Genomic DNA, 43,867 nt, shown 5'->3' with positions numbered 1-43,867 from the left:
GCACTCGAGTTGGCGTGCACCCCGGCCAGCGCCAGGTTCGGGTGCCCGGCCAGCAGCCGGCACACCTCACCCCCGGCGTACCCGGTGGCGCCGGTGACCCCGACCGTCCACGTCCGCGCTCCGCTCATGATGCATGACCATACACGGCCATGCATGACTGCTCACGACACGAGTGTGGGCCGCGTCCTCGAGGGTGCGTCCCACCGCTGTCCGCTGCAGGGTGGAGGCCTCACATGACGAGCACCGACTCGGCGACCTCCTCGCTGTCGGCCTCGCCACCGTCGAACTGGTCGAGGGGCACGTTGGCGCGCTGCGCCAGTGCGGCGGCGACCTCCCAGCCCAGGGCCCGGTAGGCGTCGAACTGCTCCCCCGAGAACAGCTGGTTGGACGTCGGGTGCTGGGGGAACTGGTGGTCCTTCTCCCGGAACACGGCAAGGTCCATCGGGACGCCGTCCCACAGGACGGAGCGTGCGTAGTAGATGACCCCCATGCTGCCGTCGGGATAGGTCACGCTCCCCACCGCGACCGGTTCCTCGGCCCTGCCGGTCGCAGCCGAGGGCAGGGTGGCCGAAGGGTCCAGCCGCACCTCGGCACCGAGGTCCGACCGGGCCAGGGCCGCTGCGCGGGCGATGTCCTGCAGCGGACTGCGCCCACCCGCGCTGGCGTCCACGACGATCATGTGCGTGCAGCGGCGTCTGATCAGCTCCACCAAGCCGAGGTTCTCCCAGTGACCGCCGTCCGAGACGTGGATGAAGCGGCCTCGGGTCCCCGCCAGCCCCAGGGCCTCCTTCAGCACGTACAGCCCGCCCGGCTCCCGCCACCCCGCGGCCAGCGCCCGTCCCACCCGGCGCACGCGCGAGTGACCCCGCGACGGAAGAGCCGCCGTGTCGCCGCCCCGGAACGGATTGGGGATCCACACCCCGAGGCGCAGGTTCGCGAGGGCCATCAGCAGCCGCAGCGCCGGAAGGGTGAAGCGGCCCATGGTCGGTGAGATGGCGGCTCCCGAGATCGCCATCATCGACGGCAGCGTGAGGCCGCTGCCGCCCCTCGTGTGCGTCCGTTCGAGCTCCGACGTCTCCACGAGGGGTGCCAGGTCGATGCTCCCGGACCGGCACGCGCCGAACGTGAAGGGGGCAGCCCAGCTCTTGTTGGGCACGTCCCCCTCGCGGGCCGCCACCGCCGCGCACACGATGAGCTCGGGGAACGGCAGACCGGAGCTGCGCTTGGCCTCGATCTCCCGACCGAGGTCGCTGAGTCGCACCTCGTCGTCGTAGGGAACGGGGGCCACCCGCACGCCACCGGCCGAGCTGGTCCGCCTCAGGACGAACGCGTGACTCAGCCGCTCCCGGTAGTACAGGTGCATCGAGTACCGGCGGTTGTGGATGCAGAACCCGCAGACCGCCAGCGTGGCCAGCAGTCCCAGGAGCACCCAGGCGTCCACCGGGGCGTTCCAGCCGCTGCGTGCCTCCCCCTCCGCCGCCAGCAGGAAGGGGACGGCGAGGATCCCCCAGCCACTCAGGAACGCGAGCACGCCGGCGAACGCACGGGCTCGGCCCAGCCGCACCGACAGCACGGCAAGAGCGCCCAGCAGCACCACCCCGACCACCATGACCACGGTCACGAGCACGCGGCGGGACCCCAGGTCGACCCTCCCCATCCAGGACCGGTCATCGGCCAGGGCCAGACCGAGGAGGTGCACCAGGACGGGGAGGCAGACGGCCAGGACGGCGACGACACCGGAGCCCGCGACGAGGGCTGTCGCGGCCCTCCTGAGCGGCCGCTCCCCCGGCACGGCACGGAACCGGCTCTTGTCGAAGAACCGCCGCACGCCCACGAGCACGATCGCCGCCAGGAACAGGGCGGCCGCCGCGGCGCACCCCCACACGACCGCGCCGGCCAGGCGGCCGTAGGGTCGCCCGATCCCGGGGATCGTGGCCCCGTACACCAGCCCGGTGACCCGGCCGGCGAGACAGGACCCGACGACGAGCGGCAGCAGGTTCAGCAGGAGCCCGTACACGGAGTTCACCACCAGCCACAGGCGACCGGCCAGTCCGGGAGCCAGGTAGCTGAGGTGCGTCCGCAGGTACCACTCCTCCGGACTGCCCCGAGACCAGGGCGCAGCCTCGCCCCGCAGGGCCTCGGCATCGGACTTGCCCTGAGCGACCGTGAGGGCACCGGCGATGTAGCTGCCCCCGGAGACGGCGGACAGGTACCGCGCCCTCTGGAACAGCCCCTGCCGGGAGAGGGCCTGGTAGGCACCCAGGCAGAACGCCGCCGACCTGATGCCGCCTCCGGAGAAGGAGATGCCGAGCACGCTGCGGCCCTCGTGGCCGCCGTCCAGGTAGGCCCAGCGCCCGCTGCTAGTCACGGTCGAACTGCCCCGTGTCCGAGCCGTACGGGTAGACCGGGAGTCTCCCCTGGTCCCGGAGGCGGCGGATCCCGCCCCGGTCGAAGAGCCGGAACATGAACAGCGGGTGCACGCAGACCTGGTCCTCGTCCTCGACCGGCCGCAGGGTCTCGGTGAACGTGTAGGAGAAGCGCCCGACGGCGTACCTGGAGGTCGAGCCGTCGACGATGCCCAGGACGCCCACGTCGAGGGCGGCCTCCAGGAAGTCGCTGTAGTCGACGCCGGCCCGGGCGACTCCGGCGGCGTTGAAGGCGCGGTGCAGCTCGCTGCAGGTGAGCGTGTTCGGGATGTGGTTCTTGAGGTACCCGAGCGCTGTCGCCATGTAGGGGTAGTCGTGCGAGTAGCTGGACAGGATCCCGTCGACGATGCGCAACTCCGCCTCTCGGACGCCTTCCAGGACATCCTGAGGAGTCGCGACGGGGACGCCACGGCGGTGTCGCGCCGCGCGCGCCAGGATCTCGTTCAGGATCTGGATCAGGTGGCGCGGCAGGAGCTGCGTGTGCCGCATGACGTAGGCGACCGGGTCCTCGTCGGACCCCAGTCCCGTGCGCATGCCACCCCGGGGCAGCAGCGCCCTGAGGGTGGCCTCGGCCGTCTGGTGGTCGTGCTCGTCGTGCTGGCGCGGCAATCCCAGGCCCGGCAGGTCGTCCTGGTGGTACAGGTCGAGGTACCGCCGCAGCCGGTTCCCGGCGATGGTCATCAGCTCGGCCGCGGTCCACCGGATGACGAGGTAGTCGAGGAAGTCCTTCTCGGGATTGGCCGTGAGGTCCCGGAGGCGCTGCACGAGTTCCGCCGGGAAGGCGAACCGGACCTTGAACGGCCGGCCCCCGGTCGATCGGGCGAACTCGCGGGTGGCGCGGAAGAGCCCGGAGAGGGTCGTCCGCAGCTCCTCCACGTGCACGTGCAGGTCCTCGAGGTTGTCCACCACCACGTACAGGCGCACCCGCGTGCGCCTGGTCAGGTCGACGAAGGACCGGTAGGCGACCTCGTACGTGGCGACGTCGGTCCGCAGGGACGCGCACATCTCCTCGACGGTGAGACCGGGGTTCGAGCGGACGAGGACGTCGGACAGCGCACTGCCGACACGGGCCAGCAGTCTCCCTGGTTCGAGACTCGACGGGTTGCCGTACGAGCTGAGATAGGACGCGATGAGCCGGCCCTCGTCGGTGTGTCTCAGCCCCGGCACCCGGTACGAGAGCAGCATCGCGGCGTGGGTCAGGAGCACCTCCCACACGTGGGCGAGGTTCTCCGCGAAGAGCGGACCGACCTCGCGTGCGTACCGGATCCGCAGGCGCTCGATCTCGTGGTAGGCGTCCTCCGACTTGATGAGGATGACCTTCGCACCGTCCACGAAGGCCGTTCCCACCAGGAAGGCCGTCTTCCCGGAGCCCTTGCGACCGACCACGTAGACGGGGTCGTCGCGTTCGGCGCTGCCGTGGCAGCCGTTCGTGCGGTCGTAGAGCTGCTCGAAGATCCCCCGCGGGCTCCTGAGCAGTTCCTCCGTGTACGGCGGGCCGAGGGGCTGGTTCCGCGTGAGGATCCGCATCAGCTCCCCTGGCGCTGCTCCCATGACGTCCTCCAGGTGCCGGAAGAGCACGAGCCCCGCGACGCTGAGCGTCGGGGCCTGTACTCGGAGGAGGCGCGGCTCCGACGTCAGATACAGCCACCGGGTGACGACGGTGGTGGATCACCGCTGAGCGGCACCGGCCGCGGACAGCTGCCCCAGCAGCGCTCGGGCCAGCGGCTCGTCGTCCCGGTGCGGCGCAGTCGCGGCTGCCGGGCGACGTCGGGCACCCTCGCGCGTGCCCGGGTCGCCCCGGGGGCATGAGGGTGCACAGCCGACGAGCGGCCGCCCACCCGAGGAGTCCCGACGTGAGTCCGTTCGACCGGATCGTGATCATCTTCAACCCGAACAGCACCGGGGACGCGCCCCGGTCCGCGGAGGAGCTGCGGGCCGAGCTGGTGCGGAGGCTGCCGGCCGTGCCGGTGGAGCTCTGCCCCACCCAGCACGCCGGCCACGCCCGCGAACTGGCGAGGGAGGCGGCCGGCACCGGGCGCCCGCTGCTGGTCTCGGTGAGCGGGGACGGTGGGTACAACGAGGTGGTCGACGGCGTCATGCAGAGCGGCAACGACCAGGCCGTCTGCGCCGTACGGGCCGCCGGCAACGCCAACGACCACCGTCGGGTGACGCGGGAGCGACCGCTGGCCGACGCCATCGTGGCCGGGGACGTCCGCCGGATCGACCTGCTGCGGCTGACCGTCGGCAGTGGCGCCGCCGTGCAGGTCCGGTACGCGCACTCCTACATCGGCGTCGGCCTGACACCCGTCGTCGCCGTCGACCTGGAGGAGTGCGGGAAGGGGTCGTGGCGGGAGATCGCGACCGTGGTGCGGTCCTTCTCCCGCTTCCGGCCCTTCCCCATCAGGCTCGAGGACGGCAGGCGGCGCAGGATCGACAGCCTGGTGTTCGCCAACATCCACCAGATGGCCAAGTACGCGACGCTCAGCGAGGACAGCCGCCCCGACGACGGTCGGTTCGAGGTCATCACGCAGCAGCGGACCGGCAAGCTCCGGGTGCTGGCGACCGCCCTCCGGGCGGCGACCCGCGGGCTCGGTCGGCAGCCGAGCGCCACCCACTACGCGTTCACGACGCTGGCGCCCATGCCGCTGCAGCTGGACGGCGAGCTGGTGGAGCTGGAGGCGGACACGCCGGTCGCCGTCGACATCGCACCACGGGCGCTGGCCACCGTCGTCTGACCGGCAGCCGGGTCAGGCCAGCGGGTCGCCGTCCCCGTAGGGGCGCAGCCGCAGCTGCCGGGCGGCGTCCTCCGGTGTGGTGGCGCGCAGGACGGCGAGGTCGTCGGCGCCGGCCCGCAGGAACCGGCCGGACCACTGGTCGAGCTCCCCGGCGGCGATCGCGGCGACCAGCTCGACGACGCGCTCCGGCGGCGTCCAGTCGGTGAAGCCCTGCCACATCGGCATCGCGCGGGTCATCGGGGTGTCGACGACGCCGGGCGCCACGTCGAAGACGCGCACGTCGAGGCCCTCGAGCGCGCCGGCCAGCGCCTCGGTCATCCGCATCAGGCCGGTCTTGGCCACCGAGTACGCCGAGTACTCCGGGCGGGCGCGCACGCCCATCCCGCTGGCGAGGTCGACGACGCGGCCGCGGTTGCGCAGCACCATCCAGGGGACGACGGCGCGGGCGAGCAGGAACGCGCCGCGGACGTGGCTCTCCACGACCGCCCACCACTGGTCGGGGTCGGCCTCCCACAGCGGCTCCTCGGCCGCGTCGATCACCCCGGCGTTGTTGACCAGCAGGTCGACCGGCCCGAGCTCCTCCCGCACCCGCGCGACCGCCTCGTCCACCGCGGCCCGATCGGTGACGTCGGCGGGCACGGCCAGCGTGCGGGCGCCGGTGGCGGCGGCGACCTCGTCCATCGCCGCCGCCAGCCGCTCGCCGCTGCGCGCCAGCCCGGCCACGGCCATGCCCCGGGCGGCCAGCCCCTGCACCAGGTGCCGGCCGATGCCGCTCGACGCCCCGGTGACCAGCGCGACGCCGGCGAGCTCAGCCACGGAGCTCGGCCTGCAGCGCCTCCTCGACGGAGGCCACCACGCGCTGCCGGACCTCGGCGGCCTCCTCGCCGGACAGCGTCCGGTCCGGCGCCCGCAGCGTCAGCGACCAGGCCAGCGACCTGCGCCCCTCACCCACCTGCGGCCCGGTGTAGACGTCGAACAGCCGCACCGCCTCGAGCAGGTCGCCGGCGGCCTGTCGGATCGACTCCTCGACCGCCGCGGCCGGCACCGCCTCGTCCAGCACGAAGGCCAGGTCGACGAAGACCGGCGGGAAGCTCGACAGGTGCGGTCCCACCGGCACCGACGCCGGCGGCAGCGCGTCGACGTCCAGCTCCATCACCGCGGTACGGGCCGGGAGGTCGAGGGCCGCGCACACCCGCGGGTGCAGCTCGCCGGCGTGCCCGACCACGCGTCCGCCGACCAGCAGCTCCGCGCAGCGGCCCGGGTGCCACGGCGCCCGCTCCCCCGCGCGCACGGTCAGCTCGACGCCCGCGGCCTCGGCGACCCGGCAGGCGGCCTGGACGGCGTCGGCCCAGACGGCCGGCCGGCCCGGGCCCCACCAGCCGCGCGGCTCGCGGTCGCCGGCCAGCGCGACGGCGACGTGCCACGGCTGCTCCGGGACCGCGCCCAGCAGCGCGGCCAGCGTCTCGTCGTCCGGACGCCGGTCCACGCCGGGCAGCGGAGCCGCCGACCGCTCCCCGCCGGGGAAGACCGCGCCGTGCTCGAAGAGCGCCACGTCCCGGATGCCGCGGGACAGGTTGCGCGCCAGCGCGGCGAGCAGCCCCGGGAGCAGCGTCGTCCGCAGCGCCGGCTCCTCCTCCGACAACGGGTTGCGCACCAGCACGACCTGCCGGCGCGGGTCGTCCTCGGCCAGGCCCAGCGCGTCGAGGGCCGCCGTCCCGACGAAGGGGAAGGACGGCGCCTCGACGTAGCCGAACTCCGCCAAGGAGCGCCCGACGGCCCGCCGCCGGCGCTGCCGCTCGGTCAGCCCGCGCCCGGGCGGGGCCGTGGGCAGCACCGAGGGGACGTCGTCGTAGCCGGCCAGCCGCACGACCTCCTCGACCAGGTCGGCGGGGTCGGTGAGGTCGGGGCGCCAGGTCGGCGGGGTGACCGTGAGCGGGTCGTCCCCGTCGACCGAGCAGCCGACCGCGGTCAGCAGCTCGGTGACCTGCGCCGGCGGGTAGGGCACGCCGGCGACCCGGCCGGGCCGCGCGGGGTCGAGCGCGATCGTCGGGCGGGGGCCGCGGGTGTCGACGTCCACCAGGGAGCCGACGACGCGCGCGCCGCCGTACTCGGCCAGCAGCGCGGCGGCGCGGGCCAGCGCGACCACGGTCATCTCCGGGTCGACGCCGCGCTCGAAGCGCTTGGCCGCCTCGCTGGGCAGCCGGTGCCGGCGGGCGGTGCGCGCCACCCCGGTGGGCTCCCAGTGCGCCGCCTCCAGCAGCACGCTCGACGTCCCGTCGCCGATCTCGGTGGACGCGCCACCCATGACCGCGGCCAGCCCGATCGGGCCGGAGTCGTCGGTGATGAGCAGGTCGTCGGAGGAGAGCGCGCGGCCGGCGCCGTCCAGCGTGGTCAGCCGCTCACCCTCGCGCGCCCGGCGGACGACGATCGGCCCGCGCACCCGGTCGCGGTCGAAGGCGTGCATCGGCTGGCCGAGCTCGAGCATCACGTAGTTGGTGACGTCGACGGCCAGCGAGATGCTACGGACGCCGGACTGCGCCAGCCGCCGGCGCATCCACCACGGGCTCGGCGCGGTCGGGTCCAGGCCCTCCAGCGCGATCATCGAGAAGCGGTCGCAGCGGTCGGCGTCCTCGACCGACACCTGCCACGCGGGCTCCCCCGACCAGGCCGGCGGGGTCAGCGCGCCGGGGTCCCGCCACGGCACGCCCAGGCCGGTGCCCATCTCGCGGGCGATGCCGCGCATCGACAGGCAGTAGCCGCGATCGGGGGTGACGGCCAGCTCGATGACCACGTCGTCCAGGCCGACCACCGGGCCGGCCGGGGTGCCCGGGGGCGGGGTCGTGTCGTCCGCGCTGTCGCCCAGCACCAGGATGCCGGCGTGGTCCTCGCCGACGCCCAGCTCGCGGACCGAGCAGATCATCCCGTCGGAGACGCGGTCGTAGGTCTTCCGTGCGGCGATCGCGAAGCCGCCGGGCAGCACGGCCCCGGGCAGCGCGACGACCACGGCGTCACCGACGGCGAAGTTGCGGGCGCCGCAGACGACGCCTCGGGGCTCGGCCTCGCCGACGTCCACCTGGCACCAGCGGATCGGCTTCTTGAAACCGGTCAGCTCCTCGATCTCCAGCACCCGGCCGACGACCAGCGGGCCGGTGACCTCGGCGGGCCGGTGGACCTCCTCGACCTCCAGGCCCAGCCGGACGAAGGCGGCGTCGAGCTCCTCGACGCCGACGCCGGCGGGGACGTCGACGTGCTCGGCCAGCCAGCCGGTGGGGACCCTCACTGCTCGACTCCGAACGCCGTGGTGAACCGGGTGTCGCCCTCGGCGAAGTGCCGCATGTCGCCGACGGCGGAGCGGAACTGCAGGGCCCGCTCGATGCCCATGCCGAACGCGAAGCCGGAGTACTCCTCCGGGTCGATGCCGCAGGCGACCAGCACCCGCGGGTTGACCATCCCGCAGCCGCCCCACTCGACCCAGCGGGGGCCGTCGCGGTGCTCGGGGAACCACACGTCGAACTCCGCCGACGGCTCGGTGAAGGGGAAGTACGACGGCCGCCAGCGGGTGACCGCGTCGGCGCCGAAGAGCGAGCGGGCGAGGTGGTCGAGCGTGCCGCGCAGGTGCGCCATGGTCAGCCCGCGGTCGACCGCCAGGCCCTCGACCTGGTGGAACACCGGCAGGTGGGTCGCGTCGAGCTCGTCGGTCCGGTACACCCGGCCGGGCGCGACGACGTAGATCGGCGGGGTGCGGGAGAGCATCGTGCGCGCCTGCACCGGGCTGGTGTGGGTGCGCAGCACCAGCCCGGAGTCCTCGGGGGCGACGAAGAAGGTGTCCATCATCGTGCGCGCCGGGTGGTCGCGGCCGATGTTGAGCGCGTCGAAGTTCAGCCACTCGGCCTCGAGCTCGGGGCCCTCGGCTACCTCGTAGCCCATCCCGACGAAGATGTCGGCGATCCGGTCGGTCAGCGTGGTCAGCGGGTGCCGGGCGCCGCGGGGCAGCCGGTCCCACGGCAGCGTGACGTCGACCCGCTCCTCGGCCAGCACCCGCGCGTCGCGCTCGGCCTCCAGCGCGGCCTTGCGGGACTCGTAGGCCTCGGTGACCGCGACCCGGGCGGCGTTGACCCGCTTGCCGGCGTCGGCGCGCGCGGCCGGCGGCAGGGCGCCGAGCTCGCGGCGGGCCAGCAGCACCGGCGCGCGGTCCCCGAGGTGGGCCGGGCGGGCGGCGGCCAGCTGCTCGAGGTCGCCGGCGCCGGCGAACGCCCGCTGGGCCTCGGCGACCGCGGCGTCGAGGGCCTCGGGTGAGAGGGCGGCGACCTGCTTGGGGTCGTAGGGGTCGTTGGCGCCAGACACGGGAGGCCATTCTGCCCGGGGCCGCGCGGGCGCTGCTGCCGGGCTCGCGCCGGAGCGGCGCGGGACGTGCGAGATCCCGCCGGAGGAGGGACAGAGAACGCAACGAGAGCGCCAACCCGCCTCGGCCGCGGAAGCCGGCCCCGTGTTGGGTGTTGCACGAGCTGATGGCGCGTACGAACGGGCCGGGAAGGAGGACGAGGTGGCGGTGCTGCTCGCGCTGGCCAGCGCGGTGGTCTACGGCGCGGCCGACTTCTGCGGCGGCCTGGCCGCCCGGCGGGCCACCGCGTTCGCCGTCGTGGCGCTCGCCCAGCTCGCCGGGCTGCTCGCGGTGAGCGCCCTGCTGCCGTGGCTGGGCGGCGACCCCACCGGCACCGACCTGGCCTGGGGCGCCGCGGCCGGGCTGGCGGGCGCCACCGGACTGGTCCTGTTCTACCGGGCGCTGGCCGAGGGCGTCATGAGCGTCGTCGCCCCGGTGACCGCGGTGTCGGCGGCCGCGCTGCCGGTGCTCGGCGGCCTGCTGCTCGGCGAGCGGATCGGGCCGTGGGCGGTCGCGGGCATCGCGCTGGCGCTGGTGGCCGTCGTCCTCGTGGCGGCCGAGGACGGGCTGGGCTCCCTGCGCACCGCCCGGCCGGCCAGCCTGCTGCCCGCGCTGGTCTCCGGCGTGGCCTTCGGCCTGTTCTTCGTGCTGCTCGACCGGACCCGGGAGGCGGCCGGGCTCAGCCCGTTGGTGGCCGCGCGCGTGGTCGCGCTGCTGGCCGTGGTCCTGGTCGCGCGGCTGGCCTCCCGGTCGCTGTCGGTCCCCCGTGGGGTGCTGCCCGTGGTGGTGCTGGGCGGGATCGGGGACATGGCGGCCAACGCGCTGTTCCTGCTGGCCGCCCAGCAGGGCCAGCTGGCGATCACCGGCATCCTCGCCTCGCTGTACCCGGTGAGCACCGTCGTCCTCGCGCAGGTCGTGCTGCGCGAGCGGCTCGTCGCGACGCAGGCGGCCGGACTGGCGGCGGCCGGCGCGGCCGTCGTCCTCATCGCGCTCCCGGCCTGAGGCTCCCCCGAAGGGGCGAGTCCGCCGTCGTCCCCGCTCAACGCGGGGTCCCGACGTCCGATGGGAGGACGTGACCACCACCCCTGCCGCTCCCGCGACGACCATCGACGACGTCCTGCGGGACGGGACGGTGCGCAGCGTCTTCCAGCCCATCGTCGAGCTCGACACCGGCCGCGTGGTCGCCTACGAGGCCCTGGCCCGCGGGCCGCAGGGCCCGCTCGAGCGGCCGGACTCCCTCTTCGCCGCCGCCCGCGAGGCCGGCCGGCTCGCCGAGCTGGACGCCGCCTGCCGCACCGCAGCGCTCACCGGCGCGCTGGCCGTCGGCCTCCAGGCACCGCTGACGCTCTTCGTCAACGTCGAGCCGGAGGTGCTCGACCGCGCGCCCCTGGAGGACCTGCTGGCCATCGCGCAGTCCGCCCCGGGCGGGCTGCGGGTGGTCCTGGAGGTCACCGAGCGGGCGCTGGCCACCCGCCCGGCCGAGCTGCTGCGCACGGTCGAGCGGGTCCGCTCGGTCGGCTGGGGCGTCGCGGTGGACGACGTCGGCGCCGAGGCGATGTCGCTGGCGTTCATGCCGCTGCTGCGCCCCGACGTGGTCAAGCTGGACCTGCGGCTGGTGCAGGAGCGCCCCGGCCCCGCGATCGCCGAGATCATGAACGCGGTCAACGCGCACGCCGAGCGCACCGGCTCGGTGGTGCTCGCCGAGGGCATCGAGGACGAGGCCCACCTGGCCATGGCCCGCGCGCTGGGCGCGACGCTCGGCCAGGGCTGGCTCTTCGGCCGCCCCGGCCCCGGGCCGGTCGAGGGTGCGGTCCACGGCTCGCTGGTGCTGCCCTCGCAGCTGCCCGACACCGTGAGCGAGGACGCCGACGTCTCGCCGTTCGCCTGCCTGCCGATCGGCGTCCCGCTGCGCGAGGCGCCCAAGGCCCTGCTCATCGAGCTGTCCAAGCAGCTCGAGCGCGAGGCGCTGCGGCTGGGCGCCGCCTCGGTCGTGGCGGCCACCTTCCAGGAGGCCCGGCACTTCACGCCGGCGACGACGCTGCGCTACCGCGACCTGGTCGAGCGCACCGGCTTCGTCTGCGCCCTCGGCGAGGACCTGCCGGTCGAGCCGCTGCCCGGCCTACGCGGCGCCGCGCTCGACCCGGCGGACCCGGTCCGCGGCGAGTGGGACGTCACCGTGCTCGGCCCGCACTTCGCCGCCGCGCTGCTCGCCCGCGACCTGGGGGACGACGGCCCCGACGCCCAGCGCCGGTTCGCCTACGCCCTCACCTACGACCGCGACACCGTCGTCCGGGCGACCGCGGCGCTGCTGGCGCGGGTCGCGCCGCGTCAGGACCCGCTGACCTCGGCGCACGCGGTCGTCCCCGCCCCGCCGGCCGTCCCGGCCCTGCCCGCGCCCGACCGGTTCGACGTCGGGGTGCTGGTCAGCGCGACCGGCGACACCCTGGTGCACGGCGCGCTGGCGGCCACCCCGAGCGGTGTGTCGATCGTCGACGTGCGGCTGCCCGACCAGCCGCTGGTCTACGTCAACCCGGCCTTCGAGCGGCTCGCCGGGCTGCCGAGGAGCGAGCTGCTGGGCCGCAACTGCCGGTTCCTGCAGACCCCGGACACCGACCCCGCGGCCGTCGCCGCCGTCCGCCGCGCGGTCGACGCCGGCGAGGAGTGCCGGGTGACGGTGCTCAACAAGCGCGGCCCGGTGGGCACGACCTGGTGGAACGAGCTGCACCTGGCGCCGGTGACCGGTCCCGACGGAGCGGTCACGCACTACATCGGCGTCCAGGTCGACGTCACCGCCCGCGTGGAGGCCGAGCGGGCGCTGGTGCAGGAGCGCGACCGGACCCGCAGCTACCTGGCCCGCATCGAGGAGCTGGCCTACACCGACCCGCTGACCGGCCTGCCCAACCGCCGGCGGCTGGCCGAGCAGGTCGACACCGCGCTCTGGGACGCCCGGGCCCGGGACGAGGCGGTGGCGCTGCTGTTCGTCGACCTGGCGGGCTTCAAGGGCGTCAACGACCGGTTCGGCCACGCGGCCGGTGACGAGCTGCTGGTCGCGGTCGCCGACCGGCTGCGCGGCCGGCTGCGCCGCCACGACCTGCTGGCCCGGCTCGGCGGCGACGAGTTCCTCGTCGCGCTCACCGGCCTGCCCCAGGCCACGGCGGCGACCGAGGCGCGGTGCGTCGCCGACGAGCTCGCCGCGGGAGTCGCCCGCCCGGTGGCACTGGGCGACCAGGAGGTCGTCGTCCGGGCGAGCGTGGGGGTCAGCGTCTGGCCCGAGGACGGCGCCGACTTCCCGGCGCTGCTGCACTCGGCCGACATGCGGATGTACGCCACCCGGGTGTGAGGCAGGAGCTCGTCCGCGTTCAGGCTTGGGCGAGCTGGGTGGTGTAGAGGCAGATCGCCGCGGCGGCGGCCAGGTTGAGGCTCTCGGCGCGCCCGCGCATCGGGATGCGCACCCGGGCGTCGGCCAGCGCGGCCAGGTCGGCGGGCACGCCGCGGGCCTCGTTGCCGAACAGCCACAGCACCGGGCCGGCCAGCTCGGGCCCCAGCTCGTCGAGGGCGGCCTCTCCCCCGCCGTCGGCGGCGAGCACGGTGACGCCGGCCGCCTGCAGTCGCGGCAGCAGCCCGGGCAGCGGCGCCCCGCGGACGACGTCGACGTGGAAGAGGCTGCCGGCGCTCGAGCGCACCGCCTTGCCGCCGTACGGGTCGGCCGACCCCGCGCCGAAGACCACGGCCCCGGCGCCGCACGCGTCCGCGGTGCGCAGCACGGTGCCGGCGTTGCCCGGGTCGGCCAGCTCGGCGAGCGCCACGGTGAGGGACGGCGGTGCGTCCACCAGGACGTCGGCCGGCACGTCGCGCAGCGCGCAGACCGCGACCAGGCCCTGCGGGGTGACCGTCTCCGACAGCGACGCGGCCGCCCTCTCGGTCACGAGCCGCACCGGCACCGGCGCGGCCGCGAGCAGGTCGCGGTGCGCCGCGGCGGCGGCCTCGGTGGCGAACACCTCGCGGACCCCGGTCGGGTCGGCCAGCGCCTCGGCCACGGCCTGCCGGCCCTCGGCGAGGAACAGCCCCGCGGCGTCGCGGCCGGCCCGCCGGGTCAGCCTGCGCGCGGCCGCCACCCGCCCGGAGCGCTCGGTCAGCGGTTCGGTCACCGTTGGTCGTCCTCCTGCTCGGCGCGAGAGCTGCACAGTGGTCGTCTTCGGCGCAGTGGTCGTCATCAGGGGTCCGCAGGCCGCGAGTGTGCAGATCTCGCGCCCGTGCACACGACGACGCCGCCGGCGCCGACCCGTGGTGGGCCGGACGCCGGCGGCGTCGCGGGTGCTGCTGGCCGGGCTCAGGCGGCCTGACCGCCGGCCGGGACGGCGGCGACGGCGGCGCGCGAGGTCTCCACCAGCGCGGCGAAGGCGGCCGGCTCGTTGACGGCCAGCTCCGCGAGCACGCGGCGGTCGAGCTCGATGCCGGCGAGCTTGAGGCCCTGCATGAACCGGTTGTAGGTCATGTCGTTCTGGCGGGCCGCGGCGTTGATGCGGGTGATCCACAGCTTGCGGAAGTCACCCTTGCGGACCTTGCGGTCGCGGTACTGGTAGGTGGCCGAGTGGAGCAGCTGCTCCTTGGCCTTGCTGTACAGCCGGGACCGCTGGCCCCGGTAGCCGCTGGCGGCCTCGAGGACCGTCCGACGCTTCTTCTGGGCGTTGACCGCCCGCTTCACGCGTGCCACGGAAGGGCTCCTTCTCGTCTAGGGGGCGCTCAGAGCCCGAGCAGCTTCTTGAGGCTCTTGGTGTCGGCCGGGGAGATGACCTGGTCCTGGTCGAGCCGGCGCTTGCGACGCGAGGACTTGTGCTCGAACTTGTGCTGGTTGTTGGCCTGCTCGCGCACGAGCTTCCCGCTGCCCGTCACGCGCACGCGCTTCGCGGTGCCCTTGTGCGTCTTCTGCTTCGGCATGTCCTCGGTCCTCGTTCGTGTGTGGCGGCGCCGCACGGCAGCACGGGGCTGCCGCACGGCACCGGCCGTCTGGTGGTGCGGTCCTCGGCCCTCCCGCGGGGCCCCGCCGCGAGCTCGCGAGTGGCGGGGGCAGGAGGGTCCTGCTTCAGGCCTGCGGGCCCTGCCCCTCGGCGGCCCTGTCGGCCTTGTCGGCCTTGGCCTGCCGGCGGGCGCCGTCGGTCGCGGCCTGGTTCCGGTGCGGGGCGATCACCATGACCATGTTGCGGCCGTCCTGCTTGGGGTTGGACTCCACGACGCCGAGCTCGGAGACGTCCTGGGCCAGCCGCTGCAGCAGCCGGTAGCCCATCTCCGGGCGGGACTGCTCGCGGCCGCGGAACATCACGGTGATCTTGACCTTGTCGCCGCTCCGCAGGAAGCGCTCGACGTGGCCCTTCTTGGTCTCGTAGTCGTGCGGGTCGATCTTCAGGCGCAGCCGCATCTCCTTGATGACGGTGAGCGCCTGGTTCCGCCGGGCCTCGCGGGCCTTCTGGGCGGACTCGTACTTGAACTTCCCGTAGTCCATGAGCTTGGCGACCGGCGGCCGGGCCATGGGCGCGACCTCGACGAGGTCCAGCTCGGAGTCCTGGGCCAGGCGCAGCGCCTCGCCGATCGGCACGATGCCGACCTGCTCGCCCTCGGGGCCGACCAGGCGGACCTCGGGGACGCGGATACGGTCGTTGATACGGGGCTCGGTGATGGCCTCTCCTCTGCTGCTGCATGGGGAGGGGCTCGCTCGGTCACCGGACGCCGACATGAGAGAGGCCCCACGAGCTGCTGCTCGTGGGGCCCACTCGCCGGGGTGCGCCGAGCCCGGGGGCTCGTGCACGCCGCGGGCCCGGCCGGTGGCCGGGCTCCGCGATCCGGGACCTGGACGCCTCGACGGCGCCAGGTGGGAGCGGGCTCCTCTTGGTCGAGCGGCCCGGGGCGGGGCCGCTCAGTGGTTCGCGCGCCTCGTGTAGCGGGGAGGCACGCAGATACTACAGCGCCGCGGGGGTCGGCGTCATTCCCGGTGGCGGCCCCTGGTGAGGATCTGGAACGGCCACCCTCCAGGGCCCCACGCCGAGCCTGCCAGGCGTGGCGGGAAGGGTGGCCCTCCTTCAGTCGTCGTAGAGCAGCGGCGGGGGCGGCGGCTGCTGCGCCCGGCTGGCCGCCAGCAGCGCCCGCAGCCCCTCGACGGCCTCGACGGCGCGGTCGCCGTCGGCTCCCTGGACGGCCAGCACGGCGAACTCGTCGTCGTTGGTGAGCAGCAGCGTCGCCCAGCGGAACCGGCGGTCGAAGCGGACGGCGCGCACCGCCGTCCACGGCACCGTCCGCTCGCCGAACAGGTTGCGCACCCGGACGCCCCGCTCGTCGGCGTCCACCCGCGGGCGGCCCAGCGCCAGCAGGCCGGCGCCCAGCACCAGGCCGAGCCCGACGACGGCGACCTGGTCGGCCACGGTGAACCGCGCCACGCCGGTCGCGTTCTGCGGCAGCGTCACCCCCACGTAGGTGAGGACGGCGGCGACGACGACGGCGGCCGCGGCACACAGCAACCGCCACCGGCGGGGGACGGCGGAGACAGCAGGCGGGCCGGGGGTCGACACGGCTCCATGGTCCCAGGCCGGCGCGAGCGCGGAGGCACCCGCGGATCCGGACCGACCGGTCCGTGCCCACGGCGGCGCTACGCTGGCGCCGGCGCTGCAATCCCGTCCAGATCCGGCGGGGCGTGCGGCCGACCACCGAGAGGTGCGCGTGCGCCACGACCAGGCGGGTCCCGACCTTCCGCCCCACCAGGCCGGTCCCGACCTCCCCCTCGCCGACGAGCTGTCGGCGATCTCCGCCCGCGTGTCCGGACTGCTGCTGTCCGAGGAGACGGTGGCCACCGCGCTCGGCCTGGTGAGCTCGATGGCCCTCGACTCCGTCCCCGGGGCGGTGGGGGCGGGGGTCTCGATCATCGACGAGCGCGGCCGCCGCAGCTCCGGGTCCACCGACGCCCGGGTCGAGCGCGCCGACGCCCTCCAGTACGAGCTCGACCAGGGGCCCTGCCTGGCCGCGGCCGCGAGCCGCCGACTGATCCGCGTCGACGACCTGACGACCGACCGCCGCTGGCCCCGGTGGGCGGCGGCGGCGGCCCCGCTCGGGCTGTTGGCCGCGATGAGCGCGCCGCTGGTGGCCGGGGACACCGCACTGGGTGCGCTCAAGGTCTACGCGGCGCAGCCGGGGTCCTTCGACGCCCACAGCGAACGTCTGCTGACCCTGGCCGCGGCGCAGGCGGCGATCCTGGTGGCCAACACCCAGACCCGCGAGCGCGCCCGGCGGCACAGCGAGGAGCTGCGGGCGGCCGTCCGGAGCCGGGACCTGGTGAGCACGGCCAAGGGTGTCGTCATGGCCCGGCACGGGGTCCCCGAGGACGTGGCCTTCACCATGCTGGTGTCCCGCTCCCACGAGGAGGGCGGGACGCTGGCCGACGTCGCCCGGGCGGTGGTCGACTCCGCCGTCCGCCGACGACGGTGAGCCTCCGCCCCGGGCCGCCCGGGCCCGAGGACTCGCTCGACGAGGAGCAGCGCCGCGCGCTGCGCTCGGCCCTCGAGGTCGCCGACCTGACCCTGGACGAGCTCTGGATGCGGTACTTCGCGCTGGGCGGCTCCTCGGACCTCCTCGAGGTCGAGGGGCACGTGGAGGGGCTCATGTCGCTGCACCCCGCCCAGGTCAACGTGCTCGCGCACGCCCTCAACGAGCGGCTCGACGAGCTGTTCACGCAGCGCCGGGTGCCCTACCGCCCGCCGCTGCGCCGGGGCCGCCCCAGCGGACCCTTCGCCGCGCTGCTGCAGCTGGTGGACGCCGCCCACGCCGCTCCCCCGGACCGGCTGCCGGAACTGGTCGCGCAGGCCGGTACCGCCCTCGGCGTGGAGGCGATCGTCCACGTCGCCGACCACGAGCAGTGCCGGCTGTGGCCGCTCCTGCCGACGGGGGCGGCGCCCCCCGGCTCGGTGCCCATCGACGGTTCCCTGCCCGGACGGGTCTTCCAGACGGTGCGGCCGCTGCCGTCCGACGCCGAGGGCCTGCACCGGCTGTGGTGCCCCCTCATGGACGGCCACGACCGGGTGGGCGTCCTCGAGGTGCGGGTCGGGACACCGGCCGAGCTCTACGACCCCGGGCTGCGGGAGGAGTGCCGGTGGCTGGCGGAGCTGGTCGGCGCCCTGGTCGCGTCGATGGGCCAGTACGGCGACGCGCTCCAGCGGCCACGTCTGACCCGGCCCCGCACGCCCTCGGCCGAGCTGCTGTGGCAGCTGCTCCCCCCGCTGACGGCCGGCAGCGGCCCCTTCGTGCTGGCCGGGATCCTGGAACCGGCCTACGAGGCGGGCGGGGACGCCTTCGACTACTCGCTGTCGGAGACCACCGTCTCCCTGGCCGCGTTCGACGCGATGGGGCACGGCCTGCCCGCCGCCGTCCTCGCCGCCGCCGCCGTGTCGGCCTACCGCAGCGCCCGCCGTGACGGCCGGGGCGTCCAGGACCAGGCGCGGGCGCTCGACGAGGTGGTGGCGGGCACCTTCCCGGGCAGCTCGTTCGTCACCGGGGTGCTCGCCGAGCTCGACGTCCCCAGTGGCCGGCTCCGCTACGTCAACGCCGGGCACCCCGCGCCGCACCTGCTGCGGGGAGGCAAGGTCGTGAAGTCGCTGGCCGGTGGACGGCGCGTGCCCTTCGGACTGGGCACGGGCGTCCTCACCGTGGCCGAGGAGGCGCTGCAGCCCGGCGACTGGCTGGCGGTGCACACCGACGGCGTCACCGAGGCGCGGGACGCCACCGGCGCCTGGTTCGGCGAGGAGCGGCTCCTGGACCTGCTCACCCGCGAGGTCGCCGGCGGACAGTCCCCGCCGGAGACGGCCCGGAGGCTGATGCACGCCGTCCTGACCCACCAGGAGGGGCTGCTGCAGGACGACGCCAGCGTCCTGCTCGCGCGCTGGGCGCCCGAGCCGCGGGGACCGTGAGGCGCCCGACCCCGCCTGGACACACCCCCGCAACAGGGACGACGCACCATGGTCGCGAGCGCCGTCGACGAGGGGGAACCGTGACCGATGTGCTGCCCGAGGCCCCGCCCGGGACCGAGGCGCCGCTGCCCCTGGCCGGGTACACCGTCGCGGTGACCGCGGCCCGGCGGCGCGAGGAGCTCGGTGCGCTGCTGGCCCGCCGCGGCGCGCGGGTCGTCCACGCGCCGGCGATCCGCATAGTGCCGCTGGCCGACGACGCCGAGCTGGTCGCCGCGACCCGGGAGGTGCTGGCGCAGCCGGTCGACCTCGTCGTGGCCACCACCGGCGTGGGCTTCCGCGGGTGGCTGGAGGCCGCGGACGCCTGGGACCTGCCGCTGGTCGAGCACCTGCGCGACGCCCGCGTGCTCGCCCGCGGCCCCAAGGCGCGCGGCGCCATCCGCGGCGGCGGGCTGGTCGACGCCTGGTCGCCGGCGTCGGAGTCGTCGGCGGAGGTGCTCGAGCACCTGCTGTCGGGCGCCGAGGGGCCGCTGCAGGGACGCCGCATCGCCGTCCAGCTGCACGGCGACCCGCTGCCGGACTTCGTCGCGGCGCTGCGGGCGACCGGGGCCGACGTGCTCACCGTGCCGGTGTACCGCTGGGTGCTGCCCGAGGACGTCGAGCCGGTGCGCCGGCTGGTCCGCTCCGTGGTGGCCGGCACGGTCGACGCGGTCACGTTCACCAGCGCGCCGGCGGCGGCGAGCCTGCTCACCGTCGCCGGCGAGCTGGGGATGCGGGCCGAGCTGGTCGCCGCGCTCGGCTCCGGCGTCCTCGCGGTGGCGGTGGGCCCGGTGACCGCCGGCCCGCTCGACGCCGCGGGCATCCCCTCGGTGCAGCCCGAACGGGCCCGGCTCGGCGCCCTGGCCCGCGAGGTGGTGGCACGGCTGCCCGAGCGCGACCCGGTGCTGCGCGTGGGCGGGCGAGAGCTGCAGGTCCGCGGGCACGCCGCGCTGGTCGACGGGCGGGTGGTGGAGCTGGCGCCGGGCCCGATGGCGGTGCTGCGGGCGCTGGCCGCGCGGCCGGGCGCCGTCGTCCCCAAGACCGACCTCGTGGCGGGGCTGCCGGGCGGCGGGGACGCGCACGCCGTCGAGATGGCCGTCACCCGGCTGCGCGCGGCGCTCGGCCGCGGCGTGGTGGAGACCGTGGTGAAGCGCGGCTACCGGTTGGCCGTGTGATCTGTCGGCCTACCGGCCGACACCGCGACCACGTGCCGTCCGGCTGCCGTGGAGCCGGACCGCGGCTCCCCCTCGGGGACCCTGCGGGCCCCGCTCGGGGGCCCGCAGGGCTCTCGTCGCCCCTCACACCCCCGACGTGCGGCTCCCGGGCCGCAGGTACACCGCCCAGGTCACGGCCAGGCAGACCGCGTAGAAGGCGATGAACACCAGGTAGGCCGAGTCGCCGGTGCCGGTGGTGAGGAACGACTGCCGGAAGGCCAGGTTGACCAGCACGCCGCCGAAGGCCCCGACCGCGCCGGCGATGCCGATGAGTGCGCCGGACATGCGCAGCGCGTGCCGGTCGGCACCCGCCGGGTCCTCGCCGGCGGCCACCCGCTGCTGGGCCTGGGTGCGGAAGATCGCCGGGATCATCTTGTAGGTCGAGCCGTTGCCGATGCCGCTGAGCACGAACAGCGACACGAAGCCGACGACGAACAGCGCCAGCGACCCCACCTGGCTGGCGGCCCACACGACCGCGGCGCCGACCGCCATGGCCGCGAAGGTCCAGAACGTGATGCGCGCACCGCCGAAGCGGTCGGCCAGCGAGCCGCCGAGCGGGCGGATCAGCGAGCCCAGCAGCGGGCCGAGCCAGGTGAGCGACGCCGCGGCGAGGGGCGTGGCGAAGTCGGAGGTGAACTGGTTCTGCAGCACCTGACCGAAGGCGAACCCGAAGCCGATGAACGAGCCGAAGGTGCCGATGTACAGGAACGACATGATCCAGGTGTGCGGCTCGCGGGTGGCCTCGCGCATGGCACGCGGCTGGTTGCGCGCGGTCGACAGGTTGTCCATGAGCAGCGCCGCGCCGACGGCGGCCGCGACGATCAGCGGGATGTAGACGACCAGCACCAGCCGCGGGTGCTCCACGCCCGCGGTGGCCAGCACGAGCAGGCCCACCAGCTGGACGACGGGGACGCCGAGGTTGCCGCCGCCGGCGTTGAGGCCCAGCGCCCAGCCCTTGAGCCGGTTCGGGTAGAAGGCGTTGATGTTGGCCATGGAGCTGGCGAAGTTGCCGCCGCCGACGCCGGCCAGGCAGCTGACGACCAGCAGCGTCGTGTAGTCGACGCCGGGCTCCAGGACGACGGCCGTGGCGATCGTGGGCACGAGCAGCAGCGCGGCGCTGACGATCGTCCAGTTGCGCCCGCCGAACTTCGCGACGGCGAAGGTGTAGGGCAGCCGGACGAACGCGCCGAGCGCCGTCGGCAGCGTGGTCAGCAGGAACTTCCCGGCCGGGTCGATGCCGTACACGGCCTCGGGCAGGAAGAGCACGAGCACCGACCACAGGCTCCAGATCGAGAAGCCGACGTGCTCGGAGAAGACGGAGAAGAACAGGTTGCGGCGGGCGACCGGCTTGCCCGTGGACTCCCAGAAGGCGGGGTCCTCCGGGCGCCAGTCGTCGATCCAGCGACCGGGGCGCGTCGGGACGGCGACCGGCGCGGTCCGCTGGTGGGTGGTGGGGGTGGGGGCGGCCATGGGCCAGAACGGTGGCGGCCCGTCGTTCCCCCGCCGTTGCTGCCGGGCAGAACTCGTGTTCCGTTGTGCTCACCGGCGCTGACCCGCTGTGGTGAGGACGGAGTCGACCGGCGTGCACACGGGCCCGGCGAGTGGGGAGGATCGGCGGCGTGACCGTGACCGAGGACCCTGCGGCTGCCGGCCGCGCCCTGATCGAGGACGGCGCGGCGGTCGCGGGCACCATGAGCCGGAACGCCGCCACCCTCGTCTACCCCGACCCGGCCGGCCGGGCTGCAGTGCGCCTCGAGGACCGGCTGGCGCGGTGCCTGCGGACGGCGGCCGACGAGGCGGCGGGGATCGCCGTCCCCCGGGAGCGGGCCCGCGCCGGCGCCGTCCTCGCCTTCGCCGTCGAGCACGCGGTGACCCTCGCCCACGGCGGGCGCCCGGTGCGCGGCGACGGCTTCTTCGCCCCGCGGTCCGGCGGGCGCTCGGCCGCCGACGCGGTCACCGAGGCCGTGGTGGCCGCCGCCCGCGGCTCGCACGACGAGCGGCGGGTGCGGCACCTGGGCTACCTGCTGGCCGAGGTGGCCTCCTCCCCCGACCTGGACGCCGCGCTGGTCGAGCGGGCGCTGGCGCTGGCCGCCGGGCTGACCTGGCGCCAGCTCGTGCTGCTGGCCGGCGTCGGCCGCCGCGACCGCGCACCGCTGCCGATGACCCCGCTGGCCGACGACCCGCGCGGGTGGCCGGCGTGGGGCGCGCGCGAGGACGTCGCCGACCTGCAGCGCGGCGGCCTGCTCGACCCGCCACCGGCCCAGCCCCGGCCGGGCGGCGCGGCACTCCCCCGGCTGCGCCCGGCCGACCTGCGGCTGACCCGCCGCGGCGTGCTGGTGCACCGGCTGCTGGCTCTGGGCTTCGTGCGGGACGACGACGTCGCCGCGGCGCTGGCCGAGCTCGCGCCGCCCGCCTGAGCCGGGTCAGTCCGGCAGCTGCGCGTAGGCGCGCACCGGGAAGGTGCCGAACCCGGCGAAGCGGGGCGGGGCCGCGGTGAACCGGGCGCCGATACCGGGCACCCGGTCCAGCCCCGTGAGGTGCTCGACGATCGGGATCCCCGCCCCCAGCAGGGCGGTGTGCGCCGGCCGCTCCCCGCGCTCGGTGACCTCGTCGATGTTCACCGCGTCGATCCCGACCAGCGCCGCACCCCGGTCGGCCAGCTCCCGCGCGGCGTCCCCGGCGAGGAACGGTGCGTCCACGGCGTAGTCCGGCGTCCCGAAGGCGGCATCCCCACCGGTGTGCAGCAGCACCGCGCAGCCGGCCACCTCCAGCCCGTCCAGGTCGGCCACGGTCACCGCCCGGCGGCCGGAGCCGGCCGTGCGCACGACGAGTGCCGGCAGGTCGGCCAGCGCCTCCAGCGGCAGCCCGGCGAGGTCGGCGCCGTCGGCGTGCCGGTGGAACGGGCTGTCGAGGTAGGTGCCGGTGTTGCCGACCATGCGGACCGCGTGGATGACGAACTCGGTGCCCGGCGCGTAGACCTCCCGCGAGGCCTCCCGGGTCAGGTGCGGGGTCACCTCCGGCCCGGGCAGGCCGGGATAGGTCACCATCCCGGCAGAGATCACGTGACTCAGCTCCACGAACCTGGACATGCTGGGCACCCTCTCGCACGAAGGACCCGGGTGTGTGGGTCTGCGGCAGGCCTCACGGCGTGGAGAGGTCAGGAGGCCGGCAGAGGAGGCACGGGTGGGCGACGGGGACCGGGGCTTCGCGCACTTCGTGTCCGCGGGGCAAGCCGCCCTGCTGCGCCTGGCCCGTCCTGCTCGCCGGCGACCGCGGACACGCGGAGGACCTCGTGCAGACCGCCCTGCTCAAGACCTACCGGCACTGGGACCGGATCAGCCGGTCCGGCCCGCTACTCCGAGACCTCTCCGAGCAGCAGACCGCCGACCTGATGGGGTGCCCGCCCAGCACGGTGAACACCCAGACCGCTCGTGGCCCGGCCCGGCTGCGCACCGCGCTGACCGCGCTCCAGCCGGCCGGTGGGGAGGAGCGGTGAGGGACGACGAGCTGCGGGCGCGCCTGACCGCCCTCGCCGACGCCACCGCGCCGCCGCCGCGCGCCGACCTGGCCGCGGTGGTCGAGCACCGGCACCGGGCCCGCCGCCGGTCGCAGCTGCGGCTGGGCGCGGTCGGCGCGGTGGTCGTGGCCGCGGTGGCGGTGGGCCGGGTGCTGGTGCCGGACGGGCCGTCGGCGGAGCCGGCGACCGCGGTGGCCGAGGCGCCGGACGTGCGGGACCTGCCCGCCCCGGGCGACGGACCGACCCGCGGCTCGCTCGCCGGCGACGCGGAGTCCGTCGAGGCGGTGCGGCAGCTGTCCTGGAGCGGTCCGGGCGCCCGCACGGCCGCCCCTCCGCCGGCGGGGTCGCAGGTGCTCTTCGCCGGCGACGCGGCCGGCGGGCGCTGGGCGCCGGTGTCCCGCCCGCTGACCGTGCCCCCGCCGCTGGTGGACGACGACGAGCTCGAGCGGCGGCTGGGCACGGGATCGGTCGCCCTCGCCGGTTCGCCGGTCCTCCGGGCGCCGCGCCGGGCGAGCTGCGGCTGTGGAGCGCGCCGCTCATCGCCGAGCCCGGGCTGCCCACCGCGCTGGGGGACCCCGCCACTCGGACGCCGGCCGTCGTCGCGCCGTCCCCGGCCGTCACCGCCCGGGTGGTCGACGGGACCGGCACGCCGCTGGCCGAGCTGCCCCTCGACGACGGGCTCGCGGTGCGGGCCGTCCCCGAGGGGACCGCGACGGTGGAGGTCCTGGCCGCGGACGGCACGGTGTCGGCCTCGGTCGAGCCGCTGCCCCGCCGCGGTGGGTGAGCCGGTGCGGACCCTCGTACGGGCCGCCACCGTCCCGGCACCCTGACCTCAGGCGCGGCGGCGGGCCAGCAGCACGGTGTCGGCGACGGGCAGCTCGCGCCCGGCCGGGCCGGCTGCCGTCCGCGGGCGGTCCTCGCGGACCACGACGTCCCAGGCCACCGGGTCGAGCGTCGCGGCGACCTGCTCGGCCGTGAAGAACATCCCCGGCGAGCCGGTGTGCAGCTCGCTGGGCCGGTGCCCGACGACGAGCAGGCTGCCGCCCGGCGCGACGGCGGCGGCCAGCCGGGCGAACGCCGGGTCGCGGTCCTGCGGCGGCAGGTGGAAGTACTGCGCCGAGACCAGGTCGAAGGCGATCGTCCGCGGCGCCCACCGGGTGAGGTCGGCGTGCACCCACTCGATCCGCTCGGCGACCTCCGGGCCCAGCCGGTCGGCCTGCGCGGCGGCGCGGGCCAGCGCGACGGTGGAGAAGTCGACGGCGGTGACGCGCCAGCCGCGGCCGGCCAGCCACAGCGCGTCGCCGCCCTCACCGCTGCCGGCGTCCAGCGCCCGGCCCGGCGTCAGCCCCTCGGCCTCGGCCACCAGCTGCGGGTTGGCGCGGCCGCTCCACAGGGCCGGCGCGGTGCGGTACCGCTCCTCCCAGGAGGCCTCGTCGAACCGCATCTCGCCGTGGCCGTGGTGTGCTGCGTGCTCCATGCCCGGCAGCCTCCCCCGGCGGTGCCGACTTGACAACGGACGTTGCCGGACCGGCAAATGGAGGGCATGGCGGACGACGAGGCGACCGACGCGGTGCTCACCGCCGTCGGCCCGCGGCTGCGCGCGCTGCGCCAGCGGCGCGGGCTCACCCTGACGCAGCTGTCCGAGGAGACCGGCACCTCGGTGAGCACGCTGTCCCGGCTGGAGTCCGGGCAGCGCCGGCCGACCCTGGAGCTGCTGCTGCCGCTGGCCCGCGCCCACCAGGTGCCGCTCGACGAGCTGGTCGGCGCGCCGGAGACCGGGGACCCGCGGGTGCACCTGCGTCCGCGCACCCCGACGCACGGCCTGACCGTCGTCCCGCTGACCCGGCGTCCGGGCGGGATCCAGGCGTTCAAGATGGTCTACGCGCCGCACACCCCGGCCGGCGCGCCCGAGCTGCAGACGCACGAGGGCTACGACTGGGTGTACGTGCTCTCCGGCCGGCTGCGGCTGCTGCTCGGGGAGCACGACGTCGTCCTCGGCCCCGGGGAGGTCGCCGAGTTCGACACCCGCACCCCGCACTGGATCGGCAACCCTGGCGACGAGCCCGCCGAGGTGCTGGGCCTGTTCGGCCCGCAGGGCGAGCGGATGCACGTGCGGGCCCGCCCCCGCCGCTGACCGCGTTGTCCGCCCGCTGAGGCGGTGCCACCATGCCGTCGTGCCCGGCTCCGCAGCCGACCGGCTGGCCCGGCTGGCCGACGGCTACCTGGTCACCCAGCTCCTGCACGTCGCCGTCGTGCTGGGGGTCCCCGACGCGCTGGCCGCCGGTCCGCGCAGCGCCCCCGACCTCGCGCGGGAGCTCGGCGCCGTGCCCGGCGCCCTGCACCGGGTGCTGCGCGGGCTGGCCGCCGAGGAGGTCCTCGACGAGCTGCCCGACGGCCGCTTCGCGCTGAGCCCGGTCGGCGAGCTGCTGCGGCCCGGGGTGCCGGGCTCGCTGCCCGGTGCGGTGGCCGCCCGCGGCGGGCTCTACTACCGGTCGGCCGCCGGGCTGCTCGCCGCCGTGCGGGACGGCGGGACGCCGTTCGACCTCGTCGAGGGGCGGCCCTTCTTCGACGCGCTCGCGGCCGAACCCGCGCGGCTGGCGGCGTTCCGCGCGTCGATGGCCGACCGCTCGGGGCGGGAGGCCGGTGCGGTGGTGGCCGCCTACGACGTCTCCGGCCTCGCCTCGGTGGTCGACGTGGGCGGCGGGTCCGGCGTCCTGCTGCGGGCGGTCCGGGAGCGGGCGCCGTCGGCTGACGTGCTGCTGTTCGACCGGCCGGAGGTGGTGGCCAGCTCGGACCTGCCCGCTGTCGGTGGCGACTTCTTCGAGCAGGTGCCGGCCGGCTCCGACGCGTACCTGCTGTCGCGAGTGCTGCACGACTGGGACGACGACGCCGCCCGCCGGGTGCTCACCGTGTGCCGGACGGCGATGCGGCCGGACTCGGTGCTGCTGGTGGTGGAGGCGGTGCTGCCGGAACGCGCCGCCGAGGACCCGGCCGCGGTGCGGATGGACCTCACCATGCTGGTGCTGCTGCCCGGCCGCGAGCGGACCGCGGCGGAGTACGCCGTCCTGTGCGGGGCGGCCGGGTTGCAGCTCACCCGCGACGTCCCGACCGAGGCCGGGGTGCACGTGCTCGAGGTGCGTCCGGCGTAGGCCGCCGTGCCCGTCCGCAGCGCCGAGCCCCCGCCCCTGCTCCGGCCGGGGAGCAGGGGCCGTGGTCGCAGATGTCGTCGTCCGCAGCATCCGCCCCTGCCCCGCACCGTGGGCGCGGGGTGGGACCGCGCCCGGTGGTGCCGCGGCCGGTGCCTGGGGGACTCCCGGTCCCTCCTCACACCTCGACCACGATCTCGCCGCCGGACTCGTGCACCGGGTAGACGCGGATCGGCGCGGCCCCGGACGTCGAGGCGCCGTCGGTCCACCGGTAGGCGTAGAGGTGCAGCGGGCAGACCAGCACGTCGACGTCGGTCTGCCCGTCGGCGAGCGGGCCCCCGGCGTGCGGGCAGGCGGCCTGGGTGGCGTGCAGCGAGCCGTCCCGGAGCCGGAAGACGGCGACCTGCACGCCCCCGGCCACGAACGCCCGCCCCTCCCCCGGCGGCACCTCGTCGACCCGCCCGACGGCGTACGCCGTGCCGCGTGGCGGTGCCGCGGGGCCCGGGCCGCGCACGTCGGTCGCGGGGCTGCCGGGGTCGGTGCCCGGGGTGGTGGGCCGGGCGGCCTCGAGGTGCCTCAACCGCGTCGTGGCGCTCATCGGACCGGCACCGCCGGCAGCGCGACCAGCGGCAGCGAGGTGCGGAACTGCCCGGGTGTGGCCGGCTCCTTCCCGTCCTGCCCCCACGGGTCGGTGTAGGCGTCGACCGACTTCTGCATGTTCGCGTCCAGGTCGGCCACGATCCCCTCGCTGTCCTCGAGCAGCACCGACCGGATCCGCTCCAGGCCGACCCGCGGCACGAAGTCGTAGGTGCGCTCCAGCCAGTTGGCGTTCTCCCGGTAGTACTGCAGGAACCGGCCGGTGAGCCGGAGCACCTCCTGCGGCGAGTCGACGGTGGCCAGCAGGTCGCCCTTGCGGACGGTGGCCCCGGCGGCGCCGCCGACGTAGACCTCCCACCTCCCGTCGCCGACCGCCACCACGCCGACGTCCTTGACGTAGGCCTCGGCGCAGTTGCGCGGGCAGCCGACCACGGCGAGCTTCATCTTCGCCGGGCTCTCGATGCCCTGGAACCGCGTCTCCAGGTCGATGCCCAGCTGCGTGGAGTCACCGAGGCCGAAGCGGCAGAAGTCGCTGCCGACGCAGGTCTTCACGGTGCGGAAGCTCTTGCCGTAGGCGTACCCGGAGGGCATGCCCAGGTCGTCCCACACCGCCGGCAGGTCCTCCTTGCGGACACCGAGCAGGTCGATGCGCTGACCGCCGGTCACCTTGACCATCGGGACCTCGTACTTCTCGGCCACCTCGGCGATCCGGCGCAGCTGGGCCGGCGTGGTCACCCCACCCTTCATCTGCGGGACGACGGAGAAGGTGCCGTCGCGCTGGATGTTGGCGTGCACGCGGTCGTTGATGAACTCGCCGTCCTTCTCGGGGACGAAGTCCACGCCCCACACCATCTTGAGCAGCGAGGTCAGCCCCATCTTGGACCTCGCGTCCTCCTTGCCGCCGGGGGCGAGCGCGGCGAAGACCGCCGACACGCTGCGCAGGTCCTGCTCGCGGATGGCGGCCACCAGCTCCGGCTTGGCCATCGGGATCCCCGGCACGTAGTACGAGGCGGCCGGGTCCTCGGCGAGGTCGCCGTCGGCGGCCCACTCGACGATCTGCTTGACGAGGGACTTGCACGAGCCGCAGCCCTTGCCGGCGCGGGTGGCGTCCATGACCGCGCCGACGCTGCCGCAGCCGCCGGCGACGGCACCGCAGATGTCGCCCTTGGACACCCCGTTGCAGTTGCACACCTGCGAGTCGGCCGGCATCTCGGCGACGCCGACCTCCGCGGCGCCGTCGGAGAGGTCCACGAGCAGCCGGATCCGCTCCTCCGGCAGCGGCGCGCCGCGGTCGAAGGCCTGGGTCAGGTAGGCGACCTTGCGGGTGTCGCCGAGCAGCGTGGCGCCGATCAGCCGGTCGTCGCGGATCACCACCGACAGGTGCACCCCGCGCCTGGGCTCGGAGATGACGAGGAACTCGTCGTCCTCCCGCTCGGGGGTGTTGACCCCCATGGTGGCGACGTCGACGCCGGCCACCTTGAGCTTGGTCGCCGTCCGGCTGCCGTGGTACTCCGCGTCCGGGTCGGCGCCGGTGAGGACGTCGGCGAGCACGCGGGCGTGCTCCCACGCCGGCTGCACCAGGCCGTACACCGAGCCGCGGTGCTGGGCGCACTCGCCGATGGCGTAGACGTCGGGGTCGTCGGTGCGCAGCTGGTCGTCGACGACGATGCCGCGCTCGACCTCCAACCCGGAGCGCAGCGCGACGTCGGTGTGCGGCCGGACGCCGGCGGCGACGACGAGCAGGTCGCAGTCCAGCCGCCGTCCGTCCTTGAGCACGACACCCTCGACGTGCTCGGCACCGAGCACCTCGGTGGCCAGGACGTCGAGGTGGACGCCGATCCCCAGCGACTCGACGCTCTTCCTGAGGATCGCGCCGGCCTCGGCGTCGAGCTGGGCGTTCATCAGCCACGGCATGGCGTGCACCAGCTCGACCTGCAGGCCGTGGCCCTGCAGCGCGCGGGCGGCCTCGAGTCCGAGCAGCCCGCCGCCCATGACCGCCGCGCGCCGGCAGCGGCCGGTGGCCTCCAGCAGAGCGCGGGTCTCGTCGATGGTGCGGAACCCGAAGACGCCGGGCAGCAGGCTGCCGTCCTCACGGCGGACGCCGGCCATCGGCGGGATGAACGAGTAGCTGCCGGTGGCCAGCACCAGGTGGTCGTAGGGGGTGACCGAGCCGTCGGCGCCGAGGACGGTCTTGGCGGCGGTGTCGATGCGCTCGGCCCGGATCCCGGCGCGCAGGTGCACGCCGTTGTCGGCGTACCAGTCGTGGCTGTTGAGGACGATGTCGTCCTCGTGCGACTCCCCGGCCAGCACCGGCGAGAGCATGATCCGGTTGTAGTTGCCGTGCGGCTCGTCGCCGAGGACGGTGATGCGGAACTGCTCGCCGCCGCCGCGCTCGAGCACCTCCTCGACCAGCCGGGCACCGGCCATGCCGTTGCCCACCACGACCAGCCGCGCGCGGGGGTCGAGCTCGTCGTCGAGGGAGAGGGACGTCAGGCCGGTCGGCCGGCCACCCAGGACGGTCATCAGACCTCCACCAGCCCGAGGTCGACGACCAGCTCACCGGTGACGCCGATGGGCGCGGCCGCCTGCAGCTCGACGACCGTGCCGCCGGGCAGGTCCTCGACGACCCGCAGCGGGACGTGCACGTCGCCCTTGGCGCCGATGGGGAACCAGCGCACCGGCACCCCGTCGCGGACCAGCAGCACGTACACCAGGTGCTCGGTGGAGTTGCCGCCGCGGAAGTAGAGCGCCTGGGCGGTGGCGCCCGAGGGCACCGTGTAGCGCAGCGCCGGGTCGACCGGACCGGGCTTGTCCAGGCCCTCGCCCGTGATCGGGTACACGCCTTGCAGGAACCGTGGGGTGCTCTTCACGCGGGGGGTCCTCCTCGGGACGGGGCGGGACGGCGGGAGCGGGGTGCGCGCCGCGGGCTGTTCGTGGGGACGGGGCTCGGGCTGGCCGGCGGCGTCGGGGGCGGGCAGCCGCTCGACCGGGCCGGCGACGCGGGTGACGGCGACCGCGCAGACCTTGAAGGCCGGCATCCCCGACGTGGGGTCCAGCGCCGGGTCGGTGAGCGCGTTGGCCGACGAGCCGCCGCCCCAGTGGAAGGGCGCGAAGACGACGTCGGGACGGATGTCGTCGGTCAGGTGCGCCGAGAAGCGGGCCCGGCCGCGACGGGTGGCCAGCTCGACGACGTCGTCCGGGCCGATGCCCAGGCGGCGGGCGAGGTCGGGGTGCAGCTCGGCGCGCGGCAGCGGCGCGACCAGCTGCAGGCTCCTGGTCCGCCGGGTCTGGGTGCCCGACTGGTACTGCGCCAGCACCCGGCCGGTGGTGAGCACGTAGGGGTGGTCGGCGTCGGGCCGCTCGTGCGCCTCGACGTGCTCGACGCGCAGGAAGCGGGCCCGCCCGTCGGGGGTGGGGAACCGGTCGAGGAACAGCCGCGGCGTGCCCGGGTGGTCCGGCGCGGGGCAGGGCCAGAACACGCCCTGCTCCTCGTCGATGCGCCGGTAGCTGATGCCGGAGTAGTCGGCCGCTCCCCCGGCGCTGGCCCGGCCGAGCTCGGCGAAGACCGTCTCGGCGTCCCCGCTGAACCCCGGCGCCCCCAGGCGCTCGGCCAGCTCGGCGAGCAGCTGCAGGTCGTCGCGGACGCCGTCGGGCGGGTCCAGCGCGCGCCGGCGGCGGAGGACCCGCCCCTCGACGTTGGTCATCGTGCCGTCCTCCTCGGCCCACATGGCACTGGGCAGCACGACGTCGGCGAGCTCGGCGGTCTCGGAGAGGAAGAAGTCGCTGACCGCGAGGAAGTCCAGGTCGGCGAGGCGGCTGATCACCCGGCGGGCGTCCGGGGCGGAGACCGCGACGTTGGAGGCGAGCACCAGCAGGGTGCGCACGCCGCCGTCGGTGCCGAGGGCGTCGAGCAGCTCGAAGGCCGACGGCCCCGGCTGCGGCAGGTCGTCGGGGTCGACGCCCCAGACCGCGGCGACGTGCGCGCGGGCGGCCGGGTCGGCGAGCCGGCGGTAGCCGGGCAGCTGATCGGCCTTCTGCCCGTGCTCGCGGCCGCCCTGCCCGTTGCCCTGTCCGGTGACGGTGGCCCAGCCGCTGCCCTCGCGGCCGGGCAGGCCGAGGGCCAGCGCCAGGTTGATCCACGCCTGGGCGGTGTCGGTGCCGCTGCGGTGCTGCTCCGCGCCGCGGGCGGTCAGCACGATCGCCCGCTCCGCGCGGGCGAGGGCGAAGACGGTGCGGCGCTGGTCGGCGACGGGGACCCCGGTCAGCCGCTCCACCCGGTCGGGCCAGTAGGCCCCGACCCCCTCCCGGACCTGCTCGAACCCGGTGGTGCGCGCCGCCACGTACGCCTCGTCGACCAGGCCCTCGGCGATCGCGATGTGCAGCAGCCCGTTGGCCAGGGCCAGGTCGGTGCCCGGCAGCGGCTGCAGGTGCAGTGCGGCGTTCCGGGCGGTCGCCGTCCGGCGGGGGTCCACCACGACGTGCTGCGCGCCGCGGGCCCGGCCCTCGTCGAACCACTGCATCGCCGGGGGCATGGTGTCGGCCGGGTTGGACCCCACCAGGACGACGACGTCGGCCTGGGCGATGTCGGACAGCGGGAACGGCATGCCGCGGTCGAGACCGAAGGCGCGGTTGGCCGCTCCCGCGGCGGAGGACATGCAGAACCGGCCGTTGTAGTCGATGGCGCTCGTCCGCAGCGCGACCCGGGCGAACTTGCCGAACTGGTAGGCCTGCTCGTTGGTCAGCCCGCCGCCGCCGAAGCAGCCGACGGCGTCGCGGCCGTGCGCGGCCTGGGTCCGCTCGATCGCGGCGACGACCCGGTCCAGCGCCTCGTCCCACGTGGCCTCGACCAGCGGGCTGCTGCGGTCGCCCGGGACGGCGCGCACCAGGGGGCGGGTCAGCCGCTCGGGGTGGTCGAGCAGCTCGGGCGCCGACCAGCCCTTGGAGCACAGGCCGCCGCGGTTGGTCGGGAAGTCGGCCGGCTGCAGCGTCGCCGGGCGGTCCCCGGCGGTCATCGTGACCCCGCACTGCAGGGAGCAGTAGGGGCAGTGGGTCTGCGTCGTCCGGGTGCGCGGGCCGGCCCCGGCGAGCACTCCGGGCAGGGCGGTCGCGGTCACGTCGACGAGGTTCGACGGTGCCGGTTTCCCGGCGACGGCATCGGCGTCAAGCCTGCGTTCCGTCGACCTCACGCCGTCCCGGCGGCGACTGTTAGGCCACGCCTACGCTGGCCGGGTGGCCGACCGCGTGATCACCGTGCACCTCGGCGCCCCGTCGGTCCGCCCCGCCGAGCAGCGCGACGTGCCCCGGATCGCCGCCACCCTCACCCTCGTGCAGGCCACGTCGCGCTGGGCCCGCTGGGCGCTGCCGGAGGACGGCCGGGTGCAGCGGCTGACCCGGCTCGCCGAGCTCGACGCCGGCCACCGCGCGGTCTCCACCGGCACCGGCTGGGTCACCGAGGACGTCACCGCCGTCGCCGCGTGGCACGCCCCCGAGGAGGCGCCGGGCACCCGGCCGCTGCCCGACGACGTCCGTGCCGCGCTGGCCACCGAGCTGCCGCACGTGCACGGCTCCCGATGGGACGCCGTCCGCCGGACCCGCGAGCTGGTCGACGCCGCCCGCCCGGCCGGACCGCACTGGTGGCTGGCCCACCTGGGCACCCGGCCCAGCAGCCGACGGCACGGCTACGGGACGGCGCTGCTGCAGCCGGCGCTCGAGCGCTGCGACGCGGACGGCCTGCCCGCCGCCGCCGTCGTCTCGACCTGGGCCGCCGTCCGGTTCCTGCGGCGGCTCGGCTTCGACGTCGACCAGGCGATGGAGAGCTCCGACGGCACGCTGCCCCTCTGGCTGCTGGTGCGCCCGCCGCGGGACTGACCGCTGCCGGCAGGAGCGGGTGAGGGTGTCCCTCCCCCGCTGTCACGCGGTCACGGCCTGCCCGCGGCGTCCCGGTCGGGCCCCGGAGCTGGGAGCACCACCGGGCGGGTCTCACGGGACGACCGCCACCCGTCGGTCTCGATGGGTGCTGACGCTCCGTGCGTGGTGAACCGCTCGTGCCTGCTCTGCCATCCTGCATCTCCGACCCGCTGCTCGAGCAGTTCCTCGCGCAGCCGCCGCATGTCGATGACCGTCCGCTGGGCTGTCGCGGACCCCGCATCGACGATGCGGTGGTCTTCGACGAGCTCGTCGGGACGCCGGCTTCGGCGCCGGCTACGAGCGGTTGCCGGACCTGTTGTCCCCGCTGACGTTCCCAGCCCCGTTCCCGGCGTCGTCCCGGGTCGACTGCTCGCGGACTTCCTTGAGCGCGTTGAGCGCAGAGACCATCGCTGTAGCCGCCATGGCGATGACGACCAGGAAAGCGCCGATGAGCACCCAGCGTTCCACGTCGAGCCGGAAGCCTGACGCCGACATGATGACGGCCGCGAGCAGCAGGATGAGCGCCACGAGAGCACCGACGACCAGGGACCAGAGGATGGTCGGTTTCATGATGTGCCCTTCCAGGAGGAACGGGTGAGGGATGCGCGGTCGAGCGTCCTGTTCGGTACTACGGCGGCGCTGGTCGGGTGTGCAGGCTCTCCTCGGGGGCGTGCCTGATCGCACGTGCGCGCCCCGGGTGTCGGGCGGGTGCAAGCGGAACGAGTGCCGACCATGATCCTTCCAAAGGTCCGGGACCCTCGCTTCGGGGCCGTCCAGTGGTCACCGCAAGGGGATCGGCCTGCGACACCCGGGTCGAGCCGCTTCGCCCTCGCACCGCGGTGTCCGGTGCCCGACTGGCACGACACCGATCCCGCGGAACGGTCCGCCGCCCCACTGGGCCAGAACCGGCAGCTCACGGCCCAGAACAGGTCGCCGCGACTCGATAACGTGCAACGCATGCCCATCAGACTCGAGAACGTCGGCATCGCCGTCCGCGACCTCGACGCGGCGATTGCCTTCTTCACCGACCTCGGGCTGACCGTCCTCGGCCGTGACACGGTCAGTGGAGAGTGGGCCGACACCGCTGTCGGCCTCGACGGCAACCACGCGAACATCGCCATGCTCCAGACGCCGGACGGCAACGGGCGTCTCGAGCTCTTCGAGTACATCCACCCCGACGCGATCGAGACGCAGCCCACCCGGCCCAACGAGATCGGCATGCACCGCGTCGCCTTCTCGGTCGACGACATCGACGAGGCCCTCGAGATCGCCGCGAGGCACGGCTGCCACCCACTGCGCGGCGTGGCGACCTACGGGGACGCCTACAAGCTCACCTATGTCCGCGGCCCCAGCGGCATCATCGTGATGCTCGCCGAGGCGCTGGACAAGAGCTGACCGCGGGTCGATCCGGCAGAGAGCACGGTGGTGTCCGGCCAGTCGGTCACCGTGCCTCCCCGACCCCGGGACCACCGCGCGGGTCCGGGCGTACGTGCAGGAACGGGCGCACGGTCCCGGGACGGGGGTGTGCCACCGCCGACGCCCCGATGCGTCGCTCGATGAGCGATCCCCTACGGGATGCTCCGTGCCGGTCCGGTTGGCCGGGGGCAGCCGTAGCCGGTCGCCGACGGAATCCCGACACGACCCGGCGGGCTGTACCGGAACGAGGGCGATACGACCGGACTCGAGCCCTGCGAGGATCGTCGGGTGCGACTCGAGCAGACGTTCGCCTGGCGAGGACGTCGAGTGCGATGGGATGCCTGGGGCGATGGTCCGCCGGTGGTGTTCTGCCACGGCACCCCGTGGTCCTCGGCGCTCTGGCGCCCGTTCGCCGATGCGCTGAGCTCCCGGTTCCGGGTCCACCTGTGGGACATGCCCGGCTACGGGCAGTCCTCGATGGAGGCCGAGCACCGCGTCTCGCTCGACGTGCAAGGTGAGCTGCTGTCCGACCTCATCGGCTACTGGGGACTGGACCGGCCACACCTCATCGCCCACGACTACGGCGGGGCCGTGGCACTGCGCGCACACCTGCTCCACGGCGCGCTCTACGGCTCCCTGGCCCTGGTCGACGTCGTGGCGCTCGCGCCGTGGGGCTCGGAGTTCTTCCGCCTGGTTCGCGACAACGCCGGGGTCTTCGCCGCCTTGCCGGCCGCTGTGCACGAGGGCGTGGTGCGCGCGTACATCGAGGGAGCCAGCCATCGCGGCCTCGACGAGCGCCGGACGCGGATGCTGGTCGAGCCGTGGCGCGGATCGCTGGGCCAGGCCGCGTTCTATCGGCAGATCGCTCAGGCTGACCAGACCTACACCGACGAGGTCCAGCCGCTGTACGGCTCACTGGCGCTACCGGTACTGGTGGCCTGGGGCGTCGAGGACACCTGGATCCCGGTCGACAGGGCTCATGCCCTGGCCGAGGCGATACCCGGGGCTCGCCTGCAGCTCGTCCCGGATGCAGGGCATCTGGTCCAGGTGGACGCTCCCGAGAGTCTTGCCACCGTCCTGCATGGTTGGCTCGTCGAGCAGCAACAGCGCCGGGCCTGAGCGAGGCCACGCCGTTTCCCGCAACCGGATCCCCTGCGGGACAGGCGACCAGGCCGCGCGACCTTCGCCGTAGCGGGTTCGTCCACTGGGACGCCGACGTGTCCCGCACGTCGGTCGGCTACCAGGGACCCCGGCCCTCCCCGACCGATGAAGTCCGTGCAGCGACGAAGTCGTAGTGCTGGTAGCCGCACCCAGCGGCGCACCACGATCAGGAGGAACGAGGCAGCATGGCTGCGTTCTCGACCACCCGGTACGGCGACCGCGCCGGGTACGAGGCGCCTGCACGAGCTGTCCGCGATGCGTGAGCCACGTCCCCGCAAGGCTGAGGGAGCGGGAATCGAGGTCTCACCCCCGACGATCACCCCTGTCCTCGTGGCGGAGTTGCTCGTCGAGGGCGAGCGGATGCCGGTCTACGTGCACGTCATCGACCATCCGGACGCGCGCGTGCTTGTCGACACCGGCATGACGCGGCTGCACCCGGCGGTGGCCGACATGGATCCACGGCTGATCCCACTGAGCACGCAGGCCGACTTCGACCTGGCCAGCATCGACGTCGTCATCAACACGCACCTGCACTTCGACCACTGCGGCGGCAACCACCTCTTCACCGACAGGCCGATCCACGTCCAACGCCGGGAGCTCGACGACGCGCGCAGCCAGGACGACTACACGATCCGCGAGTGGGTCGAGGCGCCCGGAGCGCGGTACGTATCCGTCGACGGCGCGGTCGAGCTGCTGCCGGGGCTCCGGCTCGTCCCGGCGCCAGGCCACACGGGAGGCTCGCAGGTAGTCGTCGTCGAGACCGGCGGGCGTCCGGTCGTCGTCGGCGGCGACATGGCGGTCTTCTCCGGCGAGCTCGACGAGCCGTGCACCGAAGGCCAGCGGCTGGTGCGCGCGCTCGACCCCGAGCTGGTCTGGCTCTCGCACGAGCACGAGCCGTGGCGGCCGCAGGTTGACCGGCAAGTCTGATCCGAGGGAGCCAGACAGGCCGTCCGGTGGACGATCCCCTGCGGGACGCCGGCCAGCTGCTCCCCTGCCGGCCGCTACCGCGTCGGTAGCCGTTCGGCTCACCCAACGCCGACCGCGGCACGGGGCTGGTCCAGTTGGGCTGCGGCGACCTGCAGGTGGGTCAGGACGCTGGTGAGCACGGGGTCGGCCTGGCTGCCGGCGCGCACGGCGGCGAAGACGTGGCGCGCAGGGGGCGCTCCCGCGACCGGGCGCAGCACCAGTCCCGGGCGGTGGTGCTGGGCGAGGCGGGGGATGAGAGCGACGCCGGCGCCGGCGGCCACCAGGGCGGCAACGGCGGCCCAGTCGTCGACGGGGTGGCGGATCTCCGGGGTGAAGCCGGCCGCTGCGCACACCGAGCGGGTCACCGCGCCGCAGCAGCTGGCCGCTCGCCCGACCACCCACGCCTCCGTGGCCAGCTCCACCAGTCGCACCCGTTCGGCGGCAGCAGCGGGATGGCCCGCGGGCAGGGCCAGGTCGAGGACGTCGACCAGCAACGGGGTGCGCCGGTAGCGGGGGTCGGTGCGTGGTGGAGCGGCGGCGAAGTCCACGGCGACGGCCACGTCGACCTCCCCGGCGTCCAAGCGGGTGAACAGCTCCGGGGGCTCGGCCTCGACCACGGCCACGGCCAGGTCGGGGCGTGCGGCGCGCAGGCCGGCCAGGGCTGCGGGCAGCAGTCCGGACACGGCGCTCGAGAAGGCGCCGACGGTGACGGCGCCGCGCTGGCCGTGCCCGTAGGCGGCCAGGTCGGTGCGGGCGCGTTCGAGTTGGGCGGCGATGGCGTCGGCGTGCTGGAGCAGGAGCCGCGCCTGGCCGGTGAGCACCACTCGGCGCCCGCGGCGTTCCAGCAGCGGCACGCCGGCCTCGCGGGCCAGAGCGGCGATCTGCTGGGAGACCGCCGAGGGGGTCAGGTGCATGGCCGCTGCCGTGGCCGCCACGGTCCCGCGACGGCTCAGCTCGCGCAGCACCCGCAGCCGACGCAAGTCGATCGTGTAGAGCCCGCTGGACGGTTCCATCCACGAACCATAGATGGACTTAAGGCTGCGACCTCCGTGACGCTGCTATGACCACCCGGCCGCACGACCGGGGCCTCGAGGAGGGACAGCGGTGCACGACACGTGGCAAGCGGTGGAGGACTCCGGTCGGGGCGAGCCGGTGAGCGGGTTCGTGCTGCTGCACGGCTGGCAGAACCGCCGTCCGGCCGGGCACTGGCAGCACTGGCTGGACGGGCACCTGAGCGCGCGAGGCCACCTGGTGCGCTACCCGCAGCTCCCCGACCCTGACGAGCCGGACCTCGGTGCGTGGCTGGAGCAGCTGACCGCCGAGCTGGAGCACCTGCGCAGCACCGGCGGCTCGCAGGAGGTCGCGGAGACGGTCGTGGTCTGCCACAGCCTGGCCTGCGCGTTGTGGCTGCATGCGGTCGACTCGGAGAGCTACGGGGCGCCGGTGGACCGGGTCCTGCTCGTCGCGCCGCCTTCTCCCCGGTTGATCACCGAGCACCCCGAGATCGCCGCGTTCGTCCCCCCGTCCATCACGTCCGAGCAGCTGGCTGCCGCGGCACCGCGCGGCACCAGGCTCGTCGCCGCCGACGACGATCCCTACTGCTCAGAAGGCGTCAGCGCTGCGTACGGACTGCTCCGGATCGACACCGACATCGTCCCCGGCGGAGCCCACCTGGACCTCGACGCCGGATACGGCCCCTGGCCAGACGCTCTGGCCTGGTGCCTGGACCCCCGCACCCGCTTCTCCCCTCGCCGGACCGTCTGAGGTCCCGCTGACCCCGGCGCTCGACCTCGTCGCCGCCTGGCACCTGTTCGACGTGGGCCCACGCCAGGCCCTGCGGGCCGACTCGGGCAGCGGCGCCCTGGAGTGGGCGCGCGGTGCGGCATGGGCACTCGAGCAGGCCCTCGGCGTGGGCTGGTACCACGTCGACAGCAACCCGGCGATGAGCTCGACGGGCCTGCGGACACTCGAGCGACTCGTCGTGCACCCCCGGCGATGCCGTGAGACCTCCTCCGCCTCGCCCGATCACGGCGGCTGCGGTGGCTCCACACCCGTGACCGGGTGCGTCAGGATCCGCGGAGGATTTCCTCCCGGGGGTCGTCGATCTGACGCGGGGTCGTTCGTACAGGGGGTGAGCGGCCGGTACCGTGCCGGCCGCCGGACCCGAGGAGATCCCCATGCCGCAGTACCTGCTCAGCCTGATCCAGCCCGACGGCCCGATGCCGGCGCCGGAGGTCCTCGGCCCGATCATGCGCGACGTCGCCGCGGTGACCGAGCGGATGCGTGCCGCCGGCGCCTGGGTCTTCTCCGCCGGCCTGCACCCTGCGGAGACCGCGACCGTGGTGCGGCCCGCGGGCGGGGACGTCCTGGTGACCGACGGCCCCTACGTGGAGGCCAAGGAGCACGTCGGTGGCTTCACCATCGTGGAGGCCGAGGACCTCGACGCCGCGCTGGCCTGGGGCCGCGAGGTCGCCCGGGCGACGACCCTGCCGGTGGAGGTCCGCCCGATCGCCAACGGGGGCGTCTGACGCGGTGCCCGACGTCGGCACGCCTGACGTGGAGGCGGTCTTCCGCGAGTCCTACGGGCGCGCGGTCGCCGTCCTCACCCGCCTCCTCGGCGACATCGACGCCGCCGAGGAGGCGGTGCAGGACGCCTTCCTGACCGCTCTGCAGCGCTGGCCGGTGGACGGCGTGCCGCCCAGCCCCGCCGGCTGGATCGTCACCACCGCCCGCAACCGGGCCATCGACCGGCTGCGGCGCGAGTCCACCCGCACCGACCGGTACCGGGCCGCCGCGCTGCTCGCCGACCCCGGCCCACCGCCCGAGGAGGGCGCCGTGCGCGACGACCGGCTGCGCATGCTGTTCACCTGCTGCCACCCCGCCCTGGCCCCCGCCGCCCGCGTCGCGCTGACGCTGCGGCTGGTGGGCGGGCTGTCCACCGCGGAGATCGCGCACGCGTTCCTCGTCCCCGAGGCGACGATGGCCCAGCGGCTGGTGCGGGCCAAGAGCAAGATCCGCGATGCCCGCATCCCCTACCGGGTGCCGACCGAGGCCGACCTGCCCGACCGGCTGTCCGGCGTCCTGGCGGTCGTCTACCTCGTGTACTCCGAGGGGCACACGGCGTCGGCGGGCGAGGGACTGGTGCGCACCGACCTGTGCGCGGAGGCGGTCCGGTTGGCCCGGCAGCTGGCCGAGCTCATGCCCGACGAGCCGGAGGTGCTCGGCCTGCTGGCGCTGGTCCTGCTGAGCGAGTCGCGCCGGGCGGCCCGGGTGGCGCCCGACGGGTCGCTGGTGCCGCTGCCGGAGCAGGACCGCTCCCGCTGGGACGCCGCGCTCATCGCGGAGGGGCAGGAGCTGGTGCGCCGCTGCCTGCGCCGCGGCGCCCCCGGGCCGTACCAGGTGCAGGCGGCGATCCAGGCGGTGCACAGCGACGCCGCGTCCGCGGAGGAGACCGACTGGGCGCAGGTGCTCGCGCTGTACGACCACCTGATGGCCCTGGCGCCGAGCCCGGTGGTGGCGCTCAACCGCGCGGTCGCGGTGGCCGAGGTGCACGGTCCGGCGGTGGCGCTGGCGCTGCTCGACGGCCTCGACCTGCCGCGCTCGCACCTGCTGCCCGCCGTCCGGGCCGACCTGCTGCGCCGGCTGGGCCGCACCGCCGAGGCCGTCGCGGCCTACGACGCGGCCCTCGGGCTGGCCGGCAACGCGACCGAGCGCGCCTTCCTGGAGCGGCGGCGGGCCGAGGTCGTGGGCGCAGGCTGAGCCACGGCCGCCGGCTGCCTCCCCGCCACGGCCACCGGTTGCGCCCCGACAGTCAGCCCCTGCCCACAGGAGGGGGCAGGGGCTGAGCGCACGGTGGAGGCCGTGCCCCGGTCAGTCCCAGCGACGACGGGAGCGCTTCAGCTCGCCGCGCTGCTTCTTGGCCTGGATGCGGCGCTCCTGCGACCCGCGCGTGGGCTTCGTGCGCCGACGCGCGGGGGGCGGCGGGGCCAGCGCCGCACGCAGGACGGCGGCCAGCCGCTCCCGGGCGGCCTGCCGGTTGCGCAGCTGCTGACGGTGCTCGCTGGCGGCCACGGTCAGGACGCCGTCCACCAGCCGGCCGGCCAGGCGTGCGGCCAGCCGCTCCCGCTGGACGCCGGTCAGCCCGGGCAGCTCCAGCGGCGCGACCGACAGCTCCACCCGCGAGTCGGCGGTGTTCACGCCCTGCCCGCCCGGTCCCGACGAGCGGGAGAACCGCCAGTGCTGCGCGGCCGCGGGCACGACGAGGGAGCCCGTGACCGGGAGGTCCCCGGAGGCGTCGTCGGTGGTCGGCACGCGGCCAGTGTCGCCGAGGGACCTCAGGCGGCGGCGGGCACCGGGTCGGGGCCACCCGCCGCGCCGGGCCGGCAGCGCACCAGCCGGCGCAGCGTCAGCCAGCTGCCCCGCGCGGCGCCGTGCTGCTCCAGCGCCCCGACGGCGTAAGCCGAGCAGGTCGGCTCGAAGCGGCAGCACGGCGGTCGCCGGGGGCTGACCTCGCGCTGGTAGACCCGGACGGCGGCCACCAGCCGGTCCCGCACCCGGGTCCCGCGTCGCCCGGTGCCGGCGGCGTGCACGTGCCGCACCGTCGTCGGCACGAGGAACAGGCCGTCGACGCCGCAGCCGATCGCGTTGGCCAGGCAGCAGCCGGTGTTGAGGAACAGCAGGTCGCGCAGGCACGAGCCGTCCCGGTCGTAGCCGCGGCGCGGCCCGTAGCCGTACGCGCGGCCGTACCCGTACGGCGTGCCGTGGCGGTACCCCGGTCCGCGCCGCCGCCGGCGCGGGGCCCACCCGCTGCTCCAGATGAAGACCATGGGCCGATCCTGGGGGTGCCCGACCGCCCGCGCCCGGCGAGCCGGGAGGACCATCGGCCGCATGCCCGACTTCCCCCTCGCCACCGCGCTGGCCGCCGGCCCGGTCGTCCTCGACGGCGGCCTGGCCACGGAGCTGGAGACGCAGGGGCACGACCTCTCCTCGGCGCTGTGGTCGGCGCGGCTGCTGCACGACGACCCGGAGGCGGTCGTCGCCGCGCACGCCGCCTTCGCCGCCGCCGGCGCCCAGGTGGCGACGACGGCCAGCTACCAGGTGTCGGTGGAGGGGCTGGCCGCTGTCGGGCTGGACGTGACGGAGGCCCGGCGGCTCGTCGTCCGCTCGGTGCACCTGGCCGAACGCGGGGCCCCGGAGGCGTGGATCGCCGGGTCGGTCGGGCCCTACGGCGCGGCCCTCGCGGACGGGTCGGAGTACACGGGGAGCTACGCCGACGAGGTCGGCGTCGACCGGCTCCGGCAGTGGCACCGGCCGCGCATGCAGTGGCTGGCCGAGGCCGGGGCCGACGTGCTGGCCTGCGAGACGGTGCCCGCTGCCGCCGAGGCCGAGGCGCTGCTGGAGGAGGCCGACATGCTCGGGATGCCGGTCTGGCTGTCGCTCACCACGGTGCTGGACGGCGACGGCGTCGTCCGCACCCGCCGCGGTGAGCTGGCCGAGGAGGTGTACGCGATGGCACGCGAGCTCGACGCGGTGGTGGCGGTCGGCGTCAACTGCACCGACCCGGACGGCGTCCTGCCGGCGGTGACCGCCGCTCGGGCCGCGGGCAAGCCCGTCGTCGTCTACCCGAACAGCGGGGAACGGTGGGACGCCGCCGCCCGGCGCTGGACCGGGACCGCCGGCCTCTCCCCCGCCGACGCGCTCACCTGGGTCGACGCCGGCGCCCGGCTCGTCGGCGGGTGCTGCCGCGTGGGGCCCGATGCCGTCGCCGCGCTCGCCCGTGCCCTCCGCCGCGCCCGGTCCGACGAGGAGGCCGCCTCCGACGACGACCGTTGACCTCCGAGCCACCCCCCACCCGGCCGGGTGGGCTTCCCCCGACGGACGGATCCCCATGCGACGAGCACTCCTCACCGGCTCCGCGGCCACCGCCGTGGTCGTCGGGACCCTCACCTCCGCACTGGCCCGGACCGACGAGGGACGGTGCTCCCCGACCCGCGAGAACGTGCCGGTGTGCTCGACCGACGGCTCCGCCGCGACCGCCACCTTCCTCGACCCGACCGCCACGGTCACCGGGGCGCGGCACGTCGGCCTCGGGCAGCGGGGCTACGTCGGCCCCTTCGCCGAGTTGCACGCCACCCGGCACGCGCCGATCAGCGTCGGCGCGTCGTCCAACGTCCAGGACAACGTCCTGCTCGACGCCCGCGGCGGCAGCGGCATCCGGGTCGGCGACCGCGTCATCCTGGCCCACGGGTCCTCGGTGCGCGGCTCGGCGAGCATCGGCATCGAGTCCAGCCCGCTGCCCCCGGAGGTCGAGGGCACGGTGGACACCCTCGAGGGCTCGGTGTTCCTGAGCTTCGGCAGCGAGGTCGACGGCGCCACCGTCGAGCTCGACTCCGGCGTCTCGGCGCTGGCCAGGGTCGCTCCCGGCGTCACGCTGCCCAGCGGCTTCCTCGTGCTGCCCGGCAAGAACGTGACCACCGACGCCGAGGCCAGCGACCCGGCCCTGGGCAAGGTCCGCTACCTCACCCAGGCCGACGTCGCGTTCAACGAGGCCGTCATCCACGTCAACGAGTCGCTGGCCCGCGCGTACACCGAGCTGTACCGCGAGGACCCGAGCGCCGTGCACGGGGCCAACCTCGACCCGGGCCACACCGACTTCAACCCCGACGCCGACCTGCCGAGCTTCGCCGGCGAGGAGCAGGCGCGGCCGGACTCCCCCAACCGGGTCATCGGCGACGTCGACCTGGCCGACACCTACGACCGGTTCACGCAGCGCACCGGCGAGCGGATCGCCATCCGCGCCGACGAGGGCGAGCCCTTCGTCATCGGCCACGTCGACGAGATGGACGACGACGTGGTCTTCCACGCCCTCGAGCACACCGACGTCCACGTCGGCGACGACGTCCGCTACGGCGAGGGCGCCATCGTGCACGGCGGCGGCCGCGTCGTCGTCGAGGGCCGGCCCGAGGAGCAGACCGTGGTCGGCGACCGCGTCCACCTCGGCGACGGGTCCGTCGTCTTCCGCAGCACCATCGGCGACGGCGCCCGGATCGGCGACCGCAGCGCGGTCGTCGGCACCGACCTGCCCGCCGGCACCGTCGTCCCGCCGGACACCATCGTCCTCAACGGCGAGGTGTTCGGCGCGGTCGAGTGGTGACCTCGCTCGTGCTCTGCCGCGGCCCGGCGGCCGCCCTCCTCACCCTCGCCGCCGGGCTCACCGGCTGCTCGTCGGCGAGCGAGGACGGGACGCCGGGGACCCTCGCGGGGCCGGCCCCGGTCCTGGCGTCGGCGAGCCTCACCGACGACGTCGACCCGGCCGCCGGCAGCTGGTCGACCACCTGGGAGGCGTGCTTCGACCCGTCGCCCGGCGAGGAGGACCTCGAGCGCTGGGAGGTCCGGGCGGTGACCGCCGAGGGCGTCTCCC

Annotated in this window: 41 protein-coding genes and 1 pseudogene (1 of these 42 cut by a window edge); 21 read left to right on the top strand and 21 right to left on the bottom strand. The window is 75.4% G+C overall.

The annotated features are described in order from the left end of the window. The 3 genes and pseudogenes from ACI79G_RS17240 to ACI79G_RS17230 all read right to left on the bottom strand — a co-directional run. Nucleotides 1-128: pseudogene (locus ACI79G_RS17240) on the bottom strand (N-acetyl-gamma-glutamyl-phosphate reductase); the annotation flags it as partial. A gap of 101 nt (nt 129-229) precedes the next feature. Next, complete coding sequence (locus ACI79G_RS17235; protein ID WP_456882341.1) at nt 230-2,368, bottom strand: hypothetical protein; 2,139 nt, start codon at nt 2,366-2,368, stop codon at nt 230-232. After that, a complete protein-coding gene (locus ACI79G_RS17230) occupies nt 2,361-4,004 on the bottom strand; it encodes a P-loop ATPase, Sll1717 family (RefSeq protein ID WP_456882340.1) in 1,644 nt (547 codons plus the stop codon). The genes ACI79G_RS17235 and ACI79G_RS17230 overlap by 8 nt, the downstream gene beginning before the upstream one ends. A gap of 275 nt (nt 4,005-4,279) precedes the next feature. Here ACI79G_RS17230 and ACI79G_RS17225 point away from each other — a divergent pair, with 275 nt between their 5' ends. Continuing rightward, nucleotides 4,280-5,161: a diacylglycerol/lipid kinase family protein gene (locus tag ACI79G_RS17225; protein ID WP_456882339.1), complete on the top strand. Its 882-nt coding sequence runs from the start codon at nt 4,280-4,282 to the stop codon at nt 5,159-5,161. 12 nt (nt 5,162-5,173) lie between these two features. On the opposite strand, the gene ACI79G_RS17220 is transcribed toward ACI79G_RS17225, so the two are convergent. The 3 genes from ACI79G_RS17220 to ACI79G_RS17210 are packed head-to-tail and all read right to left on the bottom strand — an operon-like array spanning nt 5,174 to nt 9,505. Further along, nucleotides 5,174-5,977 (bottom strand): SDR family NAD(P)-dependent oxidoreductase, encoded by an 804-nt coding sequence (locus ACI79G_RS17220; protein ID WP_456882338.1) that lies wholly within the window; start codon nt 5,975-5,977, stop codon nt 5,174-5,176. Then, entirely contained in the window at nt 5,970-8,441 is a 2,472-nt protein-coding gene (gene pheT / locus ACI79G_RS17215) for a phenylalanine--tRNA ligase subunit beta (RefSeq protein ID WP_456882337.1), read from the bottom strand. Before pheT ends, ACI79G_RS17220 begins: the two co-directional genes overlap by 8 nt. After that, the gene (locus ACI79G_RS17210; RefSeq protein ID WP_456882336.1) at nt 8,438-9,505 is read right to left on the bottom strand and encodes a phenylalanine--tRNA ligase subunit alpha; all 1,068 of its coding nucleotides are present in this window, start codon (nt 9,503-9,505) and stop codon (nt 8,438-8,440) included. The genes pheT and ACI79G_RS17210 overlap by 4 nt, the downstream gene beginning before the upstream one ends. Before the next feature lie 199 nt (nt 9,506-9,704). Between ACI79G_RS17210 and ACI79G_RS17205 the strand changes: the two genes are divergently transcribed. Continuing rightward, nucleotides 9,705-10,544: an EamA family transporter gene (locus tag ACI79G_RS17205; RefSeq protein ID WP_456882335.1), complete on the top strand. Its 840-nt coding sequence runs from the start codon at nt 9,705-9,707 to the stop codon at nt 10,542-10,544. A 70-nt stretch (nt 10,545-10,614) separates the two neighbouring features. After that, entirely contained in the window at nt 10,615-12,882 is a 2,268-nt protein-coding gene (locus tag ACI79G_RS17200) for a diguanylate cyclase domain-containing protein (RefSeq protein ID WP_456882334.1), read from the top strand. Between the two features lie 19 nt (nt 12,883-12,901). On the opposite strand, the gene ACI79G_RS17195 is transcribed toward ACI79G_RS17200, so the two are convergent. From ACI79G_RS17195 to ACI79G_RS17175, 5 genes are all read right to left on the bottom strand, one after another. Continuing rightward, a complete protein-coding gene (locus tag ACI79G_RS17195) occupies nt 12,902-13,690 on the bottom strand; it encodes a TrmH family RNA methyltransferase (protein ID WP_456882333.1) in 789 nt (262 codons plus the stop codon). A 182-nt stretch (nt 13,691-13,872) separates the two neighbouring features. Continuing rightward, nucleotides 13,873-14,256 carry a 50S ribosomal protein L20 gene (gene rplT / locus ACI79G_RS17190; protein WP_448619595.1) on the bottom strand — a complete coding sequence of 128 codons (384 nt, stop codon included), beginning with the start codon at nt 14,254-14,256 and terminating at the stop codon, nt 13,873-13,875. A 29-nt stretch (nt 14,257-14,285) separates the two neighbouring features. Then, complete coding sequence (gene rpmI, locus ACI79G_RS17185; RefSeq protein WP_456882332.1) at nt 14,286-14,480, bottom strand: 50S ribosomal protein L35; 195 nt, start codon at nt 14,478-14,480, stop codon at nt 14,286-14,288. A 145-nt stretch (nt 14,481-14,625) separates the two neighbouring features. After that, nucleotides 14,626-15,273 (bottom strand): translation initiation factor IF-3, encoded by a 648-nt coding sequence (gene infC, locus ACI79G_RS17180; RefSeq protein ID WP_456882331.1) that lies wholly within the window; start codon nt 15,271-15,273, stop codon nt 14,626-14,628. Between the two features lie 343 nt (nt 15,274-15,616). Further along, the gene (locus tag ACI79G_RS17175) at nt 15,617-16,102 is read right to left on the bottom strand and encodes a PH domain-containing protein (protein ID WP_456882330.1); all 486 of its coding nucleotides are present in this window, start codon (nt 16,100-16,102) and stop codon (nt 15,617-15,619) included. Nucleotides 16,103-16,250: 148 nt separating this feature from the next. On the opposite strand from ACI79G_RS17175, the gene ACI79G_RS17170 reads away from it, so the two are divergent. The 3 genes from ACI79G_RS17170 (at nt 16,251) to ACI79G_RS17160 (ending at nt 19,698) form a co-directional block, all read left to right on the top strand. Next, complete coding sequence (locus ACI79G_RS17170; protein ID WP_456882329.1) at nt 16,251-17,012, top strand: GAF and ANTAR domain-containing protein; 762 nt, start codon at nt 16,251-16,253, stop codon at nt 17,010-17,012. Then, nucleotides 17,009-18,487 (top strand): PP2C family protein-serine/threonine phosphatase, encoded by a 1,479-nt coding sequence (locus tag ACI79G_RS17165; RefSeq protein ID WP_456882328.1) that lies wholly within the window; start codon nt 17,009-17,011, stop codon nt 18,485-18,487. The genes ACI79G_RS17170 and ACI79G_RS17165 overlap by 4 nt, the downstream gene beginning before the upstream one ends. Before the next feature lie 80 nt (nt 18,488-18,567). Continuing rightward, nucleotides 18,568-19,698 (top strand): uroporphyrinogen-III synthase, encoded by a 1,131-nt coding sequence (locus ACI79G_RS17160; protein ID WP_456882327.1) that lies wholly within the window; start codon nt 18,568-18,570, stop codon nt 19,696-19,698. Between the two features lie 123 nt (nt 19,699-19,821). Here ACI79G_RS17160 and ACI79G_RS17155 read toward each other — a convergent pair whose 3' ends face one another. Continuing rightward, nucleotides 19,822-21,207: an MFS transporter gene (locus ACI79G_RS17155; RefSeq protein WP_456882326.1), complete on the bottom strand. Its 1,386-nt coding sequence runs from the start codon at nt 21,205-21,207 to the stop codon at nt 19,822-19,824. Between the two features lie 149 nt (nt 21,208-21,356). Here ACI79G_RS17155 and ACI79G_RS17150 point away from each other — a divergent pair, with 149 nt between their 5' ends. After that, nucleotides 21,357-22,154, top strand: a complete 798-nt coding sequence (locus ACI79G_RS17150; RefSeq protein WP_456882325.1) for a hypothetical protein — start codon at nt 21,357-21,359, stop codon at nt 22,152-22,154. A gap of 6 nt (nt 22,155-22,160) precedes the next feature. Here the strand turns inward: ACI79G_RS17150 and ACI79G_RS17145 are convergent, their stop codons facing one another. Continuing rightward, nucleotides 22,161-22,826, bottom strand: a complete 666-nt coding sequence (locus ACI79G_RS17145; RefSeq protein WP_456882324.1) for a cyclase family protein — start codon at nt 22,824-22,826, stop codon at nt 22,161-22,163. Nucleotides 22,827-23,029: 203 nt separating this feature from the next. Here ACI79G_RS17145 and ACI79G_RS17140 point away from each other — a divergent pair, with 203 nt between their 5' ends. Then, complete coding sequence (locus ACI79G_RS17140; protein WP_456882323.1) at nt 23,030-23,233, top strand: hypothetical protein; 204 nt, start codon at nt 23,030-23,032, stop codon at nt 23,231-23,233. After that, nucleotides 23,230-24,084, top strand: a complete 855-nt coding sequence (locus ACI79G_RS17135) for a hypothetical protein (protein WP_456882322.1) — start codon at nt 23,230-23,232, stop codon at nt 24,082-24,084. Before ACI79G_RS17140 ends, ACI79G_RS17135 begins: the two co-directional genes overlap by 4 nt. A 2-nt stretch (nt 24,085-24,086) precedes the next feature. On the opposite strand, the gene ACI79G_RS17130 is transcribed toward ACI79G_RS17135, so the two are convergent. After that, entirely contained in the window at nt 24,087-24,731 is a 645-nt protein-coding gene (locus ACI79G_RS17130; protein WP_456882321.1) for a class I SAM-dependent methyltransferase, read from the bottom strand. Between the two features lie 66 nt (nt 24,732-24,797). On the opposite strand from ACI79G_RS17130, the gene ACI79G_RS17125 reads away from it, so the two are divergent. Further along, entirely contained in the window at nt 24,798-25,388 is a 591-nt protein-coding gene (locus ACI79G_RS17125; RefSeq protein ID WP_456882320.1) for a helix-turn-helix domain-containing protein, read from the top strand. A 40-nt stretch (nt 25,389-25,428) separates the two neighbouring features. After that, nucleotides 25,429-26,403 (top strand): methyltransferase, encoded by a 975-nt coding sequence (locus ACI79G_RS17120; RefSeq protein WP_456882319.1) that lies wholly within the window; start codon nt 25,429-25,431, stop codon nt 26,401-26,403. 175 nt (nt 26,404-26,578) lie between these two features. On the opposite strand, the gene ACI79G_RS17115 is transcribed toward ACI79G_RS17120, so the two are convergent. From ACI79G_RS17115 to ACI79G_RS17105, 3 genes are read right to left on the bottom strand one after another with little or no spacing between them, the layout of a single operon-like run. Continuing rightward, a complete protein-coding gene (locus tag ACI79G_RS17115) occupies nt 26,579-26,998 on the bottom strand; it encodes a Rieske (2Fe-2S) protein (protein ID WP_456882318.1) in 420 nt (139 codons plus the stop codon). After that, nucleotides 26,995-29,520 carry a nitrite reductase large subunit NirB gene (gene nirB, locus ACI79G_RS17110; protein ID WP_456882317.1) on the bottom strand — a complete coding sequence of 842 codons (2,526 nt, stop codon included), beginning with the start codon at nt 29,518-29,520 and terminating at the stop codon, nt 26,995-26,997. Before nirB ends, ACI79G_RS17115 begins: the two co-directional genes overlap by 4 nt. After that, nucleotides 29,520-32,111, bottom strand: a complete 2,592-nt coding sequence (locus ACI79G_RS17105) for a molybdopterin oxidoreductase family protein (RefSeq protein ID WP_456882316.1) — start codon at nt 32,109-32,111, stop codon at nt 29,520-29,522. The genes nirB and ACI79G_RS17105 overlap by 1 nt, the downstream gene beginning before the upstream one ends. A 115-nt stretch (nt 32,112-32,226) precedes the next feature. On the opposite strand from ACI79G_RS17105, the gene ACI79G_RS17100 reads away from it, so the two are divergent. Continuing rightward, complete coding sequence (locus ACI79G_RS17100; RefSeq protein ID WP_456882315.1) at nt 32,227-32,865, top strand: GNAT family N-acetyltransferase; 639 nt, start codon at nt 32,227-32,229, stop codon at nt 32,863-32,865. Between the two features lie 333 nt (nt 32,866-33,198). On the opposite strand, the gene ACI79G_RS17095 is transcribed toward ACI79G_RS17100, so the two are convergent. Beyond that, on the bottom strand, nt 33,199-33,474 hold the full coding sequence (locus ACI79G_RS17095) for a hypothetical protein (protein WP_456882314.1): 276 nt from the start codon (nt 33,472-33,474) through the stop codon (nt 33,199-33,201). Nucleotides 33,475-33,861: 387 nt separating this feature from the next. Between ACI79G_RS17095 and ACI79G_RS17090 the strand changes: the two genes are divergently transcribed. The 3 genes from ACI79G_RS17090 (at nt 33,862) to ACI79G_RS17080 (ending at nt 36,408) form a co-directional block, all read left to right on the top strand. Continuing rightward, nucleotides 33,862-34,299, top strand: a complete 438-nt coding sequence (locus ACI79G_RS17090) for a VOC family protein (RefSeq protein ID WP_456882313.1) — start codon at nt 33,862-33,864, stop codon at nt 34,297-34,299. A 309-nt stretch (nt 34,300-34,608) separates the two neighbouring features. Continuing rightward, nucleotides 34,609-35,439, top strand: coding sequence for an alpha/beta fold hydrolase (locus ACI79G_RS17085; protein WP_456882312.1), 831 nt, complete (start codon nt 34,609-34,611; stop codon nt 35,437-35,439). A 372-nt stretch (nt 35,440-35,811) separates the two neighbouring features. After that, entirely contained in the window at nt 35,812-36,408 is a 597-nt protein-coding gene (locus tag ACI79G_RS17080; protein ID WP_456882311.1) for an MBL fold metallo-hydrolase, read from the top strand. A 98-nt stretch (nt 36,409-36,506) separates the two neighbouring features. Here the strand turns inward: ACI79G_RS17080 and ACI79G_RS17075 are convergent, their stop codons facing one another. Beyond that, the gene (locus ACI79G_RS17075) at nt 36,507-37,460 is read right to left on the bottom strand and encodes a LysR family transcriptional regulator (RefSeq protein ID WP_456882310.1); all 954 of its coding nucleotides are present in this window, start codon (nt 37,458-37,460) and stop codon (nt 36,507-36,509) included. A 91-nt stretch (nt 37,461-37,551) separates the two neighbouring features. Between ACI79G_RS17075 and ACI79G_RS17070 the strand changes: the two genes are divergently transcribed. The 3 genes from ACI79G_RS17070 (at nt 37,552) to ACI79G_RS17060 (ending at nt 40,206) form a co-directional block, all read left to right on the top strand. Next, nucleotides 37,552-38,211 (top strand): RBBP9/YdeN family alpha/beta hydrolase, encoded by a 660-nt coding sequence (locus tag ACI79G_RS17070; RefSeq protein WP_456882309.1) that lies wholly within the window; start codon nt 37,552-37,554, stop codon nt 38,209-38,211. A 413-nt stretch (nt 38,212-38,624) separates the two neighbouring features. Continuing rightward, nucleotides 38,625-38,975: a YciI family protein gene (locus ACI79G_RS17065; RefSeq protein ID WP_456882308.1), complete on the top strand. Its 351-nt coding sequence runs from the start codon at nt 38,625-38,627 to the stop codon at nt 38,973-38,975. 4 nt (nt 38,976-38,979) lie between these two features. Further along, the gene (locus ACI79G_RS17060; RefSeq protein WP_456882307.1) at nt 38,980-40,206 is read left to right on the top strand and encodes an RNA polymerase sigma factor; all 1,227 of its coding nucleotides are present in this window, start codon (nt 38,980-38,982) and stop codon (nt 40,204-40,206) included. A 111-nt stretch (nt 40,207-40,317) separates the two neighbouring features. On the opposite strand, the gene arfB is transcribed toward ACI79G_RS17060, so the two are convergent. Together arfB and yidD are read right to left on the bottom strand one after the other, a co-directional pair. Continuing rightward, nucleotides 40,318-40,758 (bottom strand): alternative ribosome rescue aminoacyl-tRNA hydrolase ArfB, encoded by a 441-nt coding sequence (arfB, locus tag ACI79G_RS17055; RefSeq protein ID WP_456882306.1) that lies wholly within the window; start codon nt 40,756-40,758, stop codon nt 40,318-40,320. 23 nt (nt 40,759-40,781) lie between these two features. Beyond that, complete coding sequence (gene yidD / locus ACI79G_RS17050) at nt 40,782-41,273, bottom strand: membrane protein insertion efficiency factor YidD (RefSeq protein ID WP_456882305.1); 492 nt, start codon at nt 41,271-41,273, stop codon at nt 40,782-40,784. Between the two features lie 61 nt (nt 41,274-41,334). Between yidD and mmuM the strand changes: the two genes are divergently transcribed. The 3 genes in view from mmuM to ACI79G_RS17035 are tightly spaced (at most 55 nt apart) and all read left to right on the top strand, a layout consistent with a single transcriptional unit that may run on beyond the window. Continuing rightward, the gene (mmuM, locus tag ACI79G_RS17045) at nt 41,335-42,279 is read left to right on the top strand and encodes a homocysteine S-methyltransferase (protein ID WP_456882304.1); all 945 of its coding nucleotides are present in this window, start codon (nt 41,335-41,337) and stop codon (nt 42,277-42,279) included. A gap of 55 nt (nt 42,280-42,334) precedes the next feature. After that, nucleotides 42,335-43,600 carry a hypothetical protein gene (locus ACI79G_RS17040; RefSeq protein ID WP_456882303.1) on the top strand — a complete coding sequence of 422 codons (1,266 nt, stop codon included), beginning with the start codon at nt 42,335-42,337 and terminating at the stop codon, nt 43,598-43,600. Beyond that, on the top strand, nt 43,597-43,867 hold the 5' portion of the coding sequence (locus ACI79G_RS17035; RefSeq protein ID WP_456882302.1) for a hypothetical protein. It continues 197 nt past the right edge of the window; only the first 271 of its 468 coding nucleotides appear in the window; the start codon lies at nt 43,597-43,599; its stop codon lies off the right edge, out of view. The genes ACI79G_RS17040 and ACI79G_RS17035 overlap by 4 nt, the downstream gene beginning before the upstream one ends.

This window comes from Geodermatophilus sp. SYSU D00779 (assembly GCF_054050595.1).
Note: the sequence above shows the minus strand (reverse complement) of the source record. Positions and strands in the feature narration are given on the sequence as shown.

What these genes read in the sequence shown, in the direction of transcription:
- mmuM (WP_456882304.1), top strand. Translation starts at nt 41,335, where the DNA reads ATGCCCGACTTCCCCCTCGCCACCGCGCTGGCCGCCGGCCCGGTCGTC.
- ACI79G_RS17145 (WP_456882324.1), bottom strand. Translation starts at nt 22,826, where the DNA reads ATGTCCAGGTTCGTGGAGCTGAGTCACGTGATCTCTGCCGGGATGGTG.
- ACI79G_RS17125 (WP_456882320.1), top strand. Translation starts at nt 24,798, where the DNA reads ATGGCGGACGACGAGGCGACCGACGCGGTGCTCACCGCCGTCGGCCCG.
- ACI79G_RS17155 (WP_456882326.1), bottom strand. Translation starts at nt 21,207, where the DNA reads ATGGCCGCCCCCACCCCCACCACCCACCAGCGGACCGCGCCGGTCGCC.
- nirB (WP_456882317.1), bottom strand. Translation starts at nt 29,520, where the DNA reads ATGACCGTCCTGGGTGGCCGGCCGACCGGCCTGACGTCCCTCTCCCTC.
- ACI79G_RS17115 (WP_456882318.1), bottom strand. Translation starts at nt 26,998, where the DNA reads ATGAGCGCCACGACGCGGTTGAGGCACCTCGAGGCCGCCCGGCCCACC.
- rpmI (WP_456882332.1), bottom strand. Translation starts at nt 14,480, where the DNA reads ATGCCGAAGCAGAAGACGCACAAGGGCACCGCGAAGCGCGTGCGCGTG.
- yidD (WP_456882305.1), bottom strand. Translation starts at nt 41,273, where the DNA reads ATGGTCTTCATCTGGAGCAGCGGGTGGGCCCCGCGCCGGCGGCGGCGC.
- ACI79G_RS17095 (WP_456882314.1), bottom strand. Translation starts at nt 33,474, where the DNA reads ATGAAACCGACCATCCTCTGGTCCCTGGTCGTCGGTGCTCTCGTGGCG.
- infC (WP_456882331.1), bottom strand. Translation starts at nt 15,273, where the DNA reads ATGTCGGCGTCCGGTGACCGAGCGAGCCCCTCCCCATGCAGCAGCAGA.
- ACI79G_RS17130 (WP_456882321.1), bottom strand. Translation starts at nt 24,731, where the DNA reads ATGGAGCACGCAGCACACCACGGCCACGGCGAGATGCGGTTCGACGAG.
- ACI79G_RS17040 (WP_456882303.1), top strand. Translation starts at nt 42,335, where the DNA reads ATGCGACGAGCACTCCTCACCGGCTCCGCGGCCACCGCCGTGGTCGTC.
- ACI79G_RS17065 (WP_456882308.1), top strand. Translation starts at nt 38,625, where the DNA reads ATGCCGCAGTACCTGCTCAGCCTGATCCAGCCCGACGGCCCGATGCCG.
- ACI79G_RS17075 (WP_456882310.1), bottom strand. Translation starts at nt 37,460, where the DNA reads ATGGAACCGTCCAGCGGGCTCTACACGATCGACTTGCGTCGGCTGCGG.
- ACI79G_RS17090 (WP_456882313.1), top strand. Translation starts at nt 33,862, where the DNA reads ATGCCCATCAGACTCGAGAACGTCGGCATCGCCGTCCGCGACCTCGAC.